This window comes from Izhakiella australiensis (assembly GCF_002006995.1).
In the GTDB taxonomy this organism is placed as follows: Bacteria; Pseudomonadota; Gammaproteobacteria; order Enterobacterales; family Enterobacteriaceae; genus Izhakiella; species Izhakiella australiensis.
The window spans coordinates 56,116-113,786 of the sequence record NZ_MRUL01000013.1 but is presented as its reverse complement, the minus strand read 5'-3'; the positions used below and the strand labels follow the sequence as shown (position 1 = coordinate 113,786).

Below are 57,671 nucleotides of genomic sequence, written 5' to 3'. Positions count from 1 at the left end.
CAGATGGAAATCCTGCCTTCAATTGGTTACTGGGTACGTAGCAGCGAACAGCGCAAAGGCATCGCCACCGCGGCGGTAAGGGCGCTGTTAGAAATGGCGTTTACCCGCCCGGAGATTGAAAAGGTAGAAATCCTCGCCGCAGAGGCCAATATCGCCAGTCGCACCGTCGCGATCCGCGCCGGCGGCGAGCTGACTGCTATTCGCTACGGTTTAATCGTGCTGGATAGCGGCCCGGTTAACACCGCTATTTATCACATCTCGCGCAGGTAAATATCTGCTAAGCCTGTGCAACCACCGTGGCAGGTGCGCGTTTTGCAATAAAAATCCAGCCTGAATACTGTGGTCATTTGTGGACGATTTAGATTTCACGTGGACACGCCGCGAACACCAAACAAAAAAGGGGTTAGCTTTACGCTAACCCCTTGTTTGCTATTAACTTTGAGATGTCGCTTACGCGAGCTCTTAGTTAAGACGCTCTTTAATACGAGCTGACTTACCAGTGCGCTCACGCAGGTAGTACAGTTTGGCTTTACGTACGGCACCACGACGCTTAACGGTGATGCTGTCAATGACCGGTGAATGCGTCTGGAATACACGCTCAACACCTTCGCCGTTAGAAATTTTACGAACAGTGAATGCAGAGTGCAGACCGCGGTTACGAATAGCGATAACCACGCCCTCGAATGCCTGCAGACGTTTTTTAGAACCTTCAACAACCCATACTTTCACTTCCAGGGTATCACCCGGACGGAAGGGAGGTACGTCCTGCTTCATCTGCTCTTGTTCAATTTGCTTAATAATGTTGCTCATAATTTAATCTCTTATCCTGGGTAAACTGATATTCAGGAGGGGTCAGGCGTCGCCTGCACGCTCCCATCATCGTTATGCTGTTGCTGATATTCACACTGGAACTGTTGCAACAACCTTGCTTGCTCTTCAGTCAGAGCCAGGTTTTCCAGAAGTTCAGGTCTTCTTAGCCAGGTTCGGCCCAGCGACTGTTTCAGGCGCCAGCGGCGGATATCCGCATGGTTCCCCGACAATAATACCGACGGGACGTCCATTCCTTCCAGCACTTCAGGGCGAGTATAGTGCGGACAATCTAATAGCCCGTCAGAAAAGGAATCCTCTTCTGCCGACGCTTGTTTCCCCAGCACCCCCGGAATAAACCGGGCAACCGAGTCAATCAACGTCATTGCGGGTAGTTCGCCGCCGCTGAGCACATAATCACCAATTGACCATTCTTCATCAATTTCGGTATGAATAATGCGCTCATCGATACCTTCATAGCGGCCGCAGACCAGAATCAACTTCTGATTCGCCGCCAGCTCACACACGCCGGACTGATCCAGCTTGCGCCCCTGAGGTGACAGGTAGATCACCTTTGCACCTTCCCCTGCCGCTGCTTTCGCTGCATGAATCGCATCCCTTAAGGGCTGCACCATCATCAGCATTCCCGGTCCGCCGCCGTATGGACGATCGTCCACCGTACGATGTCGGTCATGCGTGAAGTCGCGTGGACTCCAGCTTTGAATGCTTAGCAGGCCATTCTTTACTGCCCGGCCAGTTACCCCGTAATCGGTAATCGCGCGAAACATTTCAGGAAAAAGGCTAATAACACCAATCCACATCGCCTGCGCCGTTTTACCATTGAATCCGGAGGTCAAAAACCAGGATCCCAATCTACTTCAATAAAGCCAGTAGCGAGATCGACTTTCTTGATAACCTGTTCGTTAAGAAACGGAATTAACCGCTCCTTTACGCCAAACGCATCTTTGAGATTTGCCTTCACTACCAGAACGTCGTTAGAACCGGTTTCCATCAAATCAACGACTTTACCCAGTTCATAACCCTTAGAGGTCGTTACTTTGCAACCAATAAGGTCTTTCCAGTAGTAGTCGCCTTCTTCCAGCGACGGCAGAGAATTAGCGTCAACGACGACTTCGCAATTGGTCAGCAGCGCTGCCGCATCACGATCGTCAATGCCCTTGACCTTAATTATGATCTCCTGACTGTGGCGCTTCCAGCTTTCCAGCTCGACCTGCTGCCACTTACCGGCCCGTTGAATAAACCAGGGCTGGTAGTCAAAAATGCTTTCGGCGTCTTCGGTGGAAGAAAATACCTTGAGCCAACCACGAATTCCGAACGCTGCACCCAGTTTGCCCATCACAATGGGGTTTTCAGGAGGCAGATCGGTTTGTTGCTTGCTCATGCCAGCCACCGTAACAGATTAAGCTGCTTTCTTAGCTTCTTTGATCAGCGCATTAACGCGATCAGAGAGAGTAGCGCCCTGGCCAACCCAGTGCTCAATGCGATCCAGATCCAGACGCAGTGCTTCAGCCTGACCAGAAGCGATCGGGTTGAAGAAGCCTACGCGCTCGATAAAGCGACCGTTGCGAGCATTGCGGCTGTCAGTAACGACTACCTGATAAAACGGACGCTTTTTAGCGCCGTGACGTGCCAAACGAATTGTTACCATAACATCCTCTTCAGTTAATAAAACAACCGGGCCCCATCGAGGAACGGGGCCCGGGTGTCATATAAAAAGCCCGAAAATTTTACTCATTTTGGCGCAAAAAGCAATCTTTCAGCGATGCTTTTTCGCGCCGGGGCATATTCAGGTTAACGCCCGGGAAATCCCGGCGGCATCATACCTTTCATGTTACGCATCATTTTCGCCATGCCGCCTTTTTTCATTTTCTTCATCATTCGCTGCATATCGTCAAACTGTTTCAGCATGCGGTTAACATCCTGCACCTGCATGCCTGACCCCGTAGCGATACGCCGCTTGCGTGAGCCTTTGATAATTTCCGGTTTTTCACGCTCTTTGTGCGTCATGGAATTAATCATTGCTTCCATGCGCACCAGCACTTTGTCATCCATTTGTGACTTCACGGTATCCGGCAGCTGCCCCATTCCGGGCAGCTTGCCCATCAGGCTGGCCATGCCGCCCATGTTACGCATTTGCTTTAGCTGTTCGAGAAAGTCGTTCAGATCGAAACCGTCGCCTTTCTTCAGCTTGCTGGCCAGCTTTTCCGCTTGATCGCGATCGACCTTGCTTTCAATATCTTCAATCAGCGACAGAACATCGCCCATGCCGAGAATACGGGAAGCAATGCGGTCAGGATAGAACGGTTCCAGCGCCTCGGTTTTCTCACCAACGCCCATGAACTTAATTGGCTTGCCGGTAATATGGCGAATTGATAGCGCCGCGCCGCCCCGGGCATCACCATCAACTTTCGTCAGAATAACGCCGGTCAAAGGCAGGGCTTCATTAAATGCTTTGGCGGTATTGGCCGCATCCTGGCCGGTCATGGCGTCAACCACAAACAGCGTTTCAACCGGGTTAATTGAATGATGGATTTGCTTGATTTCATCCATCATCGCTTCATCAACGTGCAGACGCCCGGCGGTATCGACCAGCAGTATGTCGTAGAATTTCAGCTTTGCCTGCTGCAGTGCGGCCTTGACGATATCAACGGGTTTCTGACTCAGGTCGGACGGACAGAAATCGACGCCCACCTGCTGCGCCAGCGTTTCCAGCTGCTTAATCGCCGCCGGACGGTAAACGTCCGCTGAAACCACCAGTACTTTCTTTTTATGCTTTTCACGCAGGAATTTGCCGAGCTTACCAACGCTGGTAGTTTTACCCGCGCCCTGTAAGCCAGCCATCAGCACTACCGCCGGCGGCTGCGCATTGAGATTCAGGCTGTTATTTTCCGTCCCCATCGCCGCTTCCAGCTCATTGCGAACGATTTTGACGAACTCCTGGCCCGGCGTAAGGCTTTTATTGACCTCATGGCCTACCGCGCGCTCTTTCACCCGATTGATGAAGTCGCGCACCACCGGCAGCGCGACGTCAGCCTCCAGCAGCGCCATACGCACTTCGCGCAAGGTATCTTTAATATTGTCTTCAGTCAGACGGCCGCGGCCGCTGATATTGCGCAACGTACTCGACAATCTGTCGGTTAAATTATCAAACATTGTCTCTCGCTCAAGGTATTCAGAGTGGGCGCTATAGCGACATGATGGCGATGATTATAACATGAAGGGTCGACGATCTCAGCCATCTGCATGGAGATCGTTTGGAGCCAGCCGGTGCTGGCGCTATACTGCTTTTTTTCGTTATCTGGCGAGTACCTGACAACTTTTATGTTCGTATTTGCGATAGTGGCGCTGTTTGCCTATTCAACCAGCCTTGCATTAATTATTCCCACGCTGCTGCGCAAAAATAGCGCCTGGCGTCGGCTGGCTATTATCTCCGCAGTGCTGGCTCTGATTTGCCATGGCGTGGCATTAGAACAGCGCATTTTTGCCATCGGCAACGGACAAAATCTTAGCCTGCTGAATATTGGATCGCTGGTCAGCCTGCTGATTTGCGCCATTATGACCATTGTTGCTTCACGCAATCGCGGCTGGCTTTTATTACCCATCGTATACAGCTTCGCCCTGATTAATCTGGCCTTCGCCACCTTCGTTCCCAATACATTTATTACCCATCTGGAAACAACGCCCGGCATGATGGTGCATATTGGCCTCGCGCTTTTTGCCTACGCCACGCTGATTATCGCCGCGCTTTATGCTCTCCAGCTGGCCTGGATTGACTACCAGTTAAAAAACAAAAGGCTGGCTTTCAGCAACGATATTCCGCCGCTGATGGGTATTGAACGTAAAATGTTTCATATCACCCAGGTTGGCGTCGTGCTGCTGACGCTGGTGCTATGTACCGGCTTATTTTATATGCATGACCTGTTTAACCGGGAAAATGTTGATAAGGCCGTTCTCTCCATCCTCGCGTGGTTTGTCTATATTGTGTTGTTATGGGGCCATTATCATGAAGGCTGGCGTGGACGCCGCGTCGTCTGGTTCAACTGCAGCGGCGCGTTTCTGCTGACCATGGCTTATTTTGGCAGCCGCATGCTGCAACACTTTCTGACATCCTGATGACCGACAGCAAGGAATTATCGCCTTGGAACATATTTCGACTGCCACGCTGATTATCACTCTGGTGGTGATGGTCATTGTGTCTGCCTGGTTTGCCGGCTCTGAAACCGGCATGATGACGCTGAACCGCTATAAACTGCGTCACCGGGCAAAGAACGGCAACCGCGCGGCGCGACGTGTCGAGAAACTGCTGCGTCGCCCTGACCGGCTGATAAGCCTGGTGCTGATTGGTAATAACCTGGTAAATATTCTCGCCTCTTCGCTCGCCACCATCGTTGGCATGAGGCTGTATGGCGATCTCGGCGTGGCTATCGCCACCGGTATCCTGACTTTCGTGGTTCTGGTTTTTGCTGAAGTATTGCCAAAAACCATCGCGGCCCTCTACCCGGAAAAAGTGGCCTACCCCAGCAGCTGGCTGCTGGGGCCACTGCAAAAACTGATGCTGCCGCTGGTCTGGCTATTAAACACTATCGCCAAATTTTTTATGCGCATGGTGGGTATAAAAACCGAAGGTGCGATCAGCGCCGCGCTAAGTAAAGAAGAGCTGCGTACCATCGTCCATGAATCCCAGACGCTGATGTCGCGACGCAATCAGGACATGCTGCTATCGGTACTCGATCTCGATAAGGTCACCGTCGACGATGTGATGGTGCCACGCAGTGAAATTGTTGGCATTAATATTAACGATGAGTGGAAATCTATACTGCGCCAGCTCACCCACTCGCCTCACGGCCGTATTGTCCTGTATCGCGACAGTCTTGACGACACCATCAGCATGCTGCGTGTACGCGAAGCCTGGCGCATGATGACCGAGAAAAAAGAGTTCACCAAAGAGCTAATGCTGCGCGCCGCCGACGAAATTTACTACGTTCCTGAAGGAACGGCGCTAAACGTCCAGCTGGTAAAATTTCAGCGTAATAAAGAGAAAGTCAGCCTGGTGGTCGACGAATATGGCGACATTAAGGGGCTGGTGACCATTGAAGATATTCTGGAAGAGATTGTCGGTGATTTTACCACCTCAATGTCGCCAACGCTGGCGGAAGAGGTGATGCCGCAAAATGACGGTTCGGTGTTAATCGAAGGCAGCGCTAACGTTCGCGAGCTGAATAAGGCGTTTAACTGGGCGCTGCCGGAAAATGAGGCCCGAACCATTAACGGCATGCTGCTGGAAGCGCTTGAAGAGATCCCGCAGGCCGGCACCACCGTTCAGCTGAAAAACTACGCGATTAACATTCTTGACGTGCAGGACAATATGGTCAAGCAGGTGCGCATCACGCCGCAAAAGCCAATCCAGCAATCCGTTGGCTCCTGAGTCCTGAATGTCGCGCTCACCCCATAATTAATTGAAGTCCGGCGCCCTGATGTACCTGCCATTTGATACAAAAAAGCGGCCAATCACTGACGCTGACCAGCCGCTTTTTTAGCTACAAACTTCGGGTTATTCGCCGACTTTAGCCCAGGTATCACGCAGGCCGACGGTGCGGTTAAACACCAGCTCTCCCGGTTTAGAATAAACGCTGTCGGTACAAAAGTAGCCTTCACGCTCAAACTGCCAGGGTTTCAAGGCTTCGCTATTGCGCAGGCCCGGCTCAACAAATCCCTGGCGGATAACCAGCGAATCAGGGTTAATGGTGGTGAGGAAATCCTCCGCCGCCCCCGGATTTGGTACGCTAAATAAGCGATCGTAAAGACGGAACTGCGCCGGCAGGCCGTGATCGACCGACACCCAGTGGATAACGCCTTTGACCTTACGCCCATCGGCAGGATCTTTACCCATGGTATCCAGATCGGCAGTACAGAACAGGCAGGTAATGTTGCCGTCATCATCCTTTGCCACGCGCTCAGCACGAATCACATAGGCATTACGCAGGCGCACTTCTTTGCCCAGCACCAGCCGCTTGTATTGCTTATTCGCTTCTTCGCGGAAGTCGGCGCGGTCGATCCAGATTTCCCGGCTGAAAGGCACTTCCCGCAGGCCCATTTCCGGACGGTTGGGATGATTCGCCATGGTCACCACTTCATCATGACCTGCCGGCAGGTTTTCAATCACCACCTTAACCGGGTCGAGAACCGCCATAGCACGCGGCGCGTTCTCATTCAGATCATCGCGAATACAGGATTCCAGCGAGGCCATCTCGACAATATTGTCCTGTTTGGTGACGCCGATGCGGCGGCAAAACTCGCGGATCGAAGCGGCGCTGTAGCCACGACGGCGCAGGCCGGATACCGTCAGCATCCGTGGATCATCCCAGCCTTCGACAATCTTCTCAGCCACCAGCTGGGTCAGCTTACGCTTGGACATCACCGCATATTCCAGATTCAGACGCGAAAATTCGTACTGGCGCGGGTGAACAGCAATCGTAATGTTATCCAGAACCCAGTCATACAGCCGACGATTGTCCTGAAACTCAAGCGTACACAGTGAATGCGTAATCCCTTCCAGCGCATCGGAAATGCAGTGGGTAAAATCGTACATCGGATAGATGCACCATTTATTTCCGGTCTGATGATGCTCAGCAAACTTAATGCGATAAAGGACCGGATCGCGCAGCACGATAAAGCTCGAGGCCATATCAATTTTCGCCCGCAGGCAGGCTGTGCCTTCGCTAAAGCCGCCCGCGCGCATTTTTTCAAACAGTGCCAGGTTTTCTTCGATACTGCGGTCGCGATAGGGGCTATTTTTACCCGGCGCTTTCAGCGTACCGCGGTATTCGCGGATCGCCTCCGGACTAAGCTCATCAACGTAGGCCAGACCTTTACTTATCAGCTCCAGCGCATAGTCATACAGCCGATCGAAATAGTCTGAGGAATAGCGAATCTCGCCACTCCACTCAAAGCCCAGCCATTGCACATCGTGTTTAATGGAATCAACAAATTCCATATCTTCTTTAACCGGATTGGTATCATCAAAACGCAGGTTGCACTGGCCCTGGTAATCCTGGGCGATGCCGAAGTTCAGGCAGATAGACTTGGCATGACCAATATGCAGGTAGCCGTTCGGCTCCGGTGGAAAGCGGGTATGAACAATGGTGTGTTTACCGCTAGCCAGATCCTCATCAATAATCTGGCGAATAAAGTTGGTTGGCCGGGCTTCAGCCTCACTCATCACGATTTCCTCAATACGTACGGATATACTGCTGCTTAATGTAATCGATTATGATCCACTAAGCGCCAGCGGGAAACAACCGTTTGTTAAATTCGGCGCAAAAAAAAACAGGGGTGAGAAGCCTCTCACCCCTGCTGTAAACAGACCGGCAAACATACTGCCGGTATTTGTTTTAGCTGTTAACTTCGTACAGGCGGGTTTCGCCTGCCACAACCGTCCCCTGCGCTAGCTGCGTCAGACCGACATAATCATCGCTGTTGCTGACCACTACCGGGCTAATCATTGAGCGCGCATTCGCGTTAAGGAATGCCAGGTCCATTTCCAGCACCGGCTGACCGGCAGTAACCTGCGCACCTTCTTCCACCAAACGGCTGAAGCCTTTGCCATCCAGTCCAACGGTATCCAGCCCCATGTGAACCACTACCTCAACGCCCTTCTCTGTTTCCAGACAGAAAGCGTGGTTGGTATTAAAGATTTTCACTATGGTGCCGGCTGCCGGTGATACGACGGTGCTACTGGTTGGTTTGATCGCCACGCCATCGCCAACGGCTTTGCTGGCGAAAGCTTCATCCGGCACCTGCTCGAGCGCAACGATCTCACCGCTTACCGGTGCGACCAGCGTCGCGATAATGCCCTGGCTGGCCTTGGGTACCGCCTGAGGCTGCGGTGCGGCGGCTGCCGGCGCTGCCGTAGCGCTGCTGGCAGCAATCGGGCCTTTCGCCATCAAAATTTTCATCTCTTCAGCGATTGATTCAGCACGTGCGCCGACAATCACCTGCACCGTTTTCTTGTTCAGTTTAACCACGCCGGAAGCGCCAAGGCGTTTACATTCGGCATCATTAACCTGTGTCGAATCGCCCACGGCCAGACGCAAGCGGGTGATACAGGCATCAATACCGGTGATGTTAGCGCTGCCGCCGATTGCGGCAATATACTGGCGTGAGAGCACAGACAGCCCCTCTTCCGTATTGCTGTTGGCATCTGCGGCCTGCTCCGGCATCGCATCTTCACGACCCGGCGTTTTCAGGTTCATCGCGCGGATAACCACGCTGAACAGGACAAAGTAGACCACGAAAGCCACGACGCCCATAACCAGCAGCAACCAGACGTTTTTACTGGCCGCCGGCAGATGGTACATCAAGGCATAGTCGATAGCGCCGGCAGAGAAGGAGAAGCCGGCATGAATGCCCAGCGCGGTTGCAACGTACAGACTAATGCCGGTCAGGATAGCATGCAGTAAGTACAGCAAAGGCGCGAGGAACATGAACAGGAATTCCAGCGGCTCGGTAACACCGGTCAAAAACGCGGTCAGTGCAACGGAGAACAGCAGGCCGCCCACCATAGGACGACGCGCTTTCGGCGCGGCGAAATACATAGCCAGCGCGGCGCCTGGTAGGCCGAACATCATGATCGGATAAAAACCGGACATGAACATTCCCGCAGTGGGGTCACCGGCATAGAAGCGGTTAATGTCACCGTGGAATACCGCGCCCGCCGCGTTGGTGTAATCACCAATCTGGAACCAGGCGATGGTATTAAGCACCTGATGCAGGCCGGTTGGGATCAGCAGACGGTTAACAAAGCCGAAAATACCTGCGCCGAACGCGCCTTCAGAAACAATCCATTCGCCGCCGGCGTGGATTGCATTCTGTACCGGAGGCCAGACGTAGCCGAAAACGGCAGCCAGTATCAGACAGAAGAAGCCGGTGGCAATCGGTACGAAGCGTTTGCCGCCAAAGAAGCTGAGGAAATCCGGCAGCTTGATATTGTACCAGCGGTTATAGGTAGAACCGGCGACCAGGCCGGTAATAATCCCCGCCAGCACGCCCATATTGACCGCAGGGTTGATGGTAACCATCGCCTTAGTCATGATGAAATAACCCACCGCGCCCGCCAGGGCTGCCGGACCGGCGTTATCTTTTGACCAGGTTGACGCCACGCCGATAGCAAAAATTAGCGCCAGGTTATCGAAGATTGCGCCGCCTGCCTGAGCAATAAACGGCATGTTAAGTAAATCAGGTTGCCCGAATCGCAGCATCAATGCTGCAACAGGCAGCACGGCGATAGGCAGCTGAAGCGACCGCCCTAACCTTTGAAAGAAGCCTAAAATATTCACCTTGTTCCCCCTTTGAACCCGTTAGCACCGCGTGCTTTTTTTACCTACATGTAGCAGGTAGTTTTATGTTGTTCCACACCACAGTGCGGAGTGTAAGAAAAAATTAATTCGCCCCGCAAATTAAAACCCTCTCTAATGTGATTAAAGTCACCATAAATCGCATTTCAATCGCGTCAGTGTTGGCTTACGCCACAAACTTATTTTATGATTAAAAATATCGTGACGGATTTTTCCCTCGTATGACTGCGTTATCACAGGTTACGCTTACCAGACAGGCTATAAATAATCCGTCTTAGCATTTAAACAATCGCCACTGTGAGGTGTTCCATGCGTCTAATTCCTTTAACCACCACCAGCCAGGTCGGCAAATGGGCGGCACGCCATATCGTAAACCGTATCAACGCATTTAAACCAACGGCAGATCGCCCTTTTATCCTCGGCCTGCCTACGGGCGGAACGCCGCTTGAAGCCTATAAGCACCTTATTGAGATGCATAAAGCAGGCCAGGTTAGCTTTAAACACGTGGTCACTTTTAATATGGACGAATACGTCGGCCTGCCGAAAGAGCACCCGGAAAGCTACCACAGCTTTATGTACCGCAATTTCTTCGATCACGTCGATATTCAGCCGGACAATATTAACCTGCTAAATGGCAATGCCGATGACATCGATGCCGAATGCCGCCAGTACGAAGAAAAGATTCGCTCATATGGCAAAATTCACCTGTTTATGGGTGGCGTAGGCAACGATGGTCATATTGCGTTTAACGAACCGGCCTCTTCTCTCTCTTCGCGCACGCGCATCAAAACGCTGACCCATGATACCCGCGTAGCCAACTCACGCTTCTTTGATGGCGACGTTGAGCAGGTACCTAAATATGCCCTGACCGTTGGCGTAGGCACGTTGTTGGACGCAGAAGAAGTGATGATCCTGGTTACCGGCCATTTGAAAGCGCAGGCGCTGCAGGCCGCTGTTGAAGGCAATGTCAATCATATGTGGACCATTAGCTGCCTGCAGCTCCATGCCAAAGCCGTGGTGGTCTGCGATGAACCATCAACCATGGAACTGAAAATGAAAACCGTAAAATATTTCCGCGAAATGGAAGCGGAAAATATGAAAGGTCTGTAACCGATAACAGGATCACTAGCGCAGACCGCATGTCCGGCCTGCGCCCAGCGGGGAGAATAATGATGTACGCACTGATTAACGGCCGCATTTATACCGGCCATGAAGTTCTGGACAACCATGCCGTGGTGATCGCCAACGGCCTGATTGAGCGCTTGTGTCCGCTTAATGAGCTACCGACAGGGATAACCACGCGGGATGTTCAGGGTGCCAACATCGCTCCCGGCTTTATCGATTTGCAGCTTAACGGCTGCGGCGGCGTGCAGTTCAATGACGACATGGCGGCGATAAGCGTTGAAACGCTGAAAACCATGCAGAAAGCTAACCAGCGCTCCGGCTGCACCAGCTTCCTGCCCACGCTGATTACCAGCAACGACGAACTGATGAGGCGTGCGGTAGAAAGCATGCGTGAATTTCTGGCGCAAAATAAGTTTCAGGCGCTGGGACTGCATCTTGAAGGTCCGTGGCTTAATCCACTGAAAAAAGGCACCCACAACCCGGAATTAATACGCCAGCCAACGGCAGATCTGGTCGATTTCCTGTGCGACAATGCTGAGGTGATAAGCAAGATCACCCTCGCCCCTGAAAAAGTAGCGCCGGAGGTGATTCGCCGCCTCAGCGCAGCGGGGATCGTTATCTCTTCCGGTCACTCCCACGCGACCTATGCTGAAGCCCGCCGCGGCTTTGAAGCCGGTATTTCCTTTGCAACGCATCTGTATAACGCGATGCCGACCATCACCGGACGCGAACCCGGCCTGATCGGCGCGCTGTTTGATACGCCAGACGTTTACTGCGGCATCATCGCCGACGGGCTGCACGTTCACTACGCGAATATCCGCAACGCCAAGCGTATTAAAGGCGATCGGCTGGTGCTGGTCACCGATGCTACCGCACCGGCGGGGTTATCGGCGGATGAATCGATTGACCGGTTCATTTTTGCTGGTAAAACAATATACTATCGTGACGGGCTATGTGTTGATGAAAATGGCACGCTCAGTGGCTCTTCACTGACGATGATCGAAGCGGTGCGCAATACCGTTGAGCATGCCGGCATCGCGCTTGATGAGGCGATCAGAATGGCAACGTTATACCCGGCAAAAGCAATCGGTGTGGATCGCCTTTTAGGCAGCATCGCGACAGGAAAAGTTGCGAATCTCACAGTATTCACAGGTGATTATCACATTATCCAGACCTACGTTAATGGCAACGAGGTTTTAAGCGAGTAGATACTGAATGACCAATGGCGGACAGGCTCAAATAGGAAACGTCGATCTCGTTAAGCAGCTTAACAGCGCGGCCGTATACCGAATTATCGACCAGCAGGGCCCGATTTCGCGCATTCAGATCGCAGAACAAAGCCAGCTGGCGCCCGCCAGCGTAACTAAAATTACCCGTCAGCTCATTGAACGCGGCTTGATTCGCGAAGTGGATCAGCAGGCCTCCACCGGAGGCCGCCGCGCCATATCTATTATTACTGAAACCCGCGGCTTTCATACCGTCGCCGTGCGCCTGGGGCGGGAAGATGCCACCCTGTCGCTGTTCGACCTGGGCGGTAAGCTGATTGCCGAACAGCGTTATAACCTGCCTGAGCGCACGCAGGAAACGCTGGAGCACGCGCTATTCAATACCATTGAAGATTTCATCAACCAGCAACAGCGCAAGCTGCGTGAGCTGATTGCAATATCCGTTATTCTGCCAGGCCTGGTCGATCCGGCTAACGGCGTGATTCGCTATATGCCGCATATCCAGGTCAGCCAGTGGCCGCTGGTTGCCAATCTGGAAAAGCGCTTTAAAGTCACCAGCTTTGTCGGCCATGACATTCGCAGCGTGGCATTAGCCGAGCATTATTTTGGTGCATCGCGTGACTGCGCTGACTCTATTTTGGTGCGCGTACATCGCGGTACCGGCGCGGGCATTATCACCAACGGACAGATTTTCCTTGGTAGCAACGGCAATGTTGGGGAAATTGGCCATATCCAGGTCGACCCGCTGGGAGAGCGCTGCCACTGCGGCAACTTTGGCTGCCTTGAAACCATCGCCGCCAACGGCGCAATCGAGCAGCGCGTTCGCGCGCTGGTTCACCAAGGCCATCCGACATCGCTGACGGCGGAAAACTGCGATATTCTTAGCATCTGCAAAGCGGCTAATCGCGGCGACGTGCTGGCGGCGGAAGTCATCGAACACGTAGGCCGCCACCTTGGCAAGGCCATCGCAATCGCCATTAACCTGTTTAATCCGCAAAAGGTGGTCATCGCCGGTGAAATCACCGAGGCGAATCGGGTATTGCTCCCCGCCATTGAAGGCTGCATTAACACCCAGGTGCTGAAAGCGTTCCGTAAAAACCTGCCGGTGGTACGTTCAGAAATCGATCATGGCTCCGCTATCGGCGCCTTTGCGCTGGCAAAGCGCGCTATGCTCAATGGCATCCTGCTGCAACGCCTGCTGGAAGGCGCGCATACCCAGGAATAACCGCGAATACAGCGCGCTATGAATTTCAGCCCAGCCCCGTGTTATAGCCACCGAGGCTGGGCGCTGAATGACAATGCTAACCGCTTGCAGCATGAACAAGCGGCGACTACTTTCTTATCTGATTAACGACGATGGCGGAAGCAGCCAATTAAAGCCGGGTTATTTCTGCTGCCGTTTCATTTTGACCCGCGGGAATAACAACCACCGCCTCCATTTCAACCGCTTCTCCGGCTGATGATTTTCTTTCCAGCACCGATGCAATGACGCCCGCATTATGACTAATATTTTCTTCAGAAGGTTCATAACAGCAGGATTTTATCGCGCTTCTGATTGTGTCGCATGCGCCTGGTGCCATCGCTTCCAGAAACTTGCCTAAATTGCCGTCTAAAATAACCTTATCTTCAGCAATAAGATAAGCGCTTACCAGCGAATAACGCGCGTAAAAGTTAGCCTGGATATCAAGCACTCCGGGTACGACAGGCCATGCATTATTGGTATCAAAACTAAAGGAAAATTTAGCCCACTCCGCCCCGCCGGCTCGTTTACTGTGATCAATTATCTGTTTTAACCACGTTGTTAATCCTTTTTTCACCATACCTGAATGTGAGGAAGATATATTTTTCATATTGCAATCCATTGGTTTTGCGACCACAACTTCCTCAAGCTCTGCATCCGGACTGTGAGTTACTTTGGCTGGACTCAACCAATTACTAATCGGCTTAACAATAGTTTTTTGTGCCGCAATAAGAGGTGATGTAATCAGTTCCCCGGGTAACGAAAGCAAGGCGGTAGCGATATGAGTACCCAGCGCGTTTGCCGTGTCTTTTGTCCATTCAAGTTCAGTCGTTGTCCCTAACTCGGCTAAAACGCCAACTTTCGCGCTACCACTAAATGCCAGCTTCGACGGGCTACCATAGCGGGCAAACTCCTGTACCTTGTAATCGCCATGGATCAACGTTTCCTGAAGCGGAACGATGCGTTTAGACCAGCAATCCCCATTGAAATAAAGGCGAAGACCGAGTTGCTCCAGCGGTAACACATAGCCATTATTACCGATTGCATGACCGTATTCGAGGTGGCCAATAAAGACGTCTAACGCGCCTGGATTCCCCTTATTCCAAACCACGGTAGGCGTCAGTTTGATATCGCCCCATGAAAAAGGTAACGCAGGCCCGGCCTGAGCAACCATCTGATCGGGCACGCCATATTTATATGCTTCTGAAAATAGGCGTCCGATAACATCGCACCATGTTTTGTTTTCACTGGCGACAGGCGGCGCTTTCCCATTGAGATTTAGGGGGGGCGCTGTTTCAATATTATCCAGACCGCGCAAGTCAATGCTTATTGAATCAGGGGTTATTGAATCAGAGATTATTGATAAGTTGGATGGCAGGGATATCGTTTCCGAAGAGTTACTTACTCTTCTAATTTTTTCAGCGACGGTATTAACCGGTTTCTCTGAGAGATCCTTATATACCGAAGCGTTAACCGGGGTGAGGTTTGGTGATGCTGAAGCAGTATCAGATGAAATACCATACATGATGTAAATGCCTTCCTTAGAAATAACGATCAAGAGTTTAAGAGTATTACTCGCCGCGATCAGCCGCAGTTTAACTAAATTGGAGCTTAAGCTAACTCTGACCGACGATTAATACAGGATTCAGAAAAATCAAATTCAGTTTATTTTTTAGTCTCGACCAGCGTAGGCCTGCAACTTATTTTTTCTCGATTTGCTATTTATTGTCACATCAATGCCAATTTCTCAATAAATCTTTATTACCCTACTACGATTAATCACCTCAGCTCACCTGGGGTCCAGCGCGTAGAAGATGGCCGTTAATTGGTTAAATTTAAGCCAAAATTGCACACTCATTGAATAATATTCAATTTTTACCACCAATTATTGATGATTCACTAATTTATCAGCCGCAAGGCATGGCTATTTCATAGCAGAAAGCGAAATTGCTTGCATAGCCTTTCCCATTATCGCATTTTCTTATCTATGCGCTGGCGCTGTCCGGCATAGAATAAATGATTAAGTAATCCGCTCAGGAGTGAAGCTATGTGTTCGATTTTTGGCGTGCTGGATCTGAAAACTGATCCTATTGAATTGCGTAAGAAGGCTTTGGAACTGTCGCGCCTGATGCGCCATCGCGGTCCGGACTGGTCCGGGGTATATGCTGATGATAAAGCGATTCTTGCCCATGAGCGTCTATCGATCGTCGACGTGAACAACGGCGCGCAGCCGCTGTACAACGCCGACCATACTCACGTGCTGGCCGTGAACGGCGAAATTTACAACCATCAGGCCCTGCGCACGGCGCTGAGCGATCGCTACGACTTCCAGACCGGCTCCGACTGCGAAGTAATCCTGGCGCTATATCAGGAAAAAGGCATCGATTTTCTCGACGAACTGCAAGGAATGTTTGCCTTTATCCTGTGGGACAGCGTTAAGCAGCAGTACCTGATTGGCCGCGATCATATCGGCATCATCCCCCTTTATATGGGCAACGACGAGCACGGAAACTTTTACGTCGCATCTGAAATGAAAGCGCTGGTGCCGGTATGCCGCACCATCAGCGAATTCCCGCCGGGAAGCTACCTTTCCAGCACCGACGGCGAAATTCGTCGCTACTGGCAGCGCGACTGGATGGAATATGCCAGCGTCGAACATAACCAGACCGATGCCGCCGCGCTGAAGGATGCGCTGGAGGAGTCGGTAAAAAGTCACCTGATGTCAGACGTGCCTTACGGCGTGTTGCTTTCCGGCGGCCTGGACTCTTCTATCATCTCGGCGATTACCAAAAAATATGCCGCCAGACGCATTGAAGATCAGGATAAAAGCGACGCCTGGTGGCCGCAGCTGCACTCCTTTGCCGTTGGCCTGGAAGGATCGCCGGACCTCAAAGCCGCGAAAGCCGTTGCTGACCATCTCGGTACCGTCCATCACGAAATCCACTTCACCGTTCAGGAAGGGCTGGATGCGGTTCGCGATGTGATTTATCACATTGAAACCTATGATGTCACCACGATTCGCGCCTCAACGCCGATGTATCTTATGTCGCGTAAAATCAAGGCAATGGGCATCAAAATGGTGCTTTCGGGCGAAGGCGCAGACGAAGTATTCGGCGGCTATCTCTATTTCCATAAAGCGCCGAATGCGCAGGAGTTCCACGAGGAGAACGTGCGCAAATTGCTGGCGCTGCATATGTTTGACTGCGCGCGCGCCAACAAGGCCATGTCAGCCTGGGGCGTGGAAGCACGCGTGCCGTTCCTCGATAAGAAATTCCTCGACGTGGCGATGACGATTAACCCGGCCGATAAAATGTGCGGCAGCAACGGTAAAATGGAAAAACACATTCTGCGTGAATGCTTTGCTTCTTATCTGCCTGAAAGCGTCGCCTGGCGTCAGAAAGAGCAGTTCTCCGACGGCGTTGGCTACAGCTGGATCGACTCGCTGAAAGAGATCGCGGCCCAGCAAATCAGCGACCAGCAGCTGGAGACCGCCCATTACCGTTTCCCGCATAATACGCCGGGTTCAAAAGAAGCTTATCTGTATCGGGAAATCTTCGCAGAGCTGTTCCCGATTGCCAGCGCGGCGGAATGCGTACCCGGCGGCCCATCCGTTGCCTGCTCGTCGGCAAAAGCCATTGAATGGGATGAAGCCTTCAAAAACATGAACGATCCGTCAGGCCGTGCGGTCGGCGTTCATCAGTCGGCATACCAGGCATAACCCACGCAGCAAACGGGCCTTTTTTACCCGGGCCCGTTATTTTTTACTTATGTTACAATGATAAATCGTTGCTTTTATCGCCAGGCTGTTCATTACCCATGCAAACAGCCGTTCTGTGGCTAAAATCGGCAAAAAATTTGTTGACGCTAAAAGGCTCAATACGCATAATGCGCCCCGCAAAGCCGATGAAGGTAACGCAATATAAAGATGGCTACGTAGCTCAGCTGGTTAGAGCACAGCACTCATAATGCTGGGGTCACAGGTTCGATTCCCGTCGTAGCCACCATATTTGCGGGAGTGGCGAAATTGGTAGACGCACCAGATTTAGGTTCTGGCGCCGCAAGGTGTGCGAGTTCAAGTCTCGCCTCCCGCACCATTGTCATAAACGGTTTGCAGCTTTAAAAGAGATGGGGTATCGCCAAGCGGTAAGGCACCGGTTTTTGATACCGGCATTCCCTGGTTCGAATCCAGGTACCCCAGCCATCTTTTTAAGCGATTGCAGCGCAATCAGGCAGTACAAGAAATTATGGCTACGTAGCTCAGCTGGTTAGAGCACAGCACTCATAATGCTGGGGTCACAGGTTCGATTCCCGTCGTAGCCACCATATTCTTGGGGTATCGCCAAGCGGTAAGGCAGCGGATTCTGATTCCGCCATCCGGGGTTCGAATCCCTGTACCCCAGCCATATTCAGATACAAGATGTACAGCATTGGGGTATCGCCAAGCGGTAAGGCAGCGGATTCTGATTCCGCCATCCGGGGTTCGAATCCCTGTACCCCAGCCAACGTTCAACAATAAAGCCCGCTTTTAGCGGGCTTTATTGTTTTTGCCATTTGCGAATCATATAACGGCGGACATCGCCGCCGTCATCACTACAATCCCAGCGCGTACTTCAGCGCCTGCCGCTTTAACACCCCGCTATGCTCGGCGGCGAGCAATCCGAGATTGCGCGCGATGCGCAACGGCCCTGACCGGTTACTGAACGCCAGATAGAATAGATCCATACTGCTTTGCATCAGCAAATTATCGTAGCGCCGCCGACGCTCATAGCGCTGCAGCACCGCGTCACTACTCCACGCCTGCCCACTGTTGCGCGCATTGCTCAGCACATCAATTAAGGCATTGACGTCGCGATAGCCGAGGTTAACCCCCTGCCCGGCCAGCGGGTTAATGGTATGGGCGGCATCGCCGACCAGCGCCAGCCCCGGCAGCACATAGCGCTTCGCATGGCGGCGAACCAGCGGAAATGAACCGGCGGCCAGCGGCGTTACTTTACCGAGACGATCGGGAAACTCACGCTGAATCTCTTTTTCCAGCTGCGCCATCGACATCGCCTGCAGCTGGCGAATACGCGCCGGCGCGTCGTACCACACCAGCGAAGCCCAGTTATCAAACAGCGGCAGCAGCGCGCGCGGCCCCTGCGGCGTAAATTGCTGCCAGGTCGCCATGCCAGGCGGCTGTTCACACCTGACGCTAATGAGCATACAGGACTGTGCATATTGCCAGCCCTGGATGCCGATCCCAGCCAGCTGGCGTACCCGGGAATTCGCCCCGTCTGCCGCAACCACCAGCTGAGTTTGCAGCTGGCTGCCATCATCCAGCGTTAACATCCAGCCCTGCTCAAGCCGCGCCAGCATCGCCACGCTGGCCGGTGAAATAACGCGAACCTTTAGCTGCGTCATACGCTGCCAGAGCGCCCGCTGTAATACGTTATTTTCGACCATATAGCCTAAAGCCGGCAGCCCGAGACTTTGTGCATCGAACGCCAGATGGGCACTCTGCCATTCCCAGGTCTCCAGCCGGGTATAGGGAAAAGCGCGCATCGCCAGCACCGACTGCCAGGCATCAAGCTCACGCAGTAAATCAACCGAGGCTGCTCCAATAGCGGAAATACGTAAGTCCGGCGGCTGAGCGCGGTCAAAATCAGGCGGCGCTTCGGTTTCAATAACCGTCACCTCAAACCCTTGCAGCGCCAGACCGCAGGCCAGCGCGGCGCCGACCATCCCGCCGCCGACCAGGGTCACTTCTGTCGCAGCGTGCTGATTATTTGTCATGGTTACTCCTTTCGCATAGCGCCCCGACGGTGAGTCTGAAAGCCGGGTCGCCCGTTAAGGCAAAGTTTACCGGATTTTCAACGCAGCGCAGAGAAAAGCACGCTGGTCTGGTCACAACAGCAGCAAAGCATTACAATACGCGCCCTGCATTCCGTTCTGCATTGAGTAATGGCAAGTCGATGAATAAAAAACTGCACATCAAAACCTGGGGCTGTCAGATGAATGAATACGATTCATCGAAGATGGCCGATCTGCTGGAGAGTACGCACGGCTACACGCTGACAGAGGTAGCCGAAGAGGCGGACATTCTGCTGCTGAATACCTGCTCTATTCGCGAAAAAGCCCAGGAAAAGGTTTTCCATCAGCTTGGCCGCTGGCGCACGCTGAAAGAGCAAAACCCCGAGCTGATTATCGGCGTGGGCGGCTGCGTCGCGTCGCAGGAAGGAGACCACATTCGTCAGCGCGCCAGCTACGTCGATATCGTATTCGGCCCGCAAACGCTGCACCGCCTGCCGGAAATGATCAACACCGTGCGCGGTTCCAAAAGTCCGGTGGTGGACATCAGCTTCCCGGAGATTGAAAAATTTGATCGCCTGCCGGAACCACGTGCAGATGGCCCGACGGCGTTTGTCTCGATTATGGAAGGCTGCAACAAATACTGCACCTTCTGCGTTGTGCCTTATACGCGCGGCGAGGAAGTCAGCCGCCCCTGCGATGATGTGCTGTTTGAAATCGCGCAGCTGGCCGCGCAGGGCGTACGCGAAGTAAATCTGCTGGGGCAAAACGTTAACGCCTACCGTGGCGCTACCTTTGACGACAAAGTTTGCAGCTTTGCCGAACTTCTGAGGCTGGTTGCCGCTATCGACGGCATTGACCGCATTCGCTTTACCACCAGCCACCCTATCGAGTTCACCGACGATATTATTGAAGTCTATCGCGATACCCCAGAGCTGGTGAGCTTCCTGCACCTGCCGGTACAGAGCGGCGCCGACCGTATTCTGACGCTGATGAAACGTGCTCATACCGCACTGGAGTACAAATCGATTATCCGCAAGCTGCGCAACGCGCGCCCGGATATTCAGATCAGTTCTGATTTCATCATCGGTTTCCCTGGCGAAACCCATACTGATTTCGAACAGACGATGAAGCTGATAGCCGACGTCAATTTTGATATGAGCTTCAGCTTTATTTACTCAGCGCGTCCGGGGACGCCAGCGGCAGACCTGCCGGATGACGTAACGGAAGAAGAGAAAAAACAGCGCCTCTACATTCTGCAGGATCGTATCAGCCAGCAGGCAATGGCCTGGAGCCGCCGCATGCTGGGCAGCATTCAGCGCATTCTGGTGGAAGGCACCTCGCGTAAGAACGTAATGGAGCTGTCGGGACGTACAGAAAATAACCGCGTGGTCAATTTCGAAGGCTCACCGGCGATGATCGGCAAATTCGTTGATGTCGAAATCGTTGACGTGTATCCCAACTCGTTACGCGGCATCGTGGTACGCACTGAAGACCAGATGGGACTGCGCGTTTCTGAAACGCCGGCTTCCGTTATCGCGCGTACCCGCAAAGAAAATGAGCTGGGCGTAGGAACTTATCAGCCCTGACTCGCTGCGGCGGCGGAAACATTCCGCCGCCGATCGCTCTGTTTCCCCCTTGTAAACGCCCGTCCCAACCCAAATAATTATTTTGTAGCTTGCACAGTGCTGCGAGGGCATAAATAATTTGTCATAACTGTAACCTGACAACGCCGGCAAGCGCTGTTGAAACACGCAACTGGCCCTGAGCGACCCAAAGGATTAGTTTGATAACCGAAACACGTGAAATTACCTTAGAACCTGCTGATAACCATCGCCTGCTTAGCCTGTGCGGCCCGTTTGACGACAATATCAAACAGCTTGAGCGCCGACTGGGCATTGAGATAAATCGTCGCGATAATGCCTTTAAACTGACAGGCCGTATGCTGTGCGTTGATGCGGCGATGGATATCCTGAAGACGCTTTATGTTGATACCGCGCCGGTGCGCGGCAATATCCCGGACATTGACCCCGAACAGATCCATCTGGCGATAAAAGAGAGCCGGGTGCTGGAGCAAACGGCGGAAAGCGTGCCGGTATATGGCAAAGCCGTCAACATTAAAACCAAGCGGGGAGTGATTAAGCCGCGCACGCCCAATCAGGCGCAGTATATTGCCAATATTCTTGACCACGATATCAGCTTTGGCGTCGGCCCGGCCGGTACCGGGAAAACCTATCTGGCCGTTGCCGCCGCGGTAGATGCGCTGGAGCGCCAGGAAATTCGTCGTATTTTGCTGACGCGTCCGGCGGTTGAAGCCGGTGAGAAACTCGGCTTCCTGCCGGGCGACCTCAGCCAGAAGGTTGACCCGTATCTGCGCCCGCTCTACGACGCGCTGTTTGAGATGCTGGGCTTTGAACGCGTGGAAAAACTGATTGAGCGCAACGTCATTGAAGTGGCGCCGCTGGCCTACATGCGTGGTCGAACGCTGAATGATGCCTTTATTATTCTTGATGAAAGCCAGAACACCACCATTGAACAGATGAAAATGTTCCTGACGCGCATCGGCTTTAACTCGAAGGCGGTCATTACCGGTGACATTACGCAGATTGACTTACCGCGTAACCTCAAATCCGGGCTGCGCCACGCCATTGAAGTACTGGCTGAAGTGGAAGAGATCAGCTTTAACTTCTTTCACAGCGAGGACGTGGTACGTCACCCGGTGGTCGCCCGTATCGTGACGGCCTATGAAAGCTGGGAAGACGCTGACCAGAAGCGGCGCGACGCAGCAGCGGCCGAGCGCAAACGTGAAGCGCTGCAAGCCGCAGCGCCACAGCAGGATAGCCAATGAGCAACGTCATTCTCGATCTACAAATTGCCTGCGAATCGCCGGCAGGCTTACCGCCAGAAGCGGATTTTCAGCGTTGGCTTGACGCCGTACTACCGCGCTTTCAGGCAGAAAGCGAGGTAACCGTGCGACTGGTGGACGTTGCGGAAAGCCAGGACCTTAATCTTACCTGGCGCGGCAAAGATAAACCCACCAACGTGCTATCGTTTCCCTTCGAAGCGCCGTCGGGCATCGAACTGCCGCTGCTGGGAGACCTGGTTATTTGCCGTCAGGTGGTGGAGCAGGAAGCCGCCGAACAGCAAAAGCAGCTGCTGGCTCACTGGGCGCATATGGTGATCCACGGCAGCCTGCACCTGCTTGGCTATGATCACATTGATGACGACGAAGCCGAAGAGATGGAGTCGCTTGAGACCGAGATAATGCTTGCTCTCGGCTATGCTGACCCGTACATTTCGGAAAAAGAATAACGTTTAGGCACGCCCGGTCACACTGCCGTCTTGTGTCCAGGTTACAACGTAGAACCGCTCCCATCCGGTGCAATTACGATAGCAAGGGGGAAGCGGCATTTAATTCTCATCTGTCCGCCCGGCGGACAGCCCTATTTCATATAAGAGTGAAAGACAAAAAAACGCCATGAGCGATGACCATTCTCAGAATAGCGACAGCCCCAATAGTAAAAAGGGCTTCTTTGCCCTTATTCTTAATCAGCTGTTTCACGGCGAGCCGAAAAACCGTGATGAGCTGCTGGAACTGATCCGAGATTCCGAGCAAAAAGAACTGATCGATCCCGACACCCGCGATATGCTGGAAGGGGTGATGGATGTAGCCGAACAGCGCGTTCGCGACATTATGATCCCCCGCTCCCAGATGATTACCCTTAAGCGCAACCAAACCCTGGATGAATGCCTGAACGTTATTATTGAATCGGCCCATTCACGCTTTCCGGTAATCAGCGAAGATCGCGATCATGTGGAAGGCATTCTGATGGCGAAAGATCTGCTACCTTTCATGAGCAGCGAGTCAGAGCCTTTCAGCATTGAGAAAGTGTTACGTAACGCGGTGGTGGTGCCAGAAAGCAAGCGCGTCGATCGCATGCTAAAAGAGTTCCGCTCGCAGCGCTACCATATGGCCATCGTTATTGATGAATTTGGCGGCGTTTCCGGCCTGGTGACCATTGAAGATATTCTGGAGCTGATCGTCGGAGAAATTGAAGACGAATACGATGACGAAGAAGATCGCGATATCCGCCAGTTGAGCCGTCATACCTTCACAGTACGGGCGCTTACCTCGATTGAAGACTTTAACGAAATTTTCCAGACCGACTTCAGCGATGAAGAGGTTGATACCATCGGCGGTTTAGTGATGCAGGGCTTCGGCCACCTCCCCTCACGTGGAGAAAGCATTGTTATTGATGGTTACCAGTTTAAAGTTGCGATGGCCGACAGCCGCCGCATTATTCAGGTCCATGTCCGCATACCGGAAAACGCTCCATTACCTACGCTGGATGAATAAAACATTCCCATGAACATGGCTACTCTGCTTCAGCGTCAGCGGATCCGTCTGCTGCTGGCGCTTTTAACCGGCGCCTGCGGCACCCTGTCTTTTTCACCCTATAACCTCTGGCCAGCGGCGCTGATTTCGCTAATGGGTCTGCTGGGGTTAACCCTTTCGCGCCGCCCGGCGCAGGCGGCGGCCATAGGCTTTGCCTGGGGGCTTGGCCTGTTTGGCAGCGGCATTCACTGGGTTTACGTCAGCATTGCCACCTTCGGTGGTATGCCCGGCCCCATTAACGTCGCCCTGGTGGTATTGCTGGCGGCCTATCTGTCACTGTATCCAATGCTGTTTGCCGGCGTACTCAGCCGGTTTTTTGCGCAAACGACTCTGGTTCGTCTGGCGCTCGCTGCGCCGGCGCTGTGGCAAATCAGCGAGTTTTTACGCGGCTGGGTGCTGACCGGCTTTCCCTGGCTACAGTTTGGCTACAGCCAGATTAACGGTCCGCTAAAAGGCATCGCGCCGCTGCTCGGCGTGGAAGGCATTACGTTCCTGCTGATGATAATCAGCGGCCTCGCGGTTTATGCCGTGGTTAAGCGCAGCTGGCGCTCATCCGCCGCGGCGCTGGCGCTGCTGGTACTGCCCTGGCCTCTGCGCTCGGTTGCCTGGTACCAGGCTGAACCCGATCGGGCGGTGAACGTTGCGCTGGTTCAGGGCAATATTCCCCAGTCGTTAAAATGGGATCCCAACCAGCTGCGCAACACCCTCGAAATTTACAGCAGCCTGACGCGCCCGCTGTTAGGAAAAGATCCGATTATCATCTGGCCTGAGTCGGCCATTCCCGATCTGGAAAGTAATCAGCAGCCGTTTTTGATCTCCGCAGATAAAGCACTACGTGATGCCGGCAGTTCTCTGGTCACCGGCATCGTCGACTCAAGGCTGGAAAACAATCACTACCACGATTACAACTCGATTATCGTGTTGGGTAATAAAACCCCGTACAGCTATCAGAGCAGCGATCGCTATCAGAAGAATCATCTGGTGCCGTTCGGCGAGTTCGTTCCGCTGGAATCGCTGCTGCGCCCGCTGGCGCCGTTCTTCAACTTGCCGATGTCCGGCTTCAGTCGTGGCCCTTACCGCCAACCACAGCTGAAAGTAGACGGCTATAACCTGACCGCCGCTATCTGCTATGAAATCGTTCTTGGCGAACACGTACGCGATAATTTCCGCCCGGATACCAACTTCCTGCTGACGATTTCCAACGATGCGTGGTTCGGCCATTCCATCGGCCCCTGGCAGCATTTCCAGATGGCGAGGATGCGCGCGCTTGAGCTGGGTCGTCCGCTGCTGCGCGGCACCAATAACGGCGTGACCGGCGTTATCAACGCCGATGGCAGCGTAGCCAGCACCCTGCCGCAGTTTACCCGCCAGGTACTGCAAGCCCGGGTAACGCCAACCAGCGGCCTGACCCCCTATGCCCGCACAGGTAATCTGACCATCTGGTTGATTACTCTGGCCACCGGCATCGCCGCCGCGTTTATCGGCTGGCGCCGCCGCTGAGTCGCTGACGGCTGGTGCGCTGACAACGCACCAGCCACCAGCCACCAGCCACCAGCCACCAGCCACCAGCCACCAGCCACCAGCCACCAGAATATTATTTCACCCGCGCCGCTGTCTGCATCAACAACTCGCTGATAACACAACGCTAAAAAACATATTGGCATGTGTATTGCAAAGTATTTCCGCGCAATGGCTGGCAGGCAGATGAGCCTGCCGCCAGGCGGCAGCACCGCACCATTATGAGGCGAATAATGCGCCAGCAAAGCGCATAACAGGGAGCAGCGCCTCAATTTGGTGCGGCACGCTTCGCAAAAAAGAAACTTTTATGTTTCCCGCTGTTAACATTCAGCTATTTTAAGGGAGGGTTAACCTCCTCAGACAGCAATACTTCGGACAATAAACACAACATCAGACGCTTTTAAAATTAATTGGCGTCAAACCTTGTTAAGGAGCTGGAAATGCAGATGCGTAAACTGGCGCTCTCTCTTATGTTGCTCGGTGTAGCAACGACGGCAGCCCAGGCGGAAGACCTGACGGGCACGCTGAAGAAAATTAATGACAGCGGCGTGATTGTCGTCGGTCATCGTGAATCTTCCGTCCCCTTTTCTTATTACAATAACCAGCAAAAAGTAGTGGGTTATTCACAGGAATACTCCAACGCTATCGTCGAAGCAGTTAAGGCAAAGCTCAACAAGCCCAATCTGCAGGTAAAAATGCTGCCCATCACCTCACAGAACCGTATTCCGCTGCTGCAAAACGGGACTTACGATGTTGAGTGTGGCTCCACGACCAACAACCTGGAGCGCCAGAAACAGGCCGCTTTCTCTGACACCATTTTTGTTATCGGCACCCGTTTGCTGGTTAAGAAAGACGGCCCAATCAAAGATTTTGCCGATCTGAAGGGCAAAACCGTGGTTGTCACTTCCGGCACCACCTCGGAAATTCTGCTGAACAAGCTTAATGACGAGAAGAAAATGGGTATGCGTATCATCAGCACCAAAGATCACGGCGACTCGTTCCGCACCCTGGAAAGCGGGCGTGCTGTGGCCTTTATGATGGATGACGCGCTGCTGGCCGGCGAACGTGCAAAAGCTAAAAAACCCGATCAGTGGGATATCGTAGGGACGCCGCAGTCGAAAGAAGCTTACGGCTGCATGCTGCGTAAAGACGATCCGGCATTCAAAACGCTGGTTGACGATACCATCGCTAAAGCCCAGACCTCTGGTCAGGCAGAGAAGTGGTTCGACACCTGGTTTAAACAGCCTATTCCGCCGAAAAACCTGAATATGAACTTTGAATTGTCGGAAGATATGAAGAACACCTTCAAGTCACCGAACGACAAGGCACTGAACTAATAATGACGATAAGGGCAGCCTGCTGCCCTGCGATTGTTGACAACAGGCTCGGACAGACAGCGTCAGCCGGCGTCGTTCCCTCTGGCTGACATACGCAGAAGCCTCGCATCAATCTTAGGGTAGCTTCGCTACCCTTTTTTCAACGGAGTACGTATGTCCATAGACTGGAACTGGGGTATCTTTCTGCAACAGGCCCCGTTCGGCAATACCACCTATCTCGGCTGGCTGTGGGCAGGTTTCCAGACCACCGTGGAAGTTTCGCTGTGCGCCTGGATCATTGCTTTTCTGGTTGGTTCACTATTCGGTATTTTACGTACCGTTCCTAATCGCTGGTTATCCTCTATTGGTACCTGCTACGTCGAGCTATTTCGCAACGTACCGCTGATTGTCCAGTTCTTTATCTGGTATCTGGTGGTGCCTGAACTGCTGCCGGAATCTATCGGCACCTGGTTTAAACAGGATCTGGACCCAAACATTCAGTTTTTTGTTTCCTCCGTATTTTGTCTCGGCCTGTTTACCGCAGCCCGCGTCTGCGAACAGGTGCGCGCCGCGATCCAGTCGCTGCCGCGCGGCCAGCAAAACGCGGGGCTGGCAATGGGACTGACCCTGCCGCAGACTTACCGCCACGTGCTGCTGCCCAATGCTTACCGCGTCATCGTGCCGCCGATGACCTCGGAAATGCTTAACCTGGTAAAAAACTCATCCGTCGCCTCCACCATCGGACTGGTCGATATGGCGGCCCAGGCCGGCAAGCTGCTCGATTATTCCGCGCACGCTTATGAATCTTTTACTGCCATTACCCTTGCCTATATCGCCATTAACCTGGTGATCATGCTGATCATGATGGTCGTTGAACGCAAAGTCCGTCTGCCCGGCAGCATGGGAGGTAAATAATGTACGAATTTGACTGGAGTACCATTGTTCCTAACCTGCCCTGGCTGCTGGCCGGGATGGTAGTGACGCTGAAAATCACCGTTACCGCGGTAATTTTTGGCATTATCTGGGGCACGCTGCTGGCGGTAATGCGCCTGTCCGGCTTCCTGCCATTGCGCTGGTTTGCCAAGCTCTACGTTAACCTGTTCCGCTCCGTTCCGCTGGTGATGGTGCTGCTATGGTTTTACCTTGTAGTGCCAAGCTTTCTGCAACAGGTGCTGGGCTTATCGCCTAAGAGCGATATCCGCCTGATCTCCGCCATGGTGGCGTTCTCGCTATTTGAAGCCGCTTACTACTCGGAAATTATTCGCGCGGGGATTCAGAGTATCGCCCGCGGTCAGTCCAATGCAGCGCTGGCGCTGGGGATGACCTATGGTCAGTCGATGCGGCTGATTATCTTACCCCAGGCGTTTCGCGCAATGGTGCCGCTGCTGCTTACCCAGGGTATCGTGCTGTTCCAGGATACCTCGCTGGTTTATGTTTTGAGCCTCGCCGACTTCTTCCGCACCGCCGATACCATTGGCGTTAACAGCGGCACGGAAATTGAAATGGTGCTGTTTGCCGGCGCGGTTTATTTTGTGATAAGCCTCAGCGCTTCACTGCTGGTCAGCTACTTAAAGAAAAAAAGGACAGTTTAAATGATTACCCTGAAAAATATTTCAAAGTGGTATGGTCACTTTCAGGTGCTGACCGATTGCTCGACGGAAGTCAAAAAAGGCGAAGTGGTGGTGGTTTGCGGCCCTTCAGGCTCAGGTAAATCCACGCTAATTAAAACCGTAAACGGCCTTGAGCCCGTGCAGCAAGGCAGCATCATGGTCAACGACACCGAGGTAACCAGCAAAAAAACCAACCTCGCCAGGCTGCGCTCACATGTTGGCATGGTATTTCAACATTTTGAGCTATTTCCGCACCTGACCATTATCGACAATCTGGTGCTGGCGCAGGTGAAAGTGCTAAAACGCGGCAAAGCTGAGGCCCGCCAGAAGGGATTAAAGTTGCTTGAGCGCGTCGGCCTGTCGGCCCATGCCAATAAGCACCCCGGTCAGCTTTCCGGCGGCCAGCAACAGCGTGTAGCAATCGCGCGAGCGCTTTGTATGGATCCGGTCGCCATGCTGTTTGATGAACCCACCTCCGCCCTCGACCCGGAGATGATTAACGAAGTGCTGGACGTGATGGTCGAACTGGCAAACGAAGGCATGACCATGATGGTGGTGACTCACGAAATGGGTTTTGCCCGCAAAGTTGCCAACCGCGTAATCTTTATGGATGAAGGCAAGATCATCGAAGATGCCAATAAAGACGATTTTTTCTCGAATCCGCAATCTGAACGCGCCCGGGATTTTCTCGCCAAAATACTGCACTGATTGTCCCTCCAGGCCGCGATGCGGCCTGTTAACATCCCATTTTTTGCCCTTGAATCACGCTGAGTTTACCCGCAACCTGAATTTTGCATCCAGGCGTGAACAAGGAGAAACGCGATGGCTCTACCCCTGATTTTTGATTGCGACCCGGGCATTGATGATGCTATCGCGCTGGCGATGGCGCTAAGGGCGCCGCAGTTTCATTTACTGGCAATCACCACCTCTGCCGGCAATCAGACGCCGGATAAAACGCTGCACAATGCGCTGAGCCTGTGTACCCTGATGGGCAGAACGGATATTCCGGTGGCGGGCGGCGCGCTGAAGCCATTAATGCATCCACTGGTGATCGCCGAAGAGGTACACGGCGCCACCGGACTTGGCACCACCACGCTGCCGCCTGTCACCTGCCAACCGGCGGCAGAAAATGCCGTGGCGCTTATCGCCCGCCTGTTGCAGGAATCCGCCGAACCGGTAACCCTGGCGGTGACCGGCCCGATGACCAATATTGCGCTGCTACTCAGCAGCTGGCCGCATCTCAAAAGTCGAATTGCCCGCATCGTCTTTATGGGCGGCGCGATCCACGGCGGCAACGTCACGCCGGTTGCCGAATTTAATATTTACGTCGACCCGGAAGCGGCAGAGATCGTATTGCAGTCGGGCGTTCCGCTGGTAATGGCTGGCCTTAACGTAACGCATCAGGCGCTGGTTATGCCCGAGGAAGTCAGTCTGGTGCGGGCACTGAATAATCCGGTTGCCCGCGCGGTAGCCGAAATGCTCGATTTTTATATGCCGGTTTATCGCAAGCACCCTCGCGGGTTACAGGGCGCGGCAATGCACGATCCCGCGGTGGTCGCCTGGCTGCTGCAGCCAGAATTATTTCTCAGTGAAAAACGCTGGGTTGGCGTTGAAACGCAGGGGCGCTATACCCGAGGAATGACGGTGATGGACCCGTTCGGCCAGAATGGAATGGCGCCAAACGTTGAGATACTGACGCAAATTAACCGCGCAGGATTTATTGAACTGCTGCTCGACTGCCTGCGGCGCTATTAATTGTCAGGCAAAGCGCTAAGAAGCGGGCTTCTGAACAATCGGAAGCCCGCCAGGTCGGTCAGGGAGTGAACGGCTGGCGCTGAAACTTATCATGCCCGCACTCCGGACAGCGTGACAGCGTTTCCGGGGTGTATATTTCGCGGGTAAAATGGCAATTCTCACACACCAGTTTTCCCAGCCCGACCACTTCACCGCTGTGATAAACGCCGTGATGGTTGAGATCTTCAAACACGTCGCGCCACTCCAGCTGGCTGCGGTCGGTAATATCTGCCAGTTCTTTCCACAGGCTCTGACGAATCACGCGCATAAAAACGCTATCGCTGAACTCCTCTGACAGGTTTTCCTCATAACTACGGGCAAACTCACCAAGATCGCGGCGCAGCGCCTGCAGCACCTGCCCGCGCTCATGGGGCTGAAGCTCCGGACGCTTATCAAGCTCGTGGCTGGCATGGTCCATCAGGGTATCAATATTACGCTCGCCCTGATGCAGACGCTCAGTCAGTCTGGCCAGCAACTCACGGTAGGCATGGGCAACTTTGCTCATCGCACTCTCCTTTTTGTTATCCTCAGCTTAAGTTTAGAGAATTTCAGGATTTTCGTCGTACCGCTACGCAGAAAATCCCCTCCATTGTAGGGAATCATGATTAATGGCGGCTCAACAGCGCTTAGCTGTTGTTGCGCCGGTTGCTTATCGGCTATGCTATGCGGATTTCCAAACACTATCGCGTAGTGGCAGTTTTGGCTAACTGCACGCTTCACAAAGGAACACAGCCCGTCATGCAAGAGCAATTCCGTCCGGAAGAGATTGAATCCCAGGTTCAGCAGCACTGGGAAAAAAAGCAAACGTTTAAAGTCACGGAAGACGAAGGCAAAGAAAAATATTACTGCCTGTCAATGCTGCCCTATCCTTCCGGCCGCCTGCACATGGGGCACGTGCGTAACTACACCATTGGCGATGTCATTTCGCGCTATCAGCGACTGCAGGGTAAAAACGTCTTGCAGCCCATCGGCTGGGACGCCTTCGGCCTGCCGGCGGAAGGTGCGGCGGTAAAAAACAATACCGCGCCGGCGCCCTGGACCTATGACAATATCGAATACATGAAAACCCAGCTCAAGCTGCTGGGTTTTGGCTACGACTGGAGTCGCGAACTGGCAACCTGCCAGCCAGAATACTATCGCTGGGAGCAGTGGTTTTTTGCCCGCCTGTACGAAAAAGGCCTGGTTTATAAAAAAACCTCCGCAGTGAACTGGTGCCCGAACGATCAAACGGTGTTGGCGAATGAACAGGTTATTGACGGCTGCTGCTGGCGCTGTGACACCAAGGTTGAGCGTAAAGAGATCCCGCAGTGGTTCGTTAAAATCACCGACTATGCCGATGAACTTTTAAACGATCTTGATAAGCTGGAAGACTGGCCGGAAACGGTTAAGACCATGCAGCGTAACTGGATCGGCCGTTCCGAAGGGGTTGAAATCACCTTCGACGTGGTGGACAGCGCAGAAAAAATCACCGTTTATACTACCCGTCCGGATACCTTCGTCGGCGCCACCTACGTAGCGGTGGCTTCCGGCCATCCGCTGGCAACTCAGGCCAGCGTGAACAATCCGGCGCTGGCTGATTTTATCGCCGAATGCCGTAACACCAAGGTCGCGGAAGCCGATATGGCGACCATGGAGAAAAAAGGCATGGCCACCGGCCTGTTTGCCCTGCACCCGCTGACCGGTGAAAAAATCCCCGTCTGGGTGGCTAACTTCGTACTGATGGAATACGGCACCGGCGCGGTGATGGCCGTGCCGGCCCACGACCAACGCGACTGGGAGTTTGCCAGCAAATATAATCTGTCGATTAAGCCTGTCATTCTGAATCTCGACGGCAGTGAACCGGATATCACCAGCGCGGCGATGACCGAGAAAGGTAAGCTGTTTAACTCCGGAGAGTTTAGCGGTCTCGATCACCAGGCCGGCTTTAACGCCATTGCCGATAAGCTGGCAGCGATGGGCGTGGGTGAACGTAAAGTTAATTACCGCCTGCGCGACTGGGGTGTATCCCGTCAGCGCTACTGGGGCGCGCCGATCCCAATGGTGACGCTGGAAGACGGCACCGTAATGCCTGCCCCGGATGACCAACTGCCGGTATTACTGCCGGAAGATGTGGTGATGGACGGTATAACCAGCCCGATAAAAGCCGATCCTGAGTGGGCGAAAACCACCGTTAACGGTCAGCCAGCGCTGCGCGAAACCGACACGTTCGATACCTTTATGGAATCCTCCTGGTATTACGCGCGCTATACCTGTCCGGATTATGATAAGGGGATGCTGGACCCGGCGGCGGCCAACTACTGGCTACCGGTTGACCAGTATGTCGGCGGTATTGAACATGCCATCATGCATCTGATGTATTTCCGCTTCTATCACAAACTGCTGCGCGACGCGGGCCTGGTGAACTCAGATGAACCGGCAAAACGCCTGCTCTGTCAGGGTATGGTGCTGGCCGACGCCTTTTATTACACCGGGGTAAATGGTGAGCGCAATTGGGTGTCGCCGGTTGATGTCAGCATCGATCGTGATGAAAAGGGCCGGATTACGCGTGCGGTTGATAGCCAGGGCCATGAGCTGGTTTACGCTGGCATGAGCAAAATGTCCAAGTCGAAAAACAACGGCATTGACCCGCAGGTGATGGTTGAACGTTACGGCGCCGATACCGTGCGTCTGTTTATGATGTTCGCCTCGCCGGCGGAAATGACTCTGGAATGGCAGGAGTCCGGCGTCGAAGGCGCCAACCGGTTCCTGAAACGCGTCTGGAAGCTGGCTTATGAGCACGTAGCGCAGGGCCCGACCGTAGCGCTGGATATTGCGGCACTTGATGATAACCAGAAAGCGCTGCGGCGCGATCTGCATAAAACCATCGCCAAAGTTAGCGATGATATTGGCCGTCGTCAGACGTTCAATACCGCCATCGCCGCGATTATGGAACTGATGAACAAACTTATCCGCGCGCCTCAGGAAAGCAATCAGGACCGTGCGCTGATTCATGAAGCGCTGCTGGCGGTGGTGCCAATGCTTTATCCCTTTACCCCGCACACCAGCTTTGTGCTGTGGCAGGCGTTGGGCGGCACCGGCGATGTCGATAATGCCAGCTGGCCACAGGCCGATGAGCAGGCGATGGTAGAAGACTCGCTGCTGGTCGTTGTTCAGGTTAACGGCAAAGTACGCGGAAAAATTATCGTTCCTGCGGATGCAACGCAGGAGCAGGTTCAGGCTCGCGCCGCGCAGGAACATCTGGTGGCGAAATATCTGGATGGCGTCACCATTCGTAAAGTGATTTACGTACCGGGCAAACTGTTGAATCTGGTCGTGGGTTGATGTCAGGAGGAACTGTGCGACACCCTATCGTAACGCTCATGCTCGCTCTGGCGGTGATGCTCACCGCCGGCTGCGGCTTTCGTTTGCACGGCACCACTGCGGTGCCTCACGAGTTGAAAACGCTGATTGTTGACAGCAGCGATCCCTATGGCCCGCTGGCCCGCGCCGTGCGCACCCAGCTGCGTCTTAACGACGTGACCATTGTCGAAGACAGCGCGAATATCCGCAAAGATCTGCCGTCTCTGCGCCTGGGAGGGGAAACCTTCGGACGCGATACGGCATCGGTATTCCAGGACGGTAAAGCGGCCGAATACCAGATGGTAATGCGCGTTACGGCGCAGGTTCTGGTACCTAACAAAGGTATTTTCCCGATCTCAGTAACGGTGTTCCGTTCCTTCTTCGATAACCCGCTGGCCGCGTTGGCGAAAGATTCCGAGCAGACCATCATTATCGACGAAATGCGCACCCAAGCCGCCGATCAGCTGGTGCGTAAACTGCTGGCGGTCCACGCCGCAGAGGACGACATCAAACCCACGCCTCCCACGCCGCCGGCGGTCAAAAACCCACGGGCGACCACCGGACCAGGTTCGCTGGGTAAATGATCAGGATTTATCCTGAACAGCTAAGGGCGCAGCTCCAGGAGGGGCTGCGCCCCTGTTATATCCTCAGCGGCAATGAACCGCTTCTGCTGCAGGAAAGCCAGGATGCAATACGCAAGCAGGCGCAGCAAAACCAGTTTACCGAACACCATTCCACCGCGATTGATGCACACACCGACTGGGATGCATTATTCGCCAGCTGTCGCGAGCTGAGCCTGTTCGCCAACCGCCAGACGCTGACGCTGATGCTGGCGGAAAATGGTCCCAATGCCGCCATTGCGGAGCGACTGGTAACCCTGAACGGCCTGTTGCATGATGATATTCTGCTCATTTTGCGCTGCCCGAAGCTCACCAAAGCGCAGGAGAACAGCGCCTGGTATAAGGCGCTAAGCGCCCAGGCGGTCGTGGTGCCCTGCCAGACACCGGAGCAGGCCCATCTACCGCGCTGGGTCAGCGCCCGGGCAAAACAGCTGAATCTGCAGCTTGATGACGTCTCAATTCAACTCCTTTGCTACTGCTATGAAGGCAACCTGCTGGCTCTGTCGCAGGCGCTCGAACGACTTGGGTTGTTGTGGCCGGAAGGCAAGCTGACGCTGCCGCGTGTAGAAGCGGCAGTCAATGATGCTTCACACTTTACTCCCTTTCACTGGGTGGATGCGCTGCTGGCAGGAAAAAGCAAGCGCGCACTGCATATCCTGCACCAGCTACAGCAGGAAGAAAGCGAACCGGTGATTATGTTACGCACCTTGCAGCGCGATTTAATGACGCTGCTGCTGTTGCAGCGTCAGATGAAAACCGTGGCGCTGCGCACCCTGCTGGATCAACATCGCGTCTGGCAAAATCGTCGACCGCTGTTTACCGAGGCGCTGCAGCGCCTCAGCGCTAGCCGGCTGCGGCTGGCGATCGGCCAGCTGACGCGCATTGAGCTAATAATAAAACAGGACTATGGTCAGTCAGTCTGGCGCGAGCTGGAAACGCTGACGCTGATGCTGTGCCATCCCGGATTCCCCGAGGAGCTCGTCCATGCCTGATAGCCATGCGCTTTATGCGCTGCTCGGCGGTACCTTTGATCCGATACATTTTGGCCATCTAAAACCGGCGGAGACGCTGGCACAGCAGGTCGGTTTGCAGAAAGTGACCCTGATGCCGAACAACGTGCCGCCCCATCGCCCGCAGCCGGAAGCCAGCGCATCACAGCGCCTGGCAATGGTCCGACTAGCTATTGATCAACATCCGTTGTTTGATATTGATGAGCGCGAACTGCGCCGCGATGCGCCCTCATACACCATCGACACGCTGCAAGCGCTGCGCTCGGAACGGGGCGAACGCCAGCCGCTGGCGTTTATAATCGGCCAGGATTCGCTGCTAACCCTGCCGGGTTGGCACGGCGGCTACAGCCTGCTTGATTACTGCCATCTGCTGGTATGCCAGCGGCCAGGCTATAATCAGCAGATGAAAACCACGGAAGATCGGCGCTGGTTGCAGCAGCACCTGGTAAGCGATCCGGCGCGTCTCCACCAGCAGCCCTCCGGCTGTATCTTTCTTGCCCGGACGCCGCTCATTGATATTTCCGCTACTGAAATTCGCCAGCGTCGCCATCAGGGACAATCCTGTGACGACCTGCTGCCAGCGCAGGTTTCGGCGTTTATGGATCGTGAGGGGTTGTATCGCGATCTTCACGGGGCGTGATATACTGCGCCGCTAAATTTTTCATCGATTCTGGTAACCAGCAGGCCGCCGGCGTATTCCACTTAGTTCAAATCCCAAGGGGGAACCTTTTGCAAGGTCAAGCACTCCAAGAGTTCGTCATTGATAAAATTGATGATCTTAAAGGTCAGGATATTGTATCCGTAGACGTTCAGGGCAAATCCAGCATTACCGATTGTATGATTATCTGCACCGGCACCTCTACCCGCCACGTGATGTCCATTGCCGACCATGTGGTGCAGGCATCCCGCGAAGCCGGCTTGATGCCGCTGGGCGTGGAAGGTAAAAACGTCGCGGACTGGATAGTGGTCGATCTTGGTGACGTGATTGTGCACGTAATGCAGGAAGAAAGCCGCCAAATGTATGAACTGGAAAAGCTCTGGAGCTAACAGGTGAAGTTGCAGTTGGTTGCCGTTGGCACCAGGATGCCAGACTGGGTGCAAAGTGGTTTTATGGAATACTTGCGCCGTTTTCCCAAAGATATGCCGCTGGAGCTGCTGGAAATACCGGCGGGCAAGCGTGGCAAAAATGCCGATATTAAACGCATTCTCGAAAAAGAAGGCGAACAAATGTTGGCGGCCGCAGGCAAAGGCAATCGGATTGTCAGCCTGGATATCCCGGGTCAACCCTGGGAAACGCCGCAGCTGGCAGCACAGCTTGAGCGCTGGAAGCAGGATGGCCGCGATGTCAGCTTACTGATTGGCGGACCGGAGGGTCTGGCGCCCGCTTGTAAGGCAGCCGCAGAGCAGAGCTGGTCGCTTTCAGCCCTGACGCTGCCTCATCCGCTGGTACGCGTGCTTGTTGCTGAAAGCCTTTACCGTGCATGGAGCATTACGGCAAATCATCCTTATCATCGCGAATAACCGGGCTGACCACACTGCGGATGAAATTACAACGCAACTCCTTTCGTGACTATACTGCCGAGCAATCTCTGTTTGTCCGGCGCGCACTTATTGCGCTTTTCGTTATCCTGCTGCTGTCCGGCATTCTGGTCGTTAACCTCTATCATCTACAGATTCAGAGCTACGCAACCTACAGTACCCGCTCGAATGAGAACCGGATCAAGCTGGTGCCGGTCGCGCCCAGCAGGGGTATTATCTATGACCGCAACGGCATCCCGCTGGCGCTTAACCGCACTATTTACCAGCTGGAGCTGATCCCGGAAAAAGTCGACAATCTGCAAGACACGATTAACGCCCTACACCCGATTGTCGATTTGACCGATGAAGATATTGATAACTTTCAGAAAGAGCGCAAGCGTTCGCGGCGCTTTACCTCGATTGCGCTAAAAACCAGCCTCAATGAAGTGCAGGTCGCCCGCTTTGCCGTTAACCAATACCGCTTTCCAGGCGTCGAGGTTAAGGGCTATCAGCGCCGCTATTATCCCTACGCATCGGCATTAACTCACGTGCTTGGCTATGTCTCTAAAATCAACGATCGCGACGTGAAATCCCTTGATGAACAGGGAAAACTGGCTAACTATGCGGCAACGCGTGACATCGGTAAGCTTGGCATCGAACGCTACTATGAAGACACCCTGCACGGTAAAACCGGGTATGAAGAGGTTGAGGTTAACAATCGCGGTCGGGTGATACGTCAGTTGCACGAACAGTCGCCTCAGGCCGGCCGCGATATCTACCTGACTATCGACCTCAAGCTGCAGCAATATATTGAAACTCTGCTGACGGGCAGCCGCGCGGCCGTTGTGGTCACCGATCCACGCAGCGGCGACGTGCTGGCGATGGTTTCCACCCCCAGCTATGACCCGAATCTGTTCGTTGACGGCATTTCCAGTAAGGAATACAGCCGGCTACTTAACGATGAAAACCACCCGCTGATAAACCGGGCAACCCAGGGCGTCTATCCGCCGGCGTCAACGGTCAAACCTTATGTTGCGGTCTCGGCGCTGAGCGCCGGGGTAATTAATCGCAACACCTCGCTGTTTGACCCGGGATGGTGGCAGCTCCCCGGCTCCGAAAAGCGCTATCGTGACTGGAAAAAATGGGGCCATGGTCGGCTAAACGTGACCAAGGCGCTGGAAGAATCCGCCGATACCTTTTTCTATCAGGTTGCTTATGACATGGGAATCGACCGCCTTGGCCAGTGGCTGGGTAAATTCGGCTATGGTCATCTGAGCGGTATCGATCTGGCGGAGGAACGGGCCGGCAATATGCCCACGCGCGACTGGAAAATGAAGCGCTTTAAAAAACCCTGGTATCAAGGCGATACCATTCCCGTCGGCATTGGCCAAGGCTACTGGACCGCGACCCCGGTGCAGATGAACAAGGCGCTGATGATTCTGATTAATGACGGCGTCATTAAAGTGCCACATCTGATGATGAGCACCAGTCTCAACGGCCAGAAAGAGAACTTTACCCAACCGCCTTCCACCCCGATAGGCGATGTACATTCCGGCTACTGGGAAATAGCCAAAGACGGCATGTACGGCGTGGCAAACCGGCCAAACGGCACCGCCCATAAAAGCTTCGCCGATGCACCGTATAAAATTGCGGCTAAGTCAGGAACCGCGCAGGTATTTGGTCTGAAAGAGAACGAAACCTACAACGCGCATAAAATTGCCGAACGCCTGCGTGACCACAAGCTGATGACCGCCTTTGCGCCTTATGATAAGCCGCGTGTCGCCGTCACGATTATCCTGGAAAACGGTGGCGCCGGTCCGGCTGTCGGTACCGTTATGCGCCAGATCCTCGATCATATAATGCTTGGGGATAACAATACTAACCTGCCAGACGCCGCGCCGACGCCGCCTGGCTACGAAGGCGAATAAACGCGATGAATGACAGCTCCCAGAAAAAATCGCTGTGGATGCGTATCCACCTCGATCCAATCTTTCTGATAATTGTAACCGCGTTGTTGGTTTACAGCGCCTTCGTGATCTGGAGTGCCAGCGGCCAGGACCCCGGCATGATGGAGCGAAAAATTGGCCAGATTGGCATCGGTCTGGCCATGATGGTGGTACTGGCGCAGGTTCCTCCACGAATTTACGAAGGCTGGGCGCCTTACCTGTACATTTTTTGTATGATCCTGCTGATTGCCGTCGACGCTTTTGGCCATATCAGTAAAGGGGCGCAGCGCTGGCTTGACCTCGGAGTGGTACGCTTCCAGCCGTCTGAAATCGCGAAAATTGCCGTACCGCTGATGGTCGCGCGCTTTATCAATCGCGACGTCTGCCCGCCGACGCTGAAAAATACCGCTCTGGCCCTGGCACTGACTTTTTTACCCACCCTGCTGGTAGCCGCTCAGCCCGATCTGGGGACCGCGATTCTGATCGCCGCCTCCGGCCTGTTCGTGCTGTTTTTATCCGGCATGAGCTGGAAATTAATCGGCGTGGCGCTGCTACTGATCGCCGCCTTTATTCCGATACTCTGGTTCTTTCTGATGCATGACTATCAGCGCGATCGCGTGATGATGCTGCTGAATCCTGAAAGCGATCCGCTCGGTGCGGGTTACCATATTATCCAGTCAAAAATAGCGATTGGATCTGGCGGCCTGCGCGGTAAGGGCTGGCTGCACGGCACCCAGTCGCAGCTGGAGTTCTTGCCTGAGCGACACACCGACTTTATATTTGCGGTACTGGCCGAGGAACTGGGACTGGTTGGCGTGCTGGTGCTGCTCGGACTCTATCTGATGCTGATTATTCGCGGCCTGATCATCGCCGCCAGAGCGCAGACGACCTTCGGGCGGGTCATGGCTGGCGGCTTAATGCTGATTCTTTTTGTTTATGTATTCGTTAATATTGGCATGGTCAGCGGCATTCTACCCGTGGTCGGCGTACCGCTGCCGCTGGTGAGCTATGGTGGCTCCGCACTGATTGTTTTAATGGCCGGCTTTGGTATTGTGATGTCGATACATACCCACCGAAAACTTTTATCAAAAAGCGTATAACAAATAAGAGGACTCTGGCATGCGTAAGGATTGGCTTTGGATTAGCCTGGCAGCGGTGCTGCTGGCAGCCTGTAGCACCGAAGAACAGCAGCAGACTGCGCCACCACCGCAGCAGGTCTACAATGGCCCGGTCGTTGATATTCCAGGCGCAGAGCCGAAATATGAGCCGGTCAATCCGTCCACTAATCAGGACTATACGATTAACGGCAAGACCTATCACATTATACGCAAACCGGATAACTACAGTGAAACGGGGCTGGCGACCTGGTACGGCGATGAAGCCAGCGGCAATCGCACCGCCACCGGCGAAACCTTTGATCCCGACGCCTTTACCGCCGCGCACCCGACGCTGCCGCTGCCGAGCTATGTGCGCGTGACTAACCTGGCAAATGACCGTCAGATCGTGGTACGCGTAAACGATCGCGGCCCCTATACCGCCGGGCGGATTATCGATCTCTCCGAGGCGGCGGCCAACCGCCTGAATATCTCCGGAAATACCCGCGTACGGGTCGACTTTATTAAAGTGGTGCCTGACGGCACCCTGTCCGGCCCCGGCACGATTGGCACGCGCGTCATTAAGCAAAGCTTCGCTCTGCCCCCGCGTCCGGAAATCGGCGCTGGCATGGCGGCTCCGCAAGCGGACAGCCAAAACAATGACGCCGCAACCAGCCAGCCGGCAATGCAGCCCGCAGCGGCCCCTGCGGTAGAAAACGATGCCAACGCCGCCGCGTCCCCGGCGCACAGCAGCGGGCTACTCGGTGCGCCGCAGCCACTGCGAGCCGGCGTGCTTGAGGGCAGCGAGTCGGCTGCCGCCGTTGCCACCCCGGCCGCCGCTGCAGCGACTGCGCCAGCGCCGGTCCCGGCGGCAACGTCCTCGCAGAGCGCCAGCGGTAACTATGTGGTACAGGTTGGCGCCGTGAGCGACCCGGCCCGTGCCCGGGAATGGATGCAAAATCTAAGTAAACGCTTCGGCGTCCCCGGCAAAGTGAGCCACCAGGGCAATGTTTATCGGGTGCATCTGGGCGGTTTCAGCTCACGTCAGCAGGCGGCAGCCCTTCAGCAGCGCCTGCTACAGCAAGCAAATCAGCAGTCGTTTGTTACCGTGGCGCCCGCCGGTTCATAATTGCTCACTAACAGGTTGTTTTTTGTCACATCCTGACACCACTGTTCCGTAAATACGGATGCCTGGCACGGTGGCTTTTGTTATAGTAAGTCACTTTTTTTAACCTTTTGCCATGGATGTTGTAGTCCTTAACATGAACATGCTGAACTCTTCCCGCTTTTTCAAACGCCTGACGATGAGTACTCTCGTTGCGCTTAGCCTCTCTGCCGTCGCTCACGCTGACGAGGTCAATATTAAGACCATGATCCCCGGCGTACCGGATATCGACGCAGAAGCGTATATTCTGATTGATTACAACTCAGGCAAAGTACTGGCAGAAAAAAATGCGGATGCCCGCCGCGACCCTGCCAGCCTGACCAAAATGATGACCAGCTATGTCATCGGCCAGGCGGTGAAAGCCGGTAAAATCCATCAGGAAGATATCGTCACCGTGGGTAAAGATGCCTGGGCGACCGGAAACCCGGTATTTAAAGGCTCTTCGCTGATGTTTCTCAAGCCTGGCGATCGCGTGCCGGTTTCGCAGCTGACGCGCGGTATCGTGCTGCAATCGGGTAATGATGCCTGTGTTGCCATGGCCGACTACGTTGCCGGCAGCCAGGACGCTTTTGTCGGCCTGATGAATAATTACGTTAAAGCGCTCGGACTGCAAAACACGCACTTTCAGACCGTTCACGGCCTTGATGCCGAAGGGCAGTTCAGCTCAGCCCGTGATATGGCGCTGATCGGCCAGGCGCTGATCCGCGATGTACCTGATGAATACGCGGTATATAAAGAGAAAGAGTTTACCTTTAATAATATCCGCCAGATGAACCGCAACGGTCTGCTGTGGGATAGCAGCCTGAGTGTGGATGGCATCAAAACCGGCCATACCGCCGCTGCGGGCTATAATCTGGTGGCATCGGCGACCGAAGGTCAGATGCGGTTGATTTCCGCGGTGCTCGGCGGTCATACCTACAAAGGCCGCGAAACCGAAAGTAAAAAACTGCTGACATGGGGCTTTCGCTTCTTCGAAACCGTCGCGCCGCTGAAGGCGGGCAAAGAGTTTGCCTCTGAGCCAGTCTGGTTTGGCCGCAGCGATCGCGCCCAGCTCGGCGTGGACAAAGATGTTTACCTGACAATCCCGCGCGGACGCATGAAAGATCTCAAGGCCAGCTACACGCTGAGCAATACCGAACTGCATGCGCCGCTGGCAAAAAATCAGGTGGTCGGCACCATCAATTTTCAGCTTGACGGCAAAACCATTGAACAGCGCCCGCTGGTAGTGCTCAGCGAAGTGCAGGAAGGCGGTTTCTTCGGTCGCATCATCGACTATATTAAGCTGATGTTCCATCATTGGTTCGGTTAACCGCCGCCGTTATTGGTGAACAACGCTTGATAACCAGCGTCCGCGTTCCCATATTAATGCTATAAGTACACTCCCGCTGCCGCGGGAGCGTTTGTTTTTTGCGTCGCCGGAGTCTTTATGAAAACCAAGCTGAATGAACTACTCGAATTCCCCTGCCCTTTTACCTATAAAGTGATGGGACTGGCGCACCCTGAGCTGGTTGACCAGGTAATAGAGGTTGTTCAACGCCATGCGCCTGGCGATTACAGCCCGCAGGTAAAACCCAGCAGCAAGGGAAACTATCACTCCGTTTCAATCACCATCAATGCCACGCATATTGAGCAGGTGGAAACGCTCTATGAAGAGCTTGGCAATATCGAAATTGTCAGAATGGTGCTGTGACCATCCGTAACCCCGGCAGCCTCGCTGGTTCAGCTGCGCTGCCGGCGCTATACTGCAGCTCTGTTTACCCCACCGGACATCTGTTTTGCAGAACGATACTCTGATTATCCGCCAGCTCGGGCTGCAACCCTGGGCGCCCGTTTCCGCCGCCATGCATCGCTTTACCGATCGGCGCGATGAACAGACCGCAGATGAAATCTGGTTAGTGGAACATCCGGCGGTATTTACCCAGGGCCAGGCCGGTAAAGCGGAGCATTTGTTAACGCCGGGCGACATTCCGGTAATGCAGAGCGATCGCGGTGGCCAGGTCACTTACCACGGTCCGGGTCAGCAGGTGATGTATGTTCTTATCAATCTGAAACGTCGTAAGGTTGGCGTGCGCCAGCTGGTCAGCGCGCTGGAAGATACGGTGATCGCGACTCTTTCCCACTGGCAAATCACTGCTGCGGCGCGCCCGGATGCGCCGGGCGTTTACGTCGACGGTCGTAAAATTTGTTCACTGGGCCTGCGTATTCGCAATGGCTGTTCATTTCATGGGTTGGCGCTCAACGTCAATATGGATCTTTCCCCCTTCCAGCGCATTAATCCCTGCGGCTATGCCGGTCTGGAAATGACGCAAATCAGCCATTTTACCCCGGGGGTAACGCTAAGCGACGTCCAGCCGCTGCTGGTTACGGCGTTTGCCAGCCAGCTGGCTATCGATTCGCTGGATTGGCAGCACGATCCGCTGCCGCTTTGCGAGTAGCCGGACGTGCTGTTTTACAATTATGTAACTTTAATCGTCGGGTGCGGGCTGAAAGTGCCCGGCAGCGATGATATAATTTTTGCGCTTTTATCAAAAAAGTTGAAATCTGCTTAGCGAGGTACCTTTGCCTTGTTAAGACAGCGCAATCCAAATCGGGACTTGCAACACTATGAGTAAACCAATTCAGATGGAACGCGGCGTAAAATACCGCGATGCAGATAAAATGGCGTTAATCCCGGTGAAAACCGTGGTTACCGAGCGCGAAGAGCTGCTGCGCAAGCCAGAATGGATGAAAATTAAACTGCCTGCAGATTCCAGCCGTATCCAGGGCATCAAAGCGGCAATGCGTAAAAACGGTCTGCACTCCGTTTGTGAAGAGGCTTCCTGCCCTAACCTCGCAGAATGTTTCAATCACGGCACCGCGACCTTTATGATCCTCGGCGCAATTTGTACCCGCCGCTGCCCGTTTTGCGACGTTGCCCACGGTCGCCCTGTTGCCCCCGACGCCAACGAGCCGGTGAAGCTGGCGCAGACTATTTCAGATATGGGACTGCGCTATGTGGTGATTACCTCCGTTGACCGCGACGATTTGCGCGACGGCGGCGCTCAGCATTTTGCTGACTGCATCAGCGCCATTCGCCAAAAAACGCCATCGATTAAAATCGAGACCCTGGTGCCGGACTTCCGTGGCCGGATGGATCGCGCTCTGGAAATCCTCAACGCATCCCCCCCCGATGTCTTCAACCATAACCTTGAAAACGTACCGCGCGTCTACCGCCAGGTGCGTCCCGGGGCTGATTACAACTGGTCACTTAAGCTGCTGGAACGCTTTAAAGAAGCGCACCCCGAGCTACCGACCAAGTCCGGTTTGATGGTCGGCCTGGGTGAAACCAACGCTGAAATTATTGAGGTGATGCGCGACCTGCGTCGCCACGGCGTCACCATGCTGACGCTGGGTCAGTATTTACAGCCCAGCCGTCATCATCTACCGGTGCAGCGCTATGTCAGCCCGGCTGAGTTCGATGAGATGAAAGAAGAAGCGCTGGCGATGGGCTTTACCCATGCCGCCTGCGGCCCGTTTGTTCGCTCCTCTTATCACGCGGACCTACAGGCCAAAGGGATGGAAGTCAAATAACCAACACCCCAGGCGACAATAAAAAAGCCAGCTAACGCTGGCTTTTTTATTGCCTCAGATAAAGCGGCTGAGAAAGGACTGGAAGCGCGGATGCTGCGGATTAGACAGCACCTGATCCGGCGCGCCTTGCTCAACGATAACCCCACCATCCATAAAAATTACCCGATCGGCCGCTTCACGGGCAAAGCCTATCTCGTGGGTAACCACTACCATCGTCAGCCCCTGGTCGGCCAGGGTACGCATGGTAGCCAGCACCTCACCGACCAGCTCTGGATCGAGCGCCGAGGTCGGCTCATCAAACAGCATCAGCCGGGGCTTAATTGCCAGCGCCCGGGCGATCGCGACACGCTGCTGCTGGCCGCCGGAAAGATGGCGCGGCCAGGCATCCGCTTTGTCGCTCAGCCCTACGATAGCCAAAAGTTCCCTGGCATGCGCAATCGCCTGCTTGCGGGAACGTTTATGTACACCAATCGGCGCTTCAATAATATTTTGCAGCACCGTCATATGTGGATAGAGATTAAACTGCTGAAACACCATGCCGATTTCCTGACGCTGACGGGCAATGCGTCGCGATGACAGCCGGTGCAACTTTCCTTTCTTCAGTTCAAAACCAATTTGCTGATCGCCCACCTGAATAGAGCCGCCATCCATATCTTCCAGGTGATTAATACAGCGCAAAAAGGTGGATTTTCCGGAGCCAGAAGGACCAAGGATCACCACCACCTCCCCCGGAAAAACGTCCATATCGATTCCTTTGAGCACCTGATTATCACCAAAGCTCTTGTGAACATTTCGCGCCTGGACTAATGGCTCTGCCGTGCTCATACATCCTCCTTACGCGTTTGCAGATTAACCATCGGTTCGGGTTGCCCATCGGAAGAGGCGACGCGCCGCTTGACTACGCCATTGCGCCGCGTGCCGCGCGCGTAATACCGTTCGATCGCCGACTGACCGACGTTAAGAATTGAGGTGATTATCAGATACCAGATAACCGCCACCATCAGCATCGGAATAATTTCAAAGGTGCGGTTATACACCGCCTGTACGGAGTAAAGCAGATCGCCCATGGCGATCACGCTGACCAGCGAAGTTGCTTTGATCATACTAATCAGCTGATTGCCGGTGGGCGGCACAATCGCACGCATTGCCTGGGGAATAATTACCCGGCGCAGCGCGCGGGCGCGGCTCATACCAAACGCCTGAGTGGTTTCAATTTGCCCGCTATCGACCGACAGTAGTCCGGCACGGATAATTTCCGCCATATAAGCCGCCTCATTCAGCGCCAGGCCGGCAATAGCCGCCGTGAGCGGCGTGATCAGATCGTTGGTATTCCAGCTGCCTAAAACGACGCTGGTAAAGGGGACAGACAGCGTAACTTTAGGAAACAACGTCGACATGTTGTACCAGAAAATAAGCTGGACCAGCAGCGGCGTACCGCGAAAAAACCAGATGTATAACCCGGACAGCCAGCTCAGCAGACGGTTATCGGACATGCGAGCGATGGCAAGCAGCAAGCCTAATATCACCCCCAGGATCATTGAGACCAGGGTAAGCCCGAGCGTCACTTTGAGGCCGTTCAATACCGACGTTTCAGTAAACCACTTTGCCACGACTCCCCATTCAAAGTTGGGATTCATGGCAACCAGCCAAAGAAAGTTAAACGCCAACAGCAGGACTATCACCCAGGAAACCAGGCGACCATAGCGCGGGGCGCGATGAGCGTTGCTCACATCACGAGCCTGAATATCAGACCGCTCCATGGTCCGGGGATCCGTGGTGCATTCTGTCATTTTGGCATCTCCTTCGCCAGGTTAACGCCCGGCTGTTTGATCATGTTGTCGCTCAGCTGCCATTTTTTCATGATGGCTGCATAGGTGCCGTTGTTGAACAGCTCCTTATAGGCATCCAGCACCACTTTTTCCAGCGGAGAGTTTTTCGCCACCACCGTGCCCTGGAAGATGTCGCTGAAGCCGTTTTTCTGGCCTTCCGCCGTCAGCTCAAGCGCGCCATGTGCCTGCTCAACAAAATACGTTAGCGGCGCCTGCGAGGAGAAGAAAGCATCCGAGCGCTTAGAGCGTACCGCGAGGATAGAAGAAGGCTGATCGGTGAAGGATTGCACGGTCACCGCCGGTTTTCCGGCGTCAGTGCAGGCTTTCGACTGGTTACGAATAACCTGTTCGGCCGAGCCGCCGGCCATTACCGCAATCCGCTTGCCGCAGGTATCCGGCAGGCCGTTGATACCGGCCGGGTTGCCCTTCAGTACGCCGAAAACCACAAACTCCTGCACGAAGTCGATAAAGTCATTTTTCTCCTGCCGGTCGGGATAATCACCAACCGGTCCGATAGCCAGCTGATAGCGGCCGGATTTAATGCCGGCCAGCAGGCCCGGCAAACCACTCACCGTGGCGTGCTCGATTTTAACGCCAAGCAGTTGGCCAAGCGCCACCGCCAGGTCGGCGCTGGCACCATCCATTGATTGCGGCCCGGTGACGATTTCATACGGCGGGAAAGAACCGTTATTTACCGAGATCATTTTACCGGATGACTTGATATCCTCCGGCAGCCTGTCATGCAGTGCCTGATCCATTTTTACTTCAGGGATGGCGTCGGCGGCCTGGGCCAGCGCGCCGGACATGCTCAATGTCAACGCTATCGCAGTTGCAATTTTTTTCATTACAAAAGTCCCCTGTGGCTTTAGTTGTTATTTAACTCAGGTTGGGCAAAACGACGGTTTGCCAGCACCGGCAAAACATCGCGGGCATGTGCTATACGCGCCGGGTCCAGTTCGGCAAATACCAGAGCGGGCGCTTCTGCGGCTTTGGCTATCGCCACGCCCAGCGGATCAATCACCATACTGTTGCCGATATTGCGCGGCCCACATTCGCCAACGGCGACCATATAGCAGGTGTTTTCTAATGCACGGGCGGTACACATAACCTCCCAGTGCATTTCTTTGAGTGGCCCTTTTACCCAGGCGGCCGGCAGAGTTAATACGTCGGCTCCCGCCAGCGCCAGGGCGCGGGCCAGCTCCGGAAAGCGCACGTCATAGCAGGTCATCATTGCCACTTTCATCCCGGCGACGTCCACCAGCGGCGGTATGCGATCGCCCGCCGTTACGCGCTCGGATTCTTTCATGGCAAAGGCATCGTAGAGATGCAGCTTGTCATAACGCGCGACAATCTCACCGCGACGAATAGCGATGAATACGTTCAGCGCCTTATCGCCCTGGGTCGGTACGTGGACCGTCATCATGGTGGTCATGGCATTATCACGACTGGCTGCCAGCACCTGGCTCAGGAACGGGCCGTCAAGGGGCTGGGCCGCTTTTAGTACCAGATCGGGATCGGCAATGTCGCGCGCCAGTACGCCTTCCGGTAATACCAGCAGGTCGGCACCACCTTCATGCGAGCGACGCATCAGGGAAATAATGGTTTCGGCATTCTCTTGCCAGTGGCGGCTAACCGCATACTGGCCCATCGCAACGTTCATCATCACACTCCTCCTTCTGCATCGGGAAATAATTGGCCGTGGCTAAGCAGGCTGGCCGTCAGCCCCTGCTCATACAGTTCGTTGGCAAAGTCGCCGATCATCTTGTTGTTAGCGGCAAAACCGTTTTCATTCCAGTTAGCCGGTAAATCCTGGGCGGTGCGTCGCAAATCATCGAGCAGCCAGGGGGTGGTGTCGGCGTATTTTTCGCGCTTCTCCATCCAGGCCCGCGCTGATGCGTCGATAAGCGAACTAAGCGCCGCCGGCAGCGTTGGGTTGGCGTCGACAAAGCTTGATTTAAACGCCAGCAGGTGCATTCCGGGGACATAGCCAACCCGATGAAAGTAATCCAGCTCGGCCTGGCGGAAGTCTTCCTGCAGCTGGCGGAAACCGGAGTCCCGTTGAAAGAATCCTTGCGGCATAAAGGGGGTGAAAACCGCATCGAGAAAGCCGTCTTTCAGCGCGTCCATCATCGGCTGTTCGCCGGGCATTGCCTCAATACGCCCCGGCCGACCAAAGCCGGCCAGACGGTCAACGATAGGATGAGCGGCAGTCAGTCGGCCCATATACCAATGCGCATCGTCAATGCCGACTCCCGCCTCGCGCATCAGCGTGCGCGTCCAGGTATTGCCCGAATCCTGCCAGCCGGTAAGGCCTATATTTTTACCAGCCAGCTGATTAAGGGCGGTTAGCGGGCTGTCACTGCGCGTAATAATGCAGCGCTGACGAAAGCCTCGCATCAGAAAGTGCGGTAACGCATACAGGCCCGTTTCACCCTTAGCGCGGCTTTGGGCATAGCGACTAAATGAAACCTCTGCTGCATCGTATTCGCTGCTGGTTGCCAGGTCGCCCACCAGGGTTCCTACCCGGTGCAGTTCCAGCGCAAAGCCCTGTGGTTTAAGATCGCCCAGCGCCAGCGGCGTAAAGTAGTCCCAGTCGCGCACCGCCAATCTGATGGTTACCATGCCTTTCTCCTGTCTGTATTTTCATCACCCTGCGTAGTTGTTATCCAAATATTGCATAAATTTGATACTAGAATGACAATAATACTTGTACAATATTTTCTTTGTTATTGAACAAAAGGAATTATTATGGCTGTTTTGCTGGACCCAGATTGGCTGGCACAGCGCCTTTCCAGCGTCAGCGTTAAGGGAATTGCGTCAACCACGGCAAACCTTATCAGGGAGGGCCAGATTGCGATTGGCACTCAGCTGCCCGCAGTGCGCACGCTGGCAGAAAAGCTGGGCGTCAGTCCGGCTACCGTCTCCGCCGCATGGAGTCAGTTGAAACGGCAAAAAGTGATTGCCGGCAAAGGAAGAGGCGGCGTCTGGGTTTGCGGCAACAACGTAACGCCAGGACCGGTCAGATTCGAAACCATTGGTAACTATGGCGATAACGTTAAGGCCAATCTTGCGATGGCCGTCCCCGATCCAGCACTGCTGCCGGACCTGAGCGAGGCACTGCTGAAAGGGGCAAAGTCACCGGCGCTGAATAGCTACCGACGTGAGCCGATCGCCCCGCCGCTGCTGGAAGCGATTAAGCCCGGCTGGCCGGTTGACTCCGGGAGCTTTATGGCGACCAATGGCGGCTTTGAAGCCATGAATTTGATTGTGCAGACGCTGCTATCCCCCGGAGATCGGGTGATAATTGAAGATCCAACCGCCACACGCCTGCTGGATATGCTGGACAACGCTGGCGCTGAAATTTTACCGCTGCCGTGCGATGAGGAAGGTCCGCAGCCCGATGCGCTCAGGCTGCTGCTGAACAAAAAGCCAGTGATGTTTATTCACCAGCCGCGTACCCATTCAGCTACCGGAAATACGGTCAGCAAAGCACGCAGCGCAGCGCTTTCTCAGGCGCTGATACATTCATCCATATTGATCGTCGAGGATGACGGTATCGGCGAGCTTTCGTGTCACGCGGTCTGGAGCCTGGGTCGTTATTATCCCGAGCGTACCCTGTATGTCCGTTCCTACTCGAAAGCTTACGGTCCGGACCTGCGTCTGGCCGTTATCTCCGGCCCGGCTTCCCTGCTTAAACGCATTCAGTCCTGGCGCCAGTTTGGTGCCAGCTGGACGAGCCGCATACTGCAAGAGGCCGTAGCCTGGATGCTGCACGATCCGGCCACGCAGCAGCAGCTTCAGCTGGCGCGTAAAACCTACGCTCAGCGCAGGCAGTTACTGATTGAGGCGCTGGCCCGCCGTGGATTGCACCTGCCGCAGCGCGACGGACTGAGCGTTTGCATTCCGGTTGCATCAGAACAATTCGCTATGATAACGCTGGCAGCCAGAGGGATCGCCGCCTTACCGGGTGAACGCTGCCGCAGTGCAGGCAGCCAGTTTATTCGCGTAAGCACGTCGCTTATTCCTCCCCAGCAGATTGCATCGATAGCCGACGCGCTGGTTCTCGCTACCGGAATGGATTTGGCTGCCGGTGCTAAGTCAGATATTTGATCAGATATTTTGAGGATTCGCGGTAGCCTTCGCGAGCGTAGAAGCCGAGCGCTTTAGTGCGCCGCTCGTGGCAGTGTAGCTCCATGCGGTCACAGCCGCGCTCACGCGCCATCTCCTGCGCGGCATTAATCAGTTGGTGGCCTGCGCCTTTACTGCGCTGCCCATCCGCAACGCAGAAATAGCTCACCCTGGCGAAGTCGCCCGCCAGCGCTAGCTGGGGAATAAAATGCAGTGAGAGAAATCCCAGCACGTTATTGCCATCTGCAGCAATCAGCAGGCGTTCATCGGGATGGTCAATTAGCTGCTGTACGCGTGCTTCAATAAAACGTTCATTATCCGGATAACCAAGTTCAGCCAGCAGCGCGCTGAGCGCGAAGCAGTCCCCGGTGGTTGCCGATCGGATAATCATAGCGCCTCCTGTTTCAACCGTTCGCTTGCAGACGTGGTGTCACTACCTGTGTCAAAGATGACATTGACACAAACTGCGGGCATAAAAAAACCCGCCGGAGGCGGGTTTTCGGAATCTGACTGATAACTTACAGAGCGGTAACGTTAGCAGCAGAAGGGCCTTTGGCGCCGTTGGTGATTTCGAACTCTACGCGCTGACCTTCAGCCAGAGTTTTGAAACCGTTGCTCTGGATGGCAGAGAAGTGTACGAATACGTCTTTGCTACCATCTTCCGGGGTAATGAAACCAAATCCTTTGGACTCATTAAACCACTTAACGCTACCTTTAATCTTGGACATCAATATTACCTTTACTTGAAAAATAGACACTCACTTGTGTCACCTACTAGTACAGCAAGTCAGCCGGCTTTTGTCCAGTTAAGGATCGCGAAAAAGTGATAAATATTGTATTTTTCGCTTTAACCACGCATTAACTGCCATCTTGTCGTTCAGAACTGCCAACGCAACCAGGCAAAATATACATTACCGTTATTATAAGTGCCAGGAATATAAGTCATCTGAAAAGTAGCCGGGCCATAACCCACGGAAAACAGAGGGAGAATAACCGGAATAGGTATGTAGTTCCAGTTGTTGCGCATCGTCACGCCAGCCGTGTAGCCGGCACCAAGTCTGAAATTATCATCCGGAAGCGGGCGCCAGATTTTTTCCCAGCCGTAGCCGCCGATAGGTTCCCAGTAATTAAACGAATCTTTGAACGCCATAAAATAAATACCGTTCCAGTTACCGCTGCGATCAAACCGGGAAATGCCGCCGCCCGCTCCCCAAGGCCGCTCATTATATCTGTCGATATGCGCCCGGTCGTAGGTTAACCGATTATGCCAGGTTATCGCCGGGAGGTAGAAGTCATAATGCTGTGGATGATGCCAGGTTTGACTGACGCTATCACTAAAGTCAGACCAGAGACTCTTTAGAGTAACCTGACCAGTCTGCTCAGCATTGGCGCCGGTGGAAAATAACGCCCCTGATGCAATAATCAGCGAAAATGCAATAATATAACGTTTCACAATAGAATAATTTAATCTTTGACTTTAAGTTAAATTAACACAACTAAGTTGCTTAAAATCGTACCCTGCCACGATTAAGCTAAACAAACGCTAAATGCAATTAACTTACGTAGGCGCAACAACTGTTCCAGCCCACTTTATACGCCGTCGTTAAGGATATACCGCAGTAAAAACCCTGTTCATCATAATGATACACCCGTACATTGATGAGCGGCGCGAATTGTAAAAACACACTAACTTATTGAAAATAATAACAACAGCAAAAAAAACCATCCGTTATTATTAAATAACATTTAAGTATGTATAATTTGTTTGATAGGATAGTTCTTAGTGTTTGCATCAGGATGTCGTTTCAGGATGAAATTATCTTGCCGCCGCTGTGGAAGCAGCCAGTTAGTTTTTATTAGTGAACCGCATCGCGGATATCGCCACGGCGCCATTTGCGCACGTTGCGGTAAGCCTTTAAAAGCGCAGGACTGGGGTCTTGATCCCTGGCTGGAACCCGGCGTCAATCAGACAAGCGGCCCCGGTCGGGGTGAGAGAGTGAACGGAGCCGCTTTTAGCGAAATGAAATCAGAACAATAGTTTAAACACGCCAGTGATGGTCAATAAGCCCACGATAAAAATAATGGCGATAATCCAGAGTATAATTTTCATTGCTTCCCTCACCTCTCCTGTCCAATTAAAAGTTTCAGGCGGCTTTACGCTTTAATGCCAGCCGCAGCACAAGTATAGGAAAAGATAATAATTTTGCAGTAATGGCTTATAGCGTTGCCAGCTACCGGCGCCAGACGCTATCAGCGCTTAACATTGATCTTGTCGCAGGGTGCCAGATATCTGCTGCAATCGAGCCGAACGCCTTATTACAGCCATGGTAACCCGGTCACTGTAGTTCAATAGGTTACGCCTCATATACCGATTAAGATCACGTCCCCGGCTGATATTTGGATAATTCTTAAGCATTAACGCCTGACAGGACTAAACTTTATTCAGGTATTACTCACTGGCTGTATGTCTCTTAACGTTTGGATCAAAGGAGAGGATATGAGCACAATCAATACCAGCATGGGGCGTTACAGCCTCAAGGCTAAGGAAGCAAAAAATGGTCATATTCATGGCTCAATCGCCATCAATGATGAGGGCGGTTCGCAGCTGACGATGCAGGAGTTCGAAGAACATTATCTCGACGACGTCATCAATAACGTTATCTATCCGGTCACGGGGGGCAACCGGCAAATTGCTAATGCGCTGCGCGACCAGATGGTAAAAGCAGGCTTTGAACAACCGCATTAAGGCAAAATCAGGTCAGGGAATCGCTCCCTGACCTGATTTTGTTGCCGCTAACGCGCATCACCACCAACAGCCATCGCACAATCACGCAAGTAAACACAATCACGCCAGTAAATTAGTCAGGCGCCCCGGTCGTGGACTCGACGGCTTCTTCTTCAAACTGCGGCGGGTCGATAGCCTCTCTGCGCAGACGCTTGCTGACCATCAAAATGGGCGTCATAAGGAATAATAGAATGCTGGCGGAAGCGCCGGCGGCAACAAGACTGATTTTGCCTGGCAGGCCGTTACCAAGGGTCATACCGGCCATTAGCAATGAAACCATAAAAATAAACAGGGTGGTAAGGCTGATCGGCCAGATATTGGCTACCTGCATATCGGTCAGCGCCATGCTGACTGGCAGGATTGCCTGTCGCGCTTCGGCCTCTTTTTTGGCTATTTTCTCGCCGATAGCGTTAAGATCGAGACAGGGCAAAACAAAGTTTTCCTGCTGCTGCGGATGGTAAAGCTCTTCAAAAATTTGCATCACTGAAGGAAAATGCGCTGGCCAGTGGTGATTATGTACGCCGTAAATAGCCAGCGCTGGCAGCGTGATGCGCGGCCACTGTAGCGGCTGTAAATAGCGATCGTGCAGCACCACCCAACTCTGGCGGACGCTGCCGCGCGAAACGTGATAAATACGCATGCGGTCAGCAGGAGGGTAATTCAGCATCGTAACCCGGGCCGTGATGAACGGTATATGCCTTTCCCGGCAGTAACTAACCCGATTTTGCCCTTCAGCCGCCAGTACCACCGCCAGTTCGGGAATAAAATAATAGGAGGTGGTATCTGCGGCATGGGGGCCAGCCAGATGTTCGCGCAGCTTTGCTTCACTGTTATGATTGAGATGTTCAGGCCACCAACGCCAGCTGCGGCCAATTACCCGTTCGGTCGGTACCTGAAAAAAACCCATCGACTCACTGTTGCCGGGCAGCGGAGCAAACGGAAAAATTTTACTGAAGAAGGTAAGCGCATCATCCGGACCGTCCCATTCGCCACTGGTTTCAAGTCCGTGCAGATTAGCCGTCAGATTGCCCCACCCCGCCTTACCCAGCAGGTCTATTTGATATTTAGTGTCCGTCAGCCTGAGACCGAGCGCCAGTATTTCATGTGGAATGCTTTTCATCACCAGCTCAGGGATCTGCTTTTCGCTCCCCGAGTCTTTCTGGTCATCACTTTTCTGCTCACTTTCCATACTGCGTGCTATCCCCAAATTATCGTCAAATCAGAAACAGGAAAAAGAAACGGAAATATAATTTTCTACTTATCGCTATCAGTTATCGGCAGCAACTGACGCTTTTTACAGGGAGAGCAGAGAACTTTTTTAAGCCAGGAGGTGAAACGTCGGACGGGAGGTGGTGAGGCAGAAAACGATACCGATATAAACGCGCGTGCAGGCAGCCCCGCACGCGCTTCAGATTAAACTACATATTGCAGTAACAGAGTGCCAACCAGACCACAGAGCGCAATGACCGTTTCCAGCCCTGACCAGGAGCGCATCGTTTCACCAATACTGAGATTGAAATACTCTTTAAACAGCCAGAACCCGGGATCGTTTACGTGCGAGAAAATCACGCTGCCAGAACCGACTGCTATCACCATCAGCTCCGGGCTGGCACCGCTTGATGCGATCAGAGGCGCGACTATGCCACCGGCGGTAATCGCTGCAACCGTTGCCGATCCCAACGCAATACGCAGCGCGGCGGCAATTGACCAGGCCATAAGCAACGGTGAAACGTTGCTACCTTCCATCAGTCCGGCGATATATTTATCCAGTCCGCTATCAACCAGCACTTGTTTGAAAGCGCCGCCGCCGCCAATAATCAGCAGCATCATAGCGATGATTTTAATTGAATCCACCAGGGTGTCGGTCACCTGGTCCATCGTCCGGCCACGGTTTAAGCCGAAGGTAAAAATAGCTATCAGCACCGCAATCAATGTCGCCATGATGGGGTCGCCGAAAAACTCCGCATAGGCCAGAAACGGATGCCCTTTCGGCAGAATCATTTCCGCAATTGCGCGCAGCGCCATCAGGATAACAGGAACCAACGCGGTCCCGACGCTGACACCAAAACCGGGCATCTCTTCCTCGGTGAATTTTTTTGAATTGTACAAACCTTCCGGAATAGGCTTGTCGATACTTTTCAAAAATCGGGTGTATACCGGACCGGCGAGAATCACCGTCGGAATACCAAGCAGCGTGCCATAGAGCAGCGTTTTACCCATGTCGGCATGGAACAGCGTAGCAATCGCCGTTGGTCCTGGATGGGGGGGCAGGAAACCATGCGTTACGGAAAGGGCCGCGGCCATCGGCACGCCGACATACAGCAAAGGCACCCTGGCGGTCGCAGCAATAGTCAGCACCAGCGGTAGCATCAGCACAAAGCCCACTTCATAAAACAGGGCAAAACCAACGGTAAACCCGGTCAGCACCACCGCCCACTGGATCCAACGCTGACCAAACTTATTGATAAGCGTCGTCGCTATGCGCTGCGCGCCGCCGCAATCTGCCAGCAGTTTGCCCAACATGGCGCCAAATCCCATAATCAGAGCCAGGCTGCCCAGGGTACTGCCAACGCCGTTTTTAATCGATTCGATAACTTTGTTGACCGGCATTCCTTGCATAATTCCTACCGCAAGCGCGACCAGAATTAAGGCAATAAAGCCATTTAGCTTGAATCGGATCATCAGAATCAGCAATAGCGCAACGCCAATCGCAACAATAACTAATGGCATAATTTACTCTCCGCAATGGGTTAGTGGCATTCAGCCCCCATTTTGTTTACGCCCGGCATCAGTACCGGGAAACTCGGTTCGGGTGGTTGAAGTGTAGACAGCATTATTACCGTTACGCGTAACATGTTAACGGTAACATCACCTGACGAACATCCGTGAACAATGAGGAATTTACATTTTGCGAAGGAGATCAAATTTCTGTTATACCGCTAAGAGCTGACTCACTCTTGACGGATTAAAACCTGACGTAGCCAGAGTATCTGGCATAGGGCGCGGATTGTGCATCAGGCTATTTAAGCTTGCTGGCCGCCGCCTGCACTACTTTTTGCCCGTTATGTCCCAAAAGATCATAAAGGGAATCTGATGCCTTTTTCGTTAGCACCATTATTTCAATACGCCGGTTCAGGTCCGCCTGAGGGTTATCATTATCTAATAGCATACTATCGGCCATCCCACTTACTTGAATGATTTGACCATTAGCTAACCCGGCCTGTTTCAGTACCCGCTGCGCCGCCAGTGCCCGATCGGTGGAAAGGTTCCAGTTATCATAGGCGGCATTGTCGTTGTACTGCGCCGCGTCGGTATGCCCGCTAATTAAAATATGGTTTTCCAGGCGGTTAAAGACCGGCGCTAATTCTGTCAGCAAGCGCTGAAAAAAAGGCGTCATTACGGCGCTGCCTCTGGGAAACATCATGCGCTGGCTACTATCCTGAATTAAAATACGTAACCCCTGCGGCAAGCTCTCAAGCGTCACGTTACCCTGAGCATCGGAGCTTTGCAGAATAGCGCTCACTTTATTCTGCAAATCAATCAGTTCATTGTTGCTGTGGTTAAAAACAGTAACCGAATTATTGGCCATCCGCTTGCTGGCATCGTTTTCACGGCTCTCGCCGCTCATTTTGAATATTTTAATTGCTTCCAACGTCAGTGAGACGCTTTTTGCCGTCACCGCCGGCGAAAAGTTGGCACTGAGATCGCGGGTGCTCATATCGCCCGGCTCGCCGTGCATATGCAGCGGATTAAAAGAGCGACTGCTTAGCGCGGTAGCGCCCTCCCCTTGTAGTTCAGCAGCAATCGCATGGCGCCCCTCTTCGCTTACCGTTGCGACAATCCACAACACCATAAACAGCGCCATCATCGCCAGCGTAAAATCGGCAAACGCCACCTTCCAGCCGCCCCGATGTGCGCTGTGTGCGGCTTTTCTCCCGCTGCGTCGGATGATGGTGGTTGAAGCAGAATGTTTCGACATTACTCGCTCTCCAGCAGCTGGTTGACCCAGCCGTCAAGCGCGGCAAAGGTGGGCTTGCTATCCAGCGGTAGCATTTTACGCCCGGCGTCTACAGCCAGCAGCGTAGGTTTTCCGGCAACCTGATTAACCAAAACGGTGCGCACGCACTCAAGTACCGCCAGCTGCCTTTTTGTCAACTGCTCCATGGCGTTTGCCATGGGATCCATCAGGCAATAGCAAAGAAAAACGCCGAGAAAAGTGCCAACCAGCGCAGCAGCAACCTTAACGCCGATCTGCGCAATATCACCGTCAATAGATTGCATAGTGATGATGATGCCCAGAACCGCAGCACAAATCCCAAAGCCCGGCATCGCCTCTGCGGTTCGCGACAGCGAACGCGCAGGCAGCATCATCTCCTCTTCTACCGCCCCCAGTTCCTGCTCAAGGATGTTTTCCAGCTCGTGCTCGTTAATTCTGCCCATTGCCATCAGACGAAAATTATCGGAGATAAAAGTA

55 protein-coding genes and 6 tRNA genes (2 of these 61 only partly in view) are annotated in these 57,671 nt (G+C 53.7%); 38 read left to right on the top strand and 23 right to left on the bottom strand.

Translation table 11 applies throughout. The annotated features are described in order from the left end of the window. Positions 1-270 carry the 3' portion of a GNAT family N-acetyltransferase gene (locus BTJ39_RS17235; protein ID WP_078003935.1) on the top strand. 243 nt of this gene lie to the left of the window's left edge, so 270 of the gene's 513 nt are visible here — the last part of the coding sequence; its start codon lies beyond the left edge, outside the window; its stop codon occupies positions 268-270. 192 nt (positions 271-462) lie between these two features. Here BTJ39_RS17235 and rplS read toward each other — a convergent pair whose 3' ends face one another. The 5 genes from rplS to ffh all read right to left on the bottom strand — a co-directional run bounded on the left by rplS (position 463) and on the right by ffh (position 3,981). After that, positions 463-810, bottom strand: coding sequence for a 50S ribosomal protein L19 (rplS, locus tag BTJ39_RS17230; RefSeq protein ID WP_078003917.1), 348 nt, complete (start codon positions 808-810; stop codon positions 463-465). A 32-nt stretch (positions 811-842) separates the two neighbouring features. Further along, positions 843-1,628, bottom strand: a complete 786-nt coding sequence (trmD, locus tag BTJ39_RS17225) for a tRNA (guanosine(37)-N1)-methyltransferase TrmD (protein WP_176110349.1) — start codon at positions 1,626-1,628, stop codon at positions 843-845. A 32-nt stretch (positions 1,629-1,660) separates the two neighbouring features. Further along, the gene (gene rimM / locus BTJ39_RS17220; RefSeq protein ID WP_078003916.1) at positions 1,661-2,209 is read right to left on the bottom strand and encodes a ribosome maturation factor RimM; all 549 of its coding nucleotides are present in this window, start codon (positions 2,207-2,209) and stop codon (positions 1,661-1,663) included. A gap of 18 nt (positions 2,210-2,227) precedes the next feature. After that, complete coding sequence (gene rpsP, locus BTJ39_RS17215) at positions 2,228-2,476, bottom strand: 30S ribosomal protein S16 (RefSeq protein ID WP_033739514.1); 249 nt, start codon at positions 2,474-2,476, stop codon at positions 2,228-2,230. 143 nt (positions 2,477-2,619) lie between these two features. After that, complete coding sequence (gene ffh, locus BTJ39_RS17210) at positions 2,620-3,981, bottom strand: signal recognition particle protein (protein ID WP_078003915.1); 1,362 nt, start codon at positions 3,979-3,981, stop codon at positions 2,620-2,622. Between the two features lie 168 nt (positions 3,982-4,149). On the opposite strand from ffh, the gene BTJ39_RS17205 reads away from it, so the two are divergent. Both BTJ39_RS17205 and BTJ39_RS17200 read left to right on the top strand, forming a co-directional pair. Further along, positions 4,150-4,941, top strand: coding sequence for a cytochrome C assembly family protein (locus tag BTJ39_RS17205; RefSeq protein WP_078003933.1), 792 nt, complete (start codon positions 4,150-4,152; stop codon positions 4,939-4,941). Between the two features lie 25 nt (positions 4,942-4,966). Next, positions 4,967-6,253 carry an HlyC/CorC family transporter gene (locus BTJ39_RS17200; protein WP_078003914.1) on the top strand — a complete coding sequence of 429 codons (1,287 nt, stop codon included), beginning with the start codon at positions 4,967-4,969 and terminating at the stop codon, positions 6,251-6,253. Positions 6,254-6,379: 126 nt separating this feature from the next. Here BTJ39_RS17200 and glnS read toward each other — a convergent pair whose 3' ends face one another. Continuing rightward, positions 6,380-8,047: a glutamine--tRNA ligase gene (gene glnS, locus BTJ39_RS17195; protein ID WP_078003913.1), complete on the bottom strand. Its 1,668-nt coding sequence runs from the start codon at positions 8,045-8,047 to the stop codon at positions 6,380-6,382. A 172-nt stretch (positions 8,048-8,219) separates the two neighbouring features. Next, on the bottom strand, positions 8,220-10,163 hold the full coding sequence (nagE, locus tag BTJ39_RS17190) for a PTS N-acetyl glucosamine transporter subunit IIABC (protein WP_078003912.1): 1,944 nt from the start codon (positions 10,161-10,163) through the stop codon (positions 8,220-8,222). A gap of 327 nt (positions 10,164-10,490) precedes the next feature. On the opposite strand from nagE, the gene nagB reads away from it, so the two are divergent. From nagB to nagC, 3 genes are all read left to right on the top strand, one after another. After that, entirely contained in the window at positions 10,491-11,291 is an 801-nt protein-coding gene (nagB, locus tag BTJ39_RS17185; RefSeq protein WP_078003911.1) for a glucosamine-6-phosphate deaminase, read from the top strand. Between the two features lie 62 nt (positions 11,292-11,353). Further along, positions 11,354-12,514, top strand: a complete 1,161-nt coding sequence (gene nagA / locus BTJ39_RS17180) for an N-acetylglucosamine-6-phosphate deacetylase (RefSeq protein WP_078003932.1) — start codon at positions 11,354-11,356, stop codon at positions 12,512-12,514. A gap of 7 nt (positions 12,515-12,521) precedes the next feature. After that, positions 12,522-13,757 carry a DNA-binding transcriptional regulator NagC gene (nagC, locus tag BTJ39_RS17175; protein WP_078003910.1) on the top strand — a complete coding sequence of 412 codons (1,236 nt, stop codon included), beginning with the start codon at positions 12,522-12,524 and terminating at the stop codon, positions 13,755-13,757. Between the two features lie 148 nt (positions 13,758-13,905). Here the strand turns inward: nagC and BTJ39_RS17170 are convergent, their stop codons facing one another. Then, positions 13,906-15,297, bottom strand: a complete 1,392-nt coding sequence (locus tag BTJ39_RS17170) for a hypothetical protein (RefSeq protein ID WP_139356370.1) — start codon at positions 15,295-15,297, stop codon at positions 13,906-13,908. A 522-nt stretch (positions 15,298-15,819) separates the two neighbouring features. On the opposite strand from BTJ39_RS17170, the gene asnB reads away from it, so the two are divergent. The 7 genes from asnB to BTJ39_RS17130 all read left to right on the top strand — a co-directional run bounded on the left by asnB (position 15,820) and on the right by BTJ39_RS17130 (position 18,274). After that, positions 15,820-17,490: an asparagine synthase B gene (gene asnB / locus BTJ39_RS17160; RefSeq protein WP_078003907.1), complete on the top strand. Its 1,671-nt coding sequence runs from the start codon at positions 15,820-15,822 to the stop codon at positions 17,488-17,490. Between the two features lie 209 nt (positions 17,491-17,699). Beyond that, positions 17,700-17,776, top strand: a tRNA-Met gene (locus tag BTJ39_RS17155). Positions 17,777-17,781: 5 nt separating this feature from the next. After that, positions 17,782-17,866, top strand: a tRNA-Leu gene (locus BTJ39_RS17150). A gap of 32 nt (positions 17,867-17,898) precedes the next feature. Beyond that, a tRNA-Gln gene (locus tag BTJ39_RS17145) sits at positions 17,899-17,973 on the top strand. A 45-nt stretch (positions 17,974-18,018) separates the two neighbouring features. Beyond that, positions 18,019-18,095, top strand: a tRNA-Met gene (locus tag BTJ39_RS17140). Between the two features lie 6 nt (positions 18,096-18,101). Beyond that, positions 18,102-18,175: transfer RNA gene (locus tag BTJ39_RS17135), tRNA-Gln, on the top strand. A gap of 25 nt (positions 18,176-18,200) precedes the next feature. After that, positions 18,201-18,274 (top strand) — tRNA-Gln (locus tag BTJ39_RS17130). Between the two features lie 88 nt (positions 18,275-18,362). Here BTJ39_RS17130 and ubiF read toward each other — a convergent pair. Then, positions 18,363-19,544: a 3-demethoxyubiquinol 3-hydroxylase gene (gene ubiF / locus BTJ39_RS17125; protein ID WP_078003906.1), complete on the bottom strand. Its 1,182-nt coding sequence runs from the start codon at positions 19,542-19,544 to the stop codon at positions 18,363-18,365. A 179-nt stretch (positions 19,545-19,723) separates the two neighbouring features. Here ubiF and miaB point away from each other — a divergent pair, with 179 nt between their 5' ends. The 10 genes from miaB to rihA all read left to right on the top strand — a co-directional run bounded on the left by miaB (position 19,724) and on the right by rihA (position 30,154). Next, the gene (gene miaB / locus BTJ39_RS17120; protein WP_078003905.1) at positions 19,724-21,148 is read left to right on the top strand and encodes a tRNA (N6-isopentenyl adenosine(37)-C2)-methylthiotransferase MiaB; all 1,425 of its coding nucleotides are present in this window, start codon (positions 19,724-19,726) and stop codon (positions 21,146-21,148) included. A gap of 197 nt (positions 21,149-21,345) precedes the next feature. Continuing rightward, the gene (locus BTJ39_RS17115) at positions 21,346-22,407 is read left to right on the top strand and encodes a PhoH family protein (protein ID WP_078003904.1); all 1,062 of its coding nucleotides are present in this window, start codon (positions 21,346-21,348) and stop codon (positions 22,405-22,407) included. Further along, positions 22,404-22,871 (top strand): rRNA maturation RNase YbeY, encoded by a 468-nt coding sequence (ybeY, locus tag BTJ39_RS17110; RefSeq protein WP_078003903.1) that lies wholly within the window; start codon positions 22,404-22,406, stop codon positions 22,869-22,871. The genes BTJ39_RS17115 and ybeY overlap by 4 nt, the downstream gene beginning before the upstream one ends. A 166-nt stretch (positions 22,872-23,037) precedes the next feature. Next, positions 23,038-23,916, top strand: coding sequence for a CNNM family magnesium/cobalt transport protein CorC (gene corC, locus BTJ39_RS17105; RefSeq protein WP_078003902.1), 879 nt, complete (start codon positions 23,038-23,040; stop codon positions 23,914-23,916). 9 nt (positions 23,917-23,925) lie between these two features. Continuing rightward, entirely contained in the window at positions 23,926-25,455 is a 1,530-nt protein-coding gene (lnt, locus tag BTJ39_RS17100; protein ID WP_078003901.1) for an apolipoprotein N-acyltransferase, read from the top strand. A 458-nt stretch (positions 25,456-25,913) separates the two neighbouring features. Beyond that, on the top strand, positions 25,914-26,810 hold the full coding sequence (locus BTJ39_RS17090) for an amino acid ABC transporter substrate-binding protein (RefSeq protein WP_078003899.1): 897 nt from the start codon (positions 25,914-25,916) through the stop codon (positions 26,808-26,810). 153 nt (positions 26,811-26,963) lie between these two features. Continuing rightward, the gene (locus tag BTJ39_RS17085; RefSeq protein WP_078003898.1) at positions 26,964-27,704 is read left to right on the top strand and encodes an amino acid ABC transporter permease; all 741 of its coding nucleotides are present in this window, start codon (positions 26,964-26,966) and stop codon (positions 27,702-27,704) included. After that, complete coding sequence (gltK, locus tag BTJ39_RS24365) at positions 27,704-28,381, top strand: glutamate/aspartate ABC transporter permease GltK (RefSeq protein WP_096777750.1); 678 nt, start codon at positions 27,704-27,706, stop codon at positions 28,379-28,381. Before BTJ39_RS17085 ends, gltK begins: the two co-directional genes overlap by 1 nt. Beyond that, positions 28,382-29,107 (top strand): amino acid ABC transporter ATP-binding protein, encoded by a 726-nt coding sequence (locus BTJ39_RS24360; RefSeq protein ID WP_096777749.1) that lies wholly within the window; start codon positions 28,382-28,384, stop codon positions 29,105-29,107. It begins immediately after the preceding gene. A gap of 114 nt (positions 29,108-29,221) precedes the next feature. After that, entirely contained in the window at positions 29,222-30,154 is a 933-nt protein-coding gene (gene rihA / locus BTJ39_RS17075) for a pyrimidine-specific ribonucleoside hydrolase RihA (protein WP_078003897.1), read from the top strand. 58 nt (positions 30,155-30,212) lie between these two features. Here the strand turns inward: rihA and BTJ39_RS17070 are convergent, their stop codons facing one another. After that, positions 30,213-30,698 carry a zinc ribbon-containing protein gene (locus tag BTJ39_RS17070; protein ID WP_078003896.1) on the bottom strand — a complete coding sequence of 162 codons (486 nt, stop codon included), beginning with the start codon at positions 30,696-30,698 and terminating at the stop codon, positions 30,213-30,215. A 233-nt stretch (positions 30,699-30,931) separates the two neighbouring features. On the opposite strand from BTJ39_RS17070, the gene leuS reads away from it, so the two are divergent. From leuS to lipA, 13 genes are all read left to right on the top strand, one after another. Beyond that, positions 30,932-33,514 carry a leucine--tRNA ligase gene (leuS, locus tag BTJ39_RS17060; RefSeq protein WP_078003894.1) on the top strand — a complete coding sequence of 861 codons (2,583 nt, stop codon included), beginning with the start codon at positions 30,932-30,934 and terminating at the stop codon, positions 33,512-33,514. 14 nt (positions 33,515-33,528) lie between these two features. Beyond that, complete coding sequence (lptE, locus tag BTJ39_RS17055) at positions 33,529-34,116, top strand: LPS assembly lipoprotein LptE (RefSeq protein WP_078003893.1); 588 nt, start codon at positions 33,529-33,531, stop codon at positions 34,114-34,116. Next, on the top strand, positions 34,113-35,144 hold the full coding sequence (gene holA / locus BTJ39_RS17050) for a DNA polymerase III subunit delta (RefSeq protein ID WP_078003892.1): 1,032 nt from the start codon (positions 34,113-34,115) through the stop codon (positions 35,142-35,144). The genes lptE and holA overlap by 4 nt, the downstream gene beginning before the upstream one ends. Further along, on the top strand, positions 35,137-35,802 hold the full coding sequence (nadD, locus tag BTJ39_RS17045; RefSeq protein ID WP_078003891.1) for a nicotinate-nucleotide adenylyltransferase: 666 nt from the start codon (positions 35,137-35,139) through the stop codon (positions 35,800-35,802). Before holA ends, nadD begins: the two co-directional genes overlap by 8 nt. Positions 35,803-35,891: 89 nt before the next feature. Then, entirely contained in the window at positions 35,892-36,209 is a 318-nt protein-coding gene (gene rsfS / locus BTJ39_RS17040) for a ribosome silencing factor (RefSeq protein ID WP_078003890.1), read from the top strand. A gap of 3 nt (positions 36,210-36,212) precedes the next feature. Further along, positions 36,213-36,683 (top strand): 23S rRNA (pseudouridine(1915)-N(3))-methyltransferase RlmH, encoded by a 471-nt coding sequence (rlmH, locus tag BTJ39_RS17035; RefSeq protein WP_078003889.1) that lies wholly within the window; start codon positions 36,213-36,215, stop codon positions 36,681-36,683. 20 nt (positions 36,684-36,703) lie between these two features. Then, entirely contained in the window at positions 36,704-38,608 is a 1,905-nt protein-coding gene (gene mrdA / locus BTJ39_RS17030; RefSeq protein WP_078003888.1) for a peptidoglycan DD-transpeptidase MrdA, read from the top strand. 5 nt (positions 38,609-38,613) lie between these two features. Beyond that, positions 38,614-39,726 (top strand): peptidoglycan glycosyltransferase MrdB, encoded by a 1,113-nt coding sequence (gene mrdB / locus BTJ39_RS17025; protein ID WP_078003887.1) that lies wholly within the window; start codon positions 38,614-38,616, stop codon positions 39,724-39,726. A gap of 19 nt (positions 39,727-39,745) precedes the next feature. Then, complete coding sequence (gene rlpA, locus BTJ39_RS17020; RefSeq protein ID WP_078003886.1) at positions 39,746-40,849, top strand: endolytic peptidoglycan transglycosylase RlpA; 1,104 nt, start codon at positions 39,746-39,748, stop codon at positions 40,847-40,849. 133 nt (positions 40,850-40,982) lie between these two features. Beyond that, positions 40,983-42,194 carry a D-alanyl-D-alanine carboxypeptidase DacA gene (gene dacA / locus BTJ39_RS17015; protein WP_078003885.1) on the top strand — a complete coding sequence of 404 codons (1,212 nt, stop codon included), beginning with the start codon at positions 40,983-40,985 and terminating at the stop codon, positions 42,192-42,194. Between the two features lie 117 nt (positions 42,195-42,311). Continuing rightward, the gene (ybeD, locus tag BTJ39_RS17010; RefSeq protein ID WP_078003884.1) at positions 42,312-42,575 is read left to right on the top strand and encodes a DUF493 family protein YbeD; all 264 of its coding nucleotides are present in this window, start codon (positions 42,312-42,314) and stop codon (positions 42,573-42,575) included. 85 nt (positions 42,576-42,660) lie between these two features. Next, positions 42,661-43,320, top strand: coding sequence for a lipoyl(octanoyl) transferase LipB (lipB, locus tag BTJ39_RS17005; protein ID WP_078003883.1), 660 nt, complete (start codon positions 42,661-42,663; stop codon positions 43,318-43,320). Between the two features lie 169 nt (positions 43,321-43,489). Next, positions 43,490-44,455: a lipoyl synthase gene (lipA, locus tag BTJ39_RS17000; RefSeq protein WP_078003882.1), complete on the top strand. Its 966-nt coding sequence runs from the start codon at positions 43,490-43,492 to the stop codon at positions 44,453-44,455. A gap of 54 nt (positions 44,456-44,509) precedes the next feature. Here lipA and BTJ39_RS16995 read toward each other — a convergent pair whose 3' ends face one another. The 5 genes from BTJ39_RS16995 to BTJ39_RS16975 are packed head-to-tail and all read right to left on the bottom strand — an operon-like array spanning position 44,510 to position 48,906. After that, a complete protein-coding gene (locus BTJ39_RS16995; RefSeq protein WP_078003881.1) occupies positions 44,510-45,280 on the bottom strand; it encodes an amino acid ABC transporter ATP-binding protein in 771 nt (256 codons plus the stop codon). After that, entirely contained in the window at positions 45,277-46,245 is a 969-nt protein-coding gene (locus tag BTJ39_RS16990) for an amino acid ABC transporter permease (protein ID WP_078003880.1), read from the bottom strand. Before BTJ39_RS16990 ends, BTJ39_RS16995 begins: the two co-directional genes overlap by 4 nt. Further along, the gene (locus BTJ39_RS16985) at positions 46,242-47,129 is read right to left on the bottom strand and encodes an ABC transporter substrate-binding protein (protein ID WP_078003879.1); all 888 of its coding nucleotides are present in this window, start codon (positions 47,127-47,129) and stop codon (positions 46,242-46,244) included. The genes BTJ39_RS16990 and BTJ39_RS16985 overlap by 4 nt, the downstream gene beginning before the upstream one ends. A 20-nt stretch (positions 47,130-47,149) precedes the next feature. Next, positions 47,150-47,944: a deaminated glutathione amidase gene (locus tag BTJ39_RS16980; protein ID WP_078003931.1), complete on the bottom strand. Its 795-nt coding sequence runs from the start codon at positions 47,942-47,944 to the stop codon at positions 47,150-47,152. A gap of 2 nt (positions 47,945-47,946) precedes the next feature. Beyond that, complete coding sequence (locus BTJ39_RS16975) at positions 47,947-48,906, bottom strand: substrate-binding domain-containing protein (protein ID WP_078003878.1); 960 nt, start codon at positions 48,904-48,906, stop codon at positions 47,947-47,949. A gap of 126 nt (positions 48,907-49,032) precedes the next feature. Between BTJ39_RS16975 and BTJ39_RS16970 the strand changes: the two genes are divergently transcribed. Continuing rightward, the gene (locus BTJ39_RS16970; protein ID WP_078003877.1) at positions 49,033-50,394 is read left to right on the top strand and encodes an aminotransferase-like domain-containing protein; all 1,362 of its coding nucleotides are present in this window, start codon (positions 49,033-49,035) and stop codon (positions 50,392-50,394) included. Here BTJ39_RS16970 and BTJ39_RS16965 read toward each other — a convergent pair. The 4 genes from BTJ39_RS16965 to BTJ39_RS25540 form a co-directional block, all read right to left on the bottom strand. Next, on the bottom strand, positions 50,378-50,803 hold the full coding sequence (locus tag BTJ39_RS16965; RefSeq protein ID WP_078003876.1) for a GNAT family N-acetyltransferase: 426 nt from the start codon (positions 50,801-50,803) through the stop codon (positions 50,378-50,380). The genes BTJ39_RS16970 and BTJ39_RS16965 overlap by 17 nt on opposite strands. A 127-nt stretch (positions 50,804-50,930) precedes the next feature. Further along, positions 50,931-51,140 (bottom strand): transcription antiterminator/RNA stability regulator CspE, encoded by a 210-nt coding sequence (gene cspE / locus BTJ39_RS16960; protein WP_139356369.1) that lies wholly within the window; start codon positions 51,138-51,140, stop codon positions 50,931-50,933. 149 nt (positions 51,141-51,289) lie between these two features. After that, entirely contained in the window at positions 51,290-51,865 is a 576-nt protein-coding gene (gene pagP, locus BTJ39_RS16955) for a lipid IV(A) palmitoyltransferase PagP (protein WP_078003874.1), read from the bottom strand. Positions 51,866-52,438: 573 nt separating this feature from the next. Further along, positions 52,439-52,522 carry a small membrane protein YohP gene (locus BTJ39_RS25540; RefSeq protein WP_092879611.1) on the bottom strand — a complete coding sequence of 28 codons (84 nt, stop codon included), beginning with the start codon at positions 52,520-52,522 and terminating at the stop codon, positions 52,439-52,441. Between the two features lie 387 nt (positions 52,523-52,909). Between BTJ39_RS25540 and BTJ39_RS16950 the strand changes: the two genes are divergently transcribed. Continuing rightward, entirely contained in the window at positions 52,910-53,158 is a 249-nt protein-coding gene (locus BTJ39_RS16950; protein WP_078003873.1) for a hypothetical protein, read from the top strand. A 112-nt stretch (positions 53,159-53,270) separates the two neighbouring features. Here the strand turns inward: BTJ39_RS16950 and BTJ39_RS16945 are convergent, their stop codons facing one another. The 4 genes from BTJ39_RS16945 to motA all read right to left on the bottom strand — a co-directional run. Further along, positions 53,271-54,386 (bottom strand): hypothetical protein, encoded by a 1,116-nt coding sequence (locus tag BTJ39_RS16945; RefSeq protein WP_096777748.1) that lies wholly within the window; start codon positions 54,384-54,386, stop codon positions 53,271-53,273. Positions 54,387-54,610: 224 nt separating this feature from the next. Beyond that, positions 54,611-55,927 (bottom strand): gluconate transporter, encoded by a 1,317-nt coding sequence (gntT, locus tag BTJ39_RS16940; RefSeq protein WP_078003872.1) that lies wholly within the window; start codon positions 55,925-55,927, stop codon positions 54,611-54,613. Positions 55,928-56,216: 289 nt separating this feature from the next. Then, on the bottom strand, positions 56,217-57,176 hold the full coding sequence (locus BTJ39_RS16935) for an OmpA family protein (RefSeq protein WP_078003871.1): 960 nt from the start codon (positions 57,174-57,176) through the stop codon (positions 56,217-56,219). Then, on the bottom strand, positions 57,176-57,671 hold the 3' portion of the coding sequence (gene motA / locus BTJ39_RS16930) for a flagellar motor stator protein MotA (RefSeq protein WP_078003870.1). The gene runs 368 nt beyond the window's last position; 496 of the gene's 864 nt are visible here — the last part of the coding sequence; its start codon lies beyond the right edge, outside the window; it ends in the stop codon at positions 57,176-57,178. The genes BTJ39_RS16935 and motA overlap by 1 nt, the downstream gene beginning before the upstream one ends.

Bases quoted from the DNA above. Each gene is read 5' to 3' on its own strand.
- BTJ39_RS17085 (WP_078003898.1), top strand. From the start codon at position 26,964: ATGTCCATAGACTGGAACTGGGGTATCTTTCTGCAACAGGCCCCGTTC.
- trmD (WP_176110349.1), bottom strand. From the start codon at position 1,628: ATGTGGATTGGTGTTATTAGCCTTTTTCCTGAAATGTTTCGCGCGATT.
- cspE (WP_139356369.1), bottom strand. From the start codon at position 51,140: ATGTCCAAGATTAAAGGTAGCGTTAAGTGGTTTAATGAGTCCAAAGGA.
- BTJ39_RS16970 (WP_078003877.1), top strand. From the start codon at position 49,033: ATGGCTGTTTTGCTGGACCCAGATTGGCTGGCACAGCGCCTTTCCAGC.
- BTJ39_RS16975 (WP_078003878.1), bottom strand. From the start codon at position 48,906: ATGGTAACCATCAGATTGGCGGTGCGCGACTGGGACTACTTTACGCCG.
- rplS (WP_078003917.1), bottom strand. From the start codon at position 810: ATGAGCAACATTATTAAGCAAATTGAACAAGAGCAGATGAAGCAGGAC.
- BTJ39_RS16995 (WP_078003881.1), bottom strand. From the start codon at position 45,280: ATGAGCACGGCAGAGCCATTAGTCCAGGCGCGAAATGTTCACAAGAGC.
- miaB (WP_078003905.1), top strand. From the start codon at position 19,724: ATGAATAAAAAACTGCACATCAAAACCTGGGGCTGTCAGATGAATGAA.
- BTJ39_RS24360 (WP_096777749.1), top strand. From the start codon at position 28,382: ATGATTACCCTGAAAAATATTTCAAAGTGGTATGGTCACTTTCAGGTG.
- BTJ39_RS16985 (WP_078003879.1), bottom strand. From the start codon at position 47,129: ATGAAAAAAATTGCAACTGCGATAGCGTTGACATTGAGCATGTCCGGC.
- BTJ39_RS16980 (WP_078003931.1), bottom strand. From the start codon at position 47,944: ATGAACGTTGCGATGGGCCAGTATGCGGTTAGCCGCCACTGGCAAGAG.
- BTJ39_RS25540 (WP_092879611.1), bottom strand. From the start codon at position 52,522: ATGAAAATTATACTCTGGATTATCGCCATTATTTTTATCGTGGGCTTA.
- nagC (WP_078003910.1), top strand. From the start codon at position 12,522: ATGACCAATGGCGGACAGGCTCAAATAGGAAACGTCGATCTCGTTAAG.
- leuS (WP_078003894.1), top strand. From the start codon at position 30,932: ATGCAAGAGCAATTCCGTCCGGAAGAGATTGAATCCCAGGTTCAGCAG.
- lnt (WP_078003901.1), top strand. From the start codon at position 23,926: ATGAACATGGCTACTCTGCTTCAGCGTCAGCGGATCCGTCTGCTGCTG.
- gntT (WP_078003872.1), bottom strand. From the start codon at position 55,927: ATGCCATTAGTTATTGTTGCGATTGGCGTTGCGCTATTGCTGATTCTG.
- BTJ39_RS17205 (WP_078003933.1), top strand. From the start codon at position 4,150: ATGTTCGTATTTGCGATAGTGGCGCTGTTTGCCTATTCAACCAGCCTT.
- nadD (WP_078003891.1), top strand. From the start codon at position 35,137: ATGCCTGATAGCCATGCGCTTTATGCGCTGCTCGGCGGTACCTTTGAT.
- BTJ39_RS17170 (WP_139356370.1), bottom strand. From the start codon at position 15,297: ATGTATGGTATTTCATCTGATACTGCTTCAGCATCACCAAACCTCACC.
- rimM (WP_078003916.1), bottom strand. From the start codon at position 2,209: ATGAGCAAGCAACAAACCGATCTGCCTCCTGAAAACCCCATTGTGATG.
- ffh (WP_078003915.1), bottom strand. From the start codon at position 3,981: ATGTTTGATAATTTAACCGACAGATTGTCGAGTACGTTGCGCAATATC.
- dacA (WP_078003885.1), top strand. From the start codon at position 40,983: ATGAACATGCTGAACTCTTCCCGCTTTTTCAAACGCCTGACGATGAGT.
- glnS (WP_078003913.1), bottom strand. From the start codon at position 8,047: ATGAGTGAGGCTGAAGCCCGGCCAACCAACTTTATTCGCCAGATTATT.
- nagB (WP_078003911.1), top strand. From the start codon at position 10,491: ATGCGTCTAATTCCTTTAACCACCACCAGCCAGGTCGGCAAATGGGCG.
- BTJ39_RS16945 (WP_096777748.1), bottom strand. From the start codon at position 54,386: ATGGAAAGTGAGCAGAAAAGTGATGACCAGAAAGACTCGGGGAGCGAA.
- BTJ39_RS16935 (WP_078003871.1), bottom strand. From the start codon at position 57,176: ATGTCGAAACATTCTGCTTCAACCACCATCATCCGACGCAGCGGGAGA.
- BTJ39_RS16990 (WP_078003880.1), bottom strand. From the start codon at position 46,245: ATGACAGAATGCACCACGGATCCCCGGACCATGGAGCGGTCTGATATT.
- ybeY (WP_078003903.1), top strand. From the start codon at position 22,404: ATGAGCAACGTCATTCTCGATCTACAAATTGCCTGCGAATCGCCGGCA.
- asnB (WP_078003907.1), top strand. From the start codon at position 15,820: ATGTGTTCGATTTTTGGCGTGCTGGATCTGAAAACTGATCCTATTGAA.
- lipA (WP_078003882.1), top strand. From the start codon at position 43,490: ATGAGTAAACCAATTCAGATGGAACGCGGCGTAAAATACCGCGATGCA.
- mrdA (WP_078003888.1), top strand. From the start codon at position 36,704: ATGAAATTACAACGCAACTCCTTTCGTGACTATACTGCCGAGCAATCT.
- nagA (WP_078003932.1), top strand. From the start codon at position 11,354: ATGTACGCACTGATTAACGGCCGCATTTATACCGGCCATGAAGTTCTG.
- rlpA (WP_078003886.1), top strand. From the start codon at position 39,746: ATGCGTAAGGATTGGCTTTGGATTAGCCTGGCAGCGGTGCTGCTGGCA.
- BTJ39_RS16950 (WP_078003873.1), top strand. From the start codon at position 52,910: ATGAGCACAATCAATACCAGCATGGGGCGTTACAGCCTCAAGGCTAAG.
- rpsP (WP_033739514.1), bottom strand. From the start codon at position 2,476: ATGGTAACAATTCGTTTGGCACGTCACGGCGCTAAAAAGCGTCCGTTT.
- BTJ39_RS16965 (WP_078003876.1), bottom strand. From the start codon at position 50,803: ATGATTATCCGATCGGCAACCACCGGGGACTGCTTCGCGCTCAGCGCG.
- BTJ39_RS17070 (WP_078003896.1), bottom strand. From the start codon at position 30,698: ATGAGCAAAGTTGCCCATGCCTACCGTGAGTTGCTGGCCAGACTGACT.
- ubiF (WP_078003906.1), bottom strand. From the start codon at position 19,544: ATGACAAATAATCAGCACGCTGCGACAGAAGTGACCCTGGTCGGCGGC.
- corC (WP_078003902.1), top strand. From the start codon at position 23,038: ATGAGCGATGACCATTCTCAGAATAGCGACAGCCCCAATAGTAAAAAG.
- gltK (WP_096777750.1), top strand. From the start codon at position 27,704: ATGTACGAATTTGACTGGAGTACCATTGTTCCTAACCTGCCCTGGCTG.
- holA (WP_078003892.1), top strand. From the start codon at position 34,113: ATGATCAGGATTTATCCTGAACAGCTAAGGGCGCAGCTCCAGGAGGGG.
- ybeD (WP_078003884.1), top strand. From the start codon at position 42,312: ATGAAAACCAAGCTGAATGAACTACTCGAATTCCCCTGCCCTTTTACC.
- mrdB (WP_078003887.1), top strand. From the start codon at position 38,614: ATGAATGACAGCTCCCAGAAAAAATCGCTGTGGATGCGTATCCACCTC.
- rihA (WP_078003897.1), top strand. From the start codon at position 29,222: ATGGCTCTACCCCTGATTTTTGATTGCGACCCGGGCATTGATGATGCT.
- BTJ39_RS17090 (WP_078003899.1), top strand. From the start codon at position 25,914: ATGCAGATGCGTAAACTGGCGCTCTCTCTTATGTTGCTCGGTGTAGCA.